At 56.3% G+C, this 56,575-nt stretch carries 53 protein-coding genes (2 of these 53 cut by a window edge); 22 read left to right on the forward strand and 31 right to left on the reverse strand.

Annotated features, from left to right (window positions below; all coding sequences use genetic code 11):
• The 3 genes from AAE045_RS06500 to AAE045_RS06510 all read left to right on the forward strand — a co-directional run.
• Positions 1–439, forward strand: the 3' portion of a protein-coding gene (locus AAE045_RS06500) for a class II aldolase (protein ID WP_455547002.1). 422 nt of this gene lie to the left of the window's left edge; 439 of the gene's 861 nt are visible here — the last part of the coding sequence; its start codon lies off the left edge, out of view; the stop codon is at positions 437–439.
• A gap of 10 nt (positions 440–449) precedes the next feature.
• A complete protein-coding gene (locus AAE045_RS06505; protein WP_455547003.1) occupies positions 450–722 on the forward strand; it encodes an HPr family phosphocarrier protein in 273 nt (90 codons plus the stop codon).
• A 298-nt stretch (positions 723–1,020) separates the two neighbouring features.
• Positions 1,021–1,626 carry a colicin immunity protein gene (locus AAE045_RS06510; protein WP_455547004.1) on the forward strand — a complete coding sequence of 202 codons (606 nt, stop codon included), beginning with the start codon at positions 1,021–1,023 and terminating at the stop codon, positions 1,624–1,626.
• Between the two features lie 520 nt (positions 1,627–2,146).
• Here AAE045_RS06510 and yncE read toward each other — a convergent pair.
• Positions 2,147–3,208: a 7-bladed beta-propeller protein YncE gene (gene yncE, locus AAE045_RS06515; RefSeq protein ID WP_455547005.1), complete on the reverse strand. Its 1,062-nt coding sequence runs from the start codon at positions 3,206–3,208 to the stop codon at positions 2,147–2,149.
• Positions 3,209–3,561: 353 nt separating this feature from the next.
• Between yncE and AAE045_RS06520 the strand changes: the two genes are divergently transcribed.
• Entirely contained in the window at positions 3,562–5,277 is a 1,716-nt protein-coding gene (locus tag AAE045_RS06520) for an ABC-F family ATP-binding cassette domain-containing protein (protein WP_455547006.1), read from the forward strand.
• A 71-nt stretch (positions 5,278–5,348) separates the two neighbouring features.
• Here AAE045_RS06520 and AAE045_RS06525 read toward each other — a convergent pair whose 3' ends face one another.
• On the reverse strand, positions 5,349–6,461 hold the full coding sequence (locus AAE045_RS06525; protein ID WP_455547007.1) for a cobalamin-independent methionine synthase II family protein: 1,113 nt from the start codon (positions 6,459–6,461) through the stop codon (positions 5,349–5,351).
• 241 nt (positions 6,462–6,702) lie between these two features.
• On the opposite strand from AAE045_RS06525, the gene AAE045_RS06530 reads away from it, so the two are divergent.
• The 4 genes from AAE045_RS06530 (at position 6,703) to AAE045_RS06545 (ending at position 11,841) form a co-directional block, all read left to right on the forward strand.
• The gene (locus AAE045_RS06530) at positions 6,703–7,620 is read left to right on the forward strand and encodes a bestrophin family protein (RefSeq protein ID WP_455547008.1); all 918 of its coding nucleotides are present in this window, start codon (positions 6,703–6,705) and stop codon (positions 7,618–7,620) included.
• 116 nt (positions 7,621–7,736) lie between these two features.
• Positions 7,737–9,386 carry an MFS transporter gene (locus AAE045_RS06535; protein WP_455547009.1) on the forward strand — a complete coding sequence of 550 codons (1,650 nt, stop codon included), beginning with the start codon at positions 7,737–7,739 and terminating at the stop codon, positions 9,384–9,386.
• Positions 9,383–10,462 (forward strand): HlyD family secretion protein, encoded by a 1,080-nt coding sequence (locus tag AAE045_RS06540; protein ID WP_455547010.1) that lies wholly within the window; start codon positions 9,383–9,385, stop codon positions 10,460–10,462. The genes AAE045_RS06535 and AAE045_RS06540 overlap by 4 nt, the downstream gene beginning before the upstream one ends.
• Positions 10,462–11,841 carry an efflux transporter outer membrane subunit gene (locus tag AAE045_RS06545; RefSeq protein WP_455547011.1) on the forward strand — a complete coding sequence of 460 codons (1,380 nt, stop codon included), beginning with the start codon at positions 10,462–10,464 and terminating at the stop codon, positions 11,839–11,841. The genes AAE045_RS06540 and AAE045_RS06545 overlap by 1 nt, the downstream gene beginning before the upstream one ends.
• 81 nt (positions 11,842–11,922) lie before the next feature.
• Here the strand turns inward: AAE045_RS06545 and AAE045_RS06550 are convergent, their stop codons facing one another.
• Together AAE045_RS06550 and hrpA are read right to left on the reverse strand one after the other, a co-directional pair.
• On the reverse strand, positions 11,923–12,687 hold the full coding sequence (locus AAE045_RS06550; RefSeq protein WP_271132170.1) for an SDR family oxidoreductase: 765 nt from the start codon (positions 12,685–12,687) through the stop codon (positions 11,923–11,925).
• A 156-nt stretch (positions 12,688–12,843) separates the two neighbouring features.
• Positions 12,844–16,743, reverse strand: coding sequence for an ATP-dependent RNA helicase HrpA (gene hrpA, locus AAE045_RS06555; protein WP_455547012.1), 3,900 nt, complete (start codon positions 16,741–16,743; stop codon positions 12,844–12,846).
• A gap of 207 nt (positions 16,744–16,950) precedes the next feature.
• Between hrpA and azoR the strand changes: the two genes are divergently transcribed.
• On the forward strand, positions 16,951–17,556 hold the full coding sequence (gene azoR / locus AAE045_RS06560; RefSeq protein ID WP_202301896.1) for an FMN-dependent NADH-azoreductase: 606 nt from the start codon (positions 16,951–16,953) through the stop codon (positions 17,554–17,556).
• Positions 17,557–17,606: 50 nt separating this feature from the next.
• Here the strand turns inward: azoR and paaY are convergent, their stop codons facing one another.
• The gene (gene paaY, locus AAE045_RS06565) at positions 17,607–18,203 is read right to left on the reverse strand and encodes a phenylacetic acid degradation protein PaaY (protein ID WP_202301897.1); all 597 of its coding nucleotides are present in this window, start codon (positions 18,201–18,203) and stop codon (positions 17,607–17,609) included.
• 9 nt (positions 18,204–18,212) lie between these two features.
• Positions 18,213–19,145 (reverse strand): phenylacetic acid degradation operon negative regulatory protein PaaX, encoded by a 933-nt coding sequence (paaX, locus tag AAE045_RS06570; RefSeq protein WP_455547013.1) that lies wholly within the window; start codon positions 19,143–19,145, stop codon positions 18,213–18,215.
• 294 nt (positions 19,146–19,439) lie between these two features.
• Here paaX and AAE045_RS06575 point away from each other — a divergent pair, with 294 nt between their 5' ends.
• Together AAE045_RS06575 and AAE045_RS06580 are read left to right on the forward strand one after the other, a co-directional pair.
• Positions 19,440–19,811 carry a toxin-antitoxin system TumE family protein gene (locus tag AAE045_RS06575; protein WP_455547014.1) on the forward strand — a complete coding sequence of 124 codons (372 nt, stop codon included), beginning with the start codon at positions 19,440–19,442 and terminating at the stop codon, positions 19,809–19,811.
• Positions 19,808–20,185 carry an HVO_A0114 family putative DNA-binding protein gene (locus AAE045_RS06580; RefSeq protein ID WP_455547015.1) on the forward strand — a complete coding sequence of 126 codons (378 nt, stop codon included), beginning with the start codon at positions 19,808–19,810 and terminating at the stop codon, positions 20,183–20,185. The genes AAE045_RS06575 and AAE045_RS06580 overlap by 4 nt, the downstream gene beginning before the upstream one ends.
• Positions 20,186–20,262: 77 nt before the next feature.
• Here the strand turns inward: AAE045_RS06580 and paaK are convergent, their stop codons facing one another.
• From paaK to paaA, 11 genes are all read right to left on the reverse strand, one after another.
• Positions 20,263–21,579, reverse strand: coding sequence for a phenylacetate--CoA ligase PaaK (gene paaK / locus AAE045_RS06585; protein WP_202301902.1), 1,317 nt, complete (start codon positions 21,577–21,579; stop codon positions 20,263–20,265).
• Positions 21,580–21,601: 22 nt separating this feature from the next.
• Entirely contained in the window at positions 21,602–22,810 is a 1,209-nt protein-coding gene (pcaF, locus tag AAE045_RS06590) for a 3-oxoadipyl-CoA thiolase (RefSeq protein WP_455547016.1), read from the reverse strand.
• Positions 22,807–23,232, reverse strand: a complete 426-nt coding sequence (paaI, locus tag AAE045_RS06595; protein WP_271128145.1) for a hydroxyphenylacetyl-CoA thioesterase PaaI — start codon at positions 23,230–23,232, stop codon at positions 22,807–22,809. The genes pcaF and paaI overlap by 4 nt, the downstream gene beginning before the upstream one ends.
• On the reverse strand, positions 23,222–24,649 hold the full coding sequence (locus AAE045_RS06600) for a 3-hydroxyacyl-CoA dehydrogenase (protein ID WP_455547017.1): 1,428 nt from the start codon (positions 24,647–24,649) through the stop codon (positions 23,222–23,224). Before AAE045_RS06600 ends, paaI begins: the two co-directional genes overlap by 11 nt.
• A gap of 2 nt (positions 24,650–24,651) precedes the next feature.
• Complete coding sequence (gene paaG, locus AAE045_RS06605) at positions 24,652–25,437, reverse strand: 2-(1,2-epoxy-1,2-dihydrophenyl)acetyl-CoA isomerase PaaG (protein ID WP_455547018.1); 786 nt, start codon at positions 25,435–25,437, stop codon at positions 24,652–24,654.
• Between the two features lie 2 nt (positions 25,438–25,439).
• Complete coding sequence (gene paaF / locus AAE045_RS06610) at positions 25,440–26,207, reverse strand: 2,3-dehydroadipyl-CoA hydratase PaaF (protein WP_455547019.1); 768 nt, start codon at positions 26,205–26,207, stop codon at positions 25,440–25,442.
• A complete protein-coding gene (gene paaE, locus AAE045_RS06615; RefSeq protein ID WP_455547020.1) occupies positions 26,207–27,274 on the reverse strand; it encodes a 1,2-phenylacetyl-CoA epoxidase subunit PaaE in 1,068 nt (355 codons plus the stop codon). The genes paaF and paaE overlap by 1 nt, the downstream gene beginning before the upstream one ends.
• A 7-nt stretch (positions 27,275–27,281) precedes the next feature.
• Positions 27,282–27,782: a 1,2-phenylacetyl-CoA epoxidase subunit PaaD gene (gene paaD, locus AAE045_RS06620; protein ID WP_202301912.1), complete on the reverse strand. Its 501-nt coding sequence runs from the start codon at positions 27,780–27,782 to the stop codon at positions 27,282–27,284.
• An 11-nt stretch (positions 27,783–27,793) separates the two neighbouring features.
• A complete protein-coding gene (gene paaC / locus AAE045_RS06625) occupies positions 27,794–28,549 on the reverse strand; it encodes a 1,2-phenylacetyl-CoA epoxidase subunit PaaC (protein WP_455547021.1) in 756 nt (251 codons plus the stop codon).
• 8 nt (positions 28,550–28,557) lie between these two features.
• A complete protein-coding gene (gene paaB, locus AAE045_RS06630) occupies positions 28,558–28,845 on the reverse strand; it encodes a 1,2-phenylacetyl-CoA epoxidase subunit PaaB (RefSeq protein WP_202301914.1) in 288 nt (95 codons plus the stop codon).
• Positions 28,846–28,939: 94 nt separating this feature from the next.
• On the reverse strand, positions 28,940–29,857 hold the full coding sequence (paaA, locus tag AAE045_RS06635) for a 1,2-phenylacetyl-CoA epoxidase subunit PaaA (protein WP_455547022.1): 918 nt from the start codon (positions 29,855–29,857) through the stop codon (positions 28,940–28,942).
• Positions 29,858–30,143: 286 nt separating this feature from the next.
• Here paaA and paaZ point away from each other — a divergent pair, with 286 nt between their 5' ends.
• The 5 genes from paaZ (at position 30,144) to tam (ending at position 36,221) form a co-directional block, all read left to right on the forward strand.
• On the forward strand, positions 30,144–32,174 hold the full coding sequence (gene paaZ / locus AAE045_RS06640) for a phenylacetic acid degradation bifunctional protein PaaZ (protein ID WP_455547023.1): 2,031 nt from the start codon (positions 30,144–30,146) through the stop codon (positions 32,172–32,174).
• A 188-nt stretch (positions 32,175–32,362) separates the two neighbouring features.
• Complete coding sequence (gene tynA / locus AAE045_RS06645) at positions 32,363–34,621, forward strand: primary-amine oxidase (protein ID WP_455547024.1); 2,259 nt, start codon at positions 32,363–32,365, stop codon at positions 34,619–34,621.
• 117 nt (positions 34,622–34,738) lie between these two features.
• Complete coding sequence (locus AAE045_RS06650) at positions 34,739–34,978, forward strand: type II toxin-antitoxin system Phd/YefM family antitoxin (RefSeq protein ID WP_455547025.1); 240 nt, start codon at positions 34,739–34,741, stop codon at positions 34,976–34,978.
• Positions 34,979–34,993: 15 nt separating this feature from the next.
• The gene (locus AAE045_RS06655) at positions 34,994–35,326 is read left to right on the forward strand and encodes a type II toxin-antitoxin system RelE/ParE family toxin (RefSeq protein ID WP_455547026.1); all 333 of its coding nucleotides are present in this window, start codon (positions 34,994–34,996) and stop codon (positions 35,324–35,326) included.
• Positions 35,327–35,465: 139 nt separating this feature from the next.
• A complete protein-coding gene (gene tam / locus AAE045_RS06660; protein WP_455547027.1) occupies positions 35,466–36,221 on the forward strand; it encodes a trans-aconitate 2-methyltransferase in 756 nt (251 codons plus the stop codon).
• Positions 36,222–36,258: 37 nt separating this feature from the next.
• Here the strand turns inward: tam and AAE045_RS06665 are convergent, their stop codons facing one another.
• Positions 36,259–36,693: a multidrug/biocide efflux PACE transporter gene (locus tag AAE045_RS06665; RefSeq protein ID WP_455547028.1), complete on the reverse strand. Its 435-nt coding sequence runs from the start codon at positions 36,691–36,693 to the stop codon at positions 36,259–36,261.
• 89 nt (positions 36,694–36,782) lie between these two features.
• On the opposite strand from AAE045_RS06665, the gene AAE045_RS06670 reads away from it, so the two are divergent.
• Both AAE045_RS06670 and AAE045_RS06675 read left to right on the forward strand, forming a co-directional pair.
• The gene (locus AAE045_RS06670) at positions 36,783–37,649 is read left to right on the forward strand and encodes a LysR family transcriptional regulator (protein WP_455547029.1); all 867 of its coding nucleotides are present in this window, start codon (positions 36,783–36,785) and stop codon (positions 37,647–37,649) included.
• An 86-nt stretch (positions 37,650–37,735) separates the two neighbouring features.
• Positions 37,736–37,984, forward strand: coding sequence for a CsbD family protein (locus AAE045_RS06675; protein ID WP_202301925.1), 249 nt, complete (start codon positions 37,736–37,738; stop codon positions 37,982–37,984).
• 61 nt (positions 37,985–38,045) lie between these two features.
• Here AAE045_RS06675 and AAE045_RS06680 read toward each other — a convergent pair whose 3' ends face one another.
• From AAE045_RS06680 to AAE045_RS06710, 7 genes are all read right to left on the reverse strand, one after another.
• Positions 38,046–38,702, reverse strand: a complete 657-nt coding sequence (locus AAE045_RS06680; protein ID WP_455547030.1) for a helix-turn-helix transcriptional regulator — start codon at positions 38,700–38,702, stop codon at positions 38,046–38,048.
• Between the two features lie 91 nt (positions 38,703–38,793).
• Entirely contained in the window at positions 38,794–39,300 is a 507-nt protein-coding gene (locus AAE045_RS06685) for a fimbrial protein (RefSeq protein WP_455547031.1), read from the reverse strand.
• Between the two features lie 38 nt (positions 39,301–39,338).
• Positions 39,339–39,854: a fimbrial protein gene (locus AAE045_RS06690; RefSeq protein WP_455547032.1), complete on the reverse strand. Its 516-nt coding sequence runs from the start codon at positions 39,852–39,854 to the stop codon at positions 39,339–39,341.
• 44 nt (positions 39,855–39,898) lie between these two features.
• Positions 39,899–40,822 (reverse strand): fimbrial protein, encoded by a 924-nt coding sequence (locus AAE045_RS06695; RefSeq protein ID WP_455547033.1) that lies wholly within the window; start codon positions 40,820–40,822, stop codon positions 39,899–39,901.
• 12 nt (positions 40,823–40,834) lie between these two features.
• The gene (locus tag AAE045_RS06700) at positions 40,835–43,366 is read right to left on the reverse strand and encodes a fimbria/pilus outer membrane usher protein (protein ID WP_455547034.1); all 2,532 of its coding nucleotides are present in this window, start codon (positions 43,364–43,366) and stop codon (positions 40,835–40,837) included.
• Between the two features lie 75 nt (positions 43,367–43,441).
• The gene (locus AAE045_RS06705; protein ID WP_455547035.1) at positions 43,442–44,119 is read right to left on the reverse strand and encodes a fimbrial biogenesis chaperone; all 678 of its coding nucleotides are present in this window, start codon (positions 44,117–44,119) and stop codon (positions 43,442–43,444) included.
• 67 nt (positions 44,120–44,186) lie between these two features.
• On the reverse strand, positions 44,187–44,708 hold the full coding sequence (locus tag AAE045_RS06710; RefSeq protein WP_455547036.1) for a fimbrial protein: 522 nt from the start codon (positions 44,706–44,708) through the stop codon (positions 44,187–44,189).
• A 387-nt stretch (positions 44,709–45,095) separates the two neighbouring features.
• Between AAE045_RS06710 and AAE045_RS06715 the strand changes: the two genes are divergently transcribed.
• Entirely contained in the window at positions 45,096–45,779 is a 684-nt protein-coding gene (locus AAE045_RS06715; RefSeq protein WP_455547037.1) for a helix-turn-helix domain-containing protein, read from the forward strand.
• A 118-nt stretch (positions 45,780–45,897) separates the two neighbouring features.
• The gene (locus AAE045_RS06720) at positions 45,898–46,542 is read left to right on the forward strand and encodes a helix-turn-helix domain-containing protein (RefSeq protein WP_455547038.1); all 645 of its coding nucleotides are present in this window, start codon (positions 45,898–45,900) and stop codon (positions 46,540–46,542) included.
• A gap of 67 nt (positions 46,543–46,609) precedes the next feature.
• On the opposite strand, the gene AAE045_RS06725 is transcribed toward AAE045_RS06720, so the two are convergent.
• From AAE045_RS06725 to guaD, 6 genes are all read right to left on the reverse strand, one after another.
• Positions 46,610–46,798: a YdiH family protein gene (locus AAE045_RS06725; protein WP_202301927.1), complete on the reverse strand. Its 189-nt coding sequence runs from the start codon at positions 46,796–46,798 to the stop codon at positions 46,610–46,612.
• A gap of 112 nt (positions 46,799–46,910) precedes the next feature.
• Positions 46,911–48,950 (reverse strand): peptidyl-dipeptidase Dcp, encoded by a 2,040-nt coding sequence (dcp, locus tag AAE045_RS06730; RefSeq protein ID WP_455547039.1) that lies wholly within the window; start codon positions 48,948–48,950, stop codon positions 46,911–46,913.
• Positions 48,951–49,028: 78 nt separating this feature from the next.
• The gene (gene xdhC, locus AAE045_RS06735) at positions 49,029–49,799 is read right to left on the reverse strand and encodes a xanthine dehydrogenase accessory protein XdhC (RefSeq protein WP_455547040.1); all 771 of its coding nucleotides are present in this window, start codon (positions 49,797–49,799) and stop codon (positions 49,029–49,031) included.
• Positions 49,796–52,141 (reverse strand): xanthine dehydrogenase molybdopterin binding subunit, encoded by a 2,346-nt coding sequence (gene xdhB, locus AAE045_RS06740; protein ID WP_455547041.1) that lies wholly within the window; start codon positions 52,139–52,141, stop codon positions 49,796–49,798. Before xdhB ends, xdhC begins: the two co-directional genes overlap by 4 nt.
• A complete protein-coding gene (gene xdhA, locus AAE045_RS06745) occupies positions 52,131–53,567 on the reverse strand; it encodes a xanthine dehydrogenase small subunit (protein ID WP_455547042.1) in 1,437 nt (478 codons plus the stop codon). Before xdhA ends, xdhB begins: the two co-directional genes overlap by 11 nt.
• Positions 53,564–54,895: a guanine deaminase gene (gene guaD, locus AAE045_RS06750; RefSeq protein WP_455547043.1), complete on the reverse strand. Its 1,332-nt coding sequence runs from the start codon at positions 54,893–54,895 to the stop codon at positions 53,564–53,566. The genes xdhA and guaD overlap by 4 nt, the downstream gene beginning before the upstream one ends.
• Before the next feature lie 251 nt (positions 54,896–55,146).
• Here guaD and ydfG point away from each other — a divergent pair, with 251 nt between their 5' ends.
• The gene (gene ydfG, locus AAE045_RS06755; RefSeq protein ID WP_202304235.1) at positions 55,147–55,896 is read left to right on the forward strand and encodes a bifunctional NADP-dependent 3-hydroxy acid dehydrogenase/3-hydroxypropionate dehydrogenase YdfG; all 750 of its coding nucleotides are present in this window, start codon (positions 55,147–55,149) and stop codon (positions 55,894–55,896) included.
• 93 nt (positions 55,897–55,989) lie between these two features.
• Positions 55,990–56,575, forward strand: the 5' portion of a protein-coding gene (locus AAE045_RS06760) for a GntR family transcriptional regulator (protein ID WP_202304236.1). 101 nt of this gene lie beyond the right edge of the window; 586 of the gene's 687 nt are visible here — the first part of the coding sequence; its start codon is at positions 55,990–55,992; its stop codon lies beyond the right edge, outside the window.

Below are 56,575 nucleotides of genomic sequence, written 5' to 3' on the forward strand. Positions count from 1 at the left end.
AGAGGATGACCACGTCAGCGAAGCGGACTGCAAAACGGAACCGGAAAAGGTTCGCCGCTTCGTGGCGGAAACCGGATGCGACATGCTGGCAGTCTCTATCGGCAACGTGCACGGCCTGGAAGATATTCCCCGCATTGATATTCCATTATTACAACGAATTGCTGAGGTTTCTGATATTCCGCTGGTTATTCACGGCGGTTCAGGCATTGACGCCGAAATACTGCGCAGCTTCGTTAATTACAAGGTGGCCAAGGTTAATATCGCAAGCGACCTGCGCAAAGCATTTATTACCACGGTAGGCAAAGCCTGGGTCAATAATAATAACGAGGCGAATCTTGCGCGCGTCATGGCTAATGCTAAGCAGGCCGTGGAAGAGGATGTTTTTGCCAAAATTCAGATGATGAATAAACAGCATCCTGCATTGCGACAGGCGTCTTAAGGAGAAGAAGATGATTAAACAATCCGTACGCGTGGTAAACAGCACCGGCTTACACGCCCGCCCGGCAGCAGCGCTTGCAAAGATCGTAAAACAATACCAGGCGTCGCTCACGCTGGTTAATAACGGTAAGGAAATCCCCGTTAAAGGAATGATGAGTATTCTCGGCGCGGGCGTGAAGGGAAACACGACGATTGAACTTATCTGCGAAGGCCAGGACGAGCAGGCATTTATGAACGATCTGAAAGCCGCCTTCGCTCAGGGGTTTGGCGAGACGGTTTCGTAGGCCGGATAAGCGCAGCGTCATCCGGCAATTTTATTGGATGACGCTTAACCGTTCTAGGTTGATACATCAAATTTTTAACGTCTGGTGACTAAAGGTGTATAAACGCCCGGCTATGCGGCAATCTTGTCGAAACGCGCCAAATACCTCGTAGTATTCATTGGGCAACCACATCTGAGTATGAAAAGAATTTTATATGCCCCGGGAAAATCTAATATTGTTAAAGGTACAATTCGCAGGGCGATAAATAAAGTGAGATCCAGTCCGTGTTTTAAAAACATAGCTACACAGCTCAAAAGCAATGTGTTATAAATATGGCTCTTTATCGGGCAAAGCAAAAGGCTCCAATAAAATTGAAAAGGAGATTTTAAGTCAAATGGTTATGACTGACGCTGAAAACAATAAGGCAGCAAACAGGATGCTCTACATTTTTATGGCTGCGGGCATCTTTCCTTTATTGGTCATTTTTTCCGTATATCTGAGTAATTCTGGCTCCCCCCTGCTGAATGACATCGCTACAAAAACCATGGGCCTGCCTGCGATAACATCTTTAACAAACCCAATAATGACAAAAGTGATGGATGTTTATTGTAAAACTGCCCCCATCCTTGCACTTATCCTTTTTTTATTTTCATATAAAAAAAGAAAACTAATTAGGCCTTATAAGTATTCGTCCCTGATCCGCTCATGCTTACTTGGCCCCATCTTTTACTTTATCTATATTTACTTAATTTTATGCAGGAATATAGAGTTAACAGCCACAGGAAGGCCCGCAAAATTAATGGCTGATAACGATTTTACACTATTTGTATTTTACTCTGGATTATATCTTTCCATTTTCATCATGACCTATTTTATTCTACTGGTTCCTGTCATATTATATCAACTACTCAAAGAAAGGCGGTAATACCGCCTTTCTTTTTATTAATAAGCAAGCCGGATGATTGCGTTATTTATTTTATCAACAAGTTTATCATCTATCATGGAGGCAATGGTAACAGCAACAATAATTCCCATGATCCCAACAACTGTAACTAAATTTATTTATTTTATATACAGCAATTTGATGCTAAATCGGGAGTTTACAGCTGTCAATATCGACTATTAAATAAGCAGACCATGATCGCTATTTATTGCAAATATCTGATTTATAATGTTTTTATAATTAAGGAATTTATGAAGGAAAACTCTGGTTGGCTGCTGTGTATTAACCACAGTGCTGTTTCGTAGACCGGATAAGCGCAGCGTCATCCGGTAATTTTATTGGATGACGCTGACGCTTTAACCCACTGTTCGGAGTAATACCGTTAGTTTAAGAGCGTGATACCCGGGGCGACCACCGGGTTTGGCGTCCCTCCGGGAACCAAATCCCGGTGTTTCCCCTAATTCATTGGCTTAAGTGAACGGGAATACCTTTTCGGGCCGGATTATTTAAAACTAATACGGATCACCTCATCCGGGCTGGTCGGCTCTTTTTCACGGGAACCCGCCTGCTTGACGCTGACGAACAGCGTTTGCCCATCGGCAGACAGCGCCATGCTGTTCGGGTGCGTAGGCGTATCGATGGTGTCCATCACGCTCAGGTTTTTCGCGTCAATCACGCTGACCTTACCGGCAGCGCGATGCGTAACGTACACTTCATTACGCTTCTCGTTGTACAGCACGGCAAGGGAAACCGGCAGGTCGATTTTCTTCATCACTTTGCTGGTTTCGGTATCCACCACCAGCAGCTGCGGGGATTTGGAATCGGTAATAAACGCGCGATGGTTCGCCGTATCCAGCGCGACGTTCAGATAGAAGTGTTCGCCGTCCTGGTCGAGCTTGGTGCGGCTGATCACCTTGTTGGTCGTGGTATCAATCACGATAAATTCGTTATCGGCGTTGGTCATATAGATGCGCGATGCTTTGGCGTCGATGGCCAGACCGGTCGCTGACTTGCCCAGCCCTTCAATGGTGGCGCGCAGCGTTAAATCTTTGCCGTCTACAACCCACAGCACGCTGGATTTACCCAGCCCGCCAACATAAACGGTATCGGTCGCTTCGTTGACCACCAGCTCACGCGGCGCGAACGGGCGGAAATCTTCCGTGCGCTTACGGGCATCCAGAACCAGCGTCTTTTTCACCTCACCCGTTTTCACATCAACAGCGGTAACCGCGCTGTTGACCGTATTGCCCAGGAATAACGTCCCGGTCGCGTGATTGACGGCCACGCCAAATGGCTTGAGGTTATTGTGGATCACCTGGTTAACCGCAAGCGTAGCCGGATCCAGGCGATAAACAATGCCGCCCTTATCGAGCTTGCGGCTCTGGGAAGTGGCAACATACAGCGCGGCTGGCTCGCCGGTCAGCGCCATTTCGTAGGCGCCCTTGCCTACCGGCTTGCGCTCAAGAGTGAAATTGTCGTTGGCGAAAAGCGCCGATGAGAACAGAAGGGTTGAAAGTGCAAGCACTGGTAAAACGCGGCGTTTTGAATCCGTTACTGTAAACATAACTCTCCCTGATGGGCTGATGAATGTGGTAATGATTATCATTATCCAAAAGAAGAAGTAAACGATTATCATTAACAAATCATTCATCGCTGGCAGAACGTGCGTTTCATGGCTACAATCCACTCACTTATCAACCAACTGAATATAAGGAGGATCCCCATGCTGTACTGTAAAACGCTTATCGTTTTGCATACTTTTGGCGATCGCCGTTGCTCAAGCGTTATCGATACCGTGCTGCGATAACTTCGGCTTGAGCGAAGACAACCCAATCTAAATCCTTCCCTCAGGCTTACTGAGTTATCGTCAGTTTTGTATGACGAGGCATTCTCATGCCCAACTCTTGAGTAAGCACAATGAGCACATTATTAACCGCACAATCCCTTAGCCTCGACACGGCCTTCGGCCCCCTGCTGGCTGACATCACTTTTACGCTTAAAAAAGGCGACCGCCTGGGTCTTATCGGCCATAACGGCTGCGGCAAAAGCACCCTGCTGAAGCTGCTGGACGGCACCCTTGCGCCTAACAGCGGCAGCGTAACCCGCGCAAACCACTGCCTGCTGGCGCGCGTCGAACAGCATCTGCCGGAGTCTCTCCATCCGCTGACAATGCTCGAGGCGGTTCTGGCGCAGCTACCCGCCTGCGAACACCACGGCGAAAGCTGGCGGGCCGAAGCGCTGCTGGCTGGCATGGGCTTTAGCGAAGAGGACTGGCATCTCACCGCCGGTACGCTGAGCGGCGGGCAGCATACCCGACTGCTGCTGGCGCGTGCGCTGATAAGCGAGCCGGATCTCATGCTGCTGGATGAACCCAGCAACCACCTCGATCTTCCCACCCTGCTGTGGCTGGAACAGTTTCTGAAGAGCTGGAGCGGCAGCTTCGTGCTGGTCTCCCACGACCAGCATCTGCTGGATGCCGTCACCAACGGCACCTGCATCCTGCGTGATAAAACGCTGAGCTTCTTCCAGCTACCCTGTTCACAGGCGCGGCAGGCGTTAGAAGAGCGGGATCGAACGGATGCCCATCGCCACCTGGCGGAGCAGAAAGAGATCGACCGCATCGCGGCCAGCGCTAAACGGCTGGCCGTCTGGGGCCGCGTGTATGACAACGAGGATCTGGCGCGCAAGGCCAAACAGATGGAAAAACGCGTCGATAAGCTTAAGGACGAGCAGACCGAGCTGAGCGCCGGAAATCAGTGGCAGCTTATCCTGCGAGGCGAGCGGCTCCAGGCTGACCGGCTGCTGGAAATGGAAGACCTGTACGTCAGCCCTGCGCCTGACGCCGAACCGTTGTTCCGCCTGCCGTTACAGCGCGTGAAGAGCGGTGACCGCGTGGCGATTATTGGCCGCAACGGCTGCGGTAAATCCTCCCTGCTGCGCCTGCTGTGGCAGCAATATCAGCAGCCGGAACGGGAGGAAGGTATCCGCCTCCATCCTCGTGCGCAGATGGGTTATTACGACCAGACGCTGCACCAGCTGCGGGATGAGGATTCCCTGCTGGAAGCGCTCGAACCCTTTGCTCCTTTAACCGAACAGGACAGGAAAATGGCGCTGATCGGCGCGGGATTCCCGTGGCTGCGCCATCAGCAGACGGTCAGTACCTTAAGCGGCGGCGAACGCTCTCGCCTGCTGTTCGTTGGGTTGACGCTGGCACGCTACTCGCTGCTTATGCTCGATGAGCCAACGAACCACCTGGATATGGAGGGCAAAGAGGCGCTGGCGGAAACGCTGCAATCCTTTGAGGGCGGCGTGCTGCTGGTCACCCACGACAGAACGCTGATCGCGAAAAGCTGCAACCGCTTCTGGCTGGTGGATAACGGTGAGCTGAGCGAATGGCACGATCTGGATCGGATGTACGAGCTGCTGACGGCGGAGGAAACGGGCGAGACAGGAGTTAAATCTGTTTCCACAACCGTAGCTGTGGCTCAAGAGACAGACGCGCTGCTGGAAAGGCTGATAGAGCTGGAAGACAGGCTGGCAGAGGATCTGGCGCGTAAGGAGAAGCACCAGAAACCAGCGTTACAACAGGCTTGGCGGGCGGAGATTGAAGCGTTGAACGCCCTGCTTTCGTAACACAAACGGCGGATGGCGCTCGCGCTTATCCGCCCTACCTTACATGCCAAATCGGCGCTTATCCGACACCTTTACCAGACTTTATCGGCAATAGCCGTCACGAGGCGTACCTTATCCCACTGCTGCGCAGGCGTCAGGCTGTTGCCCTCTTCCGTGGAGGCGAAACCGCACTGCGGGCTGAGGCAAATCTGGCTGATATCCACAAACTGCGCGGCTTCCTTAATACGCGCCTGAATTTGCTCCGGGTTCTCCAGCTCGCCATTTTTTGTGGTGATAAGGCCCAGCACAACCTGCTGTTTGCCCGGACGCACAAAGCGCAGCGGTGCGAAATCACCGGAACGGTCGTTGTCGTACTCCAGGAAGAACGCATCGACATTCACGCTGCCGAACAGCACTTCAGCCACCGGCTCGTAGCCACCTTCGGAGATCCATGTGGAGCGGAAATTGCCGCGGCACACGTGCAGCCCGACCGTCAGGTCTTCCGGCTTGCCTTCCAGCGCTTTGTTCAGCACGCGGGCATAAATTTTTGCCAGCTCGTCCGGGTTATCGCCACGCTCGCGGATCTCTTTACGCTGGGCGTCGGAGCATAAATAGGCCCACACGGTGTCATCCAGCTGCAGATAACGACAGCCCGCAGCGTAAAATGCCTGAATCGCATCGCGCCAGGTGGTGGCTAAATCATCAAAATACTCGTTCAGATCGGGATAAACGGTACTGTCGATGGCGTTACGGCCACCGCGGAAGTGCAGCACGCTCGGGCTTGGAATGGTCATCTTCGGCACCGCATTACCGCTGATGCTTTTCAGATAGCGGAAATCCTCCAGCATCGGATGGTCACCGAATGCCACTTTGCCGACCACGCGCACGCTGTGCGTTTTGGTCTGCACGCCGTTGAACTGAATCCCTTTTTCCGATTCGTAACGCTCCACGCCCTGCAGGCCGTCGAAGAAATCGAAGTGCCACCAGGCGCGGCGGAATTCGCCGTCCGTCACGACATGCAGGCCGCATGCGCACTGCTGTTCAACCGACTCGCGTATCGCTTCATCCTCAACTTTACGCAGCTGAAGCGCATCAATTTCACCCGCAGCAAACTGCAGGCGGGCTTCTTTAATGGCATCCGGGCGTAAAAAGCTGCCGACGATATCGGCGCGGAACGGGGCGTGGTGACGGGTGGCGTGCGGCATGTGAATTCTCCTGATAGCCCGGCTAACTAATTTAGCAGGGTGATAGTTCATTATTTGAATTTTTAGACGTCTGGACGTCTGTTTGTAAGGCGAGCATGCCACGCCCCGGTCAGCGCGGCAAACGAGGAAAATTCATGGTTATTGAAAATAATTCATGTTGTTAAAATCATGTGAAACAAAATATTGATCTGGCTCACACTCTGCCGTTAAATATGGCGTCCTGTTTCAGAGCATCCTCACTATGATTGTTCGTCCGCATCAACACTGGTTTACCCGCCTGTTCGTCTGGCACGGCTCCGTGCTGGAAAAGATCTACTCCCGCCTGCTGCTTAACCTTGTCCTGTCCATCTGCGTGATCTTCTTCCTGCCGTGGTATGAAGCGCTGGGTATTAAGCTCACCATGGCACCCTTCAGCATCCTGGGCGTGGCGATTGCCATCTTCCTCGGCTTCCGTAACAGCGCCTGCTACGCCCGTTTCAACGAGGCGCGCCTGCTGTGGGGGCAACTTGCGATAACTTCACGATCGCTGCTGCGCGAGGTGAAAAGCCTGCCCGCCGCAACGGATGACGACATCAATTATTTTGTGAATCTTCAGGTTGCGTTCTGCAACTGCCTGCGGCTGACGCTGCGTAAAAAGCCGATCGACGCCGTTCTGAAGTCCTGGCTGCGTGAGGATGAACTGGCCTGGGTGATGCAGAGCCATGCGCCCTGTAACCGTATCCTGCTGCTGATGGGTAACTGGCTGGCGAAGCAGCGGGCGGAGGGCGTGATCTCAGATGTGCTGTGGCGCAGCCTGGATAACCATCTTAATGAATATTCCGCCATCGCCGGGGGCTGCGAGCGCATTGCCAGCACGCCGCTGCCGTTCGCCTACACGCTGATCCTGCACCGCACGGTTTATCTGTTCTGCATCATGCTGCCCTTCGCGCTGGTGACCGATCTGCACTATATGACGCCGTTTCTGTCGGTGTTTATCTCCTACACCTTTATTTCGCTGGATTGCCTTGCCGAAGAGCTGGAGGATCCTTTTGGGACGGAGGATAACGACCTGGCGCTGGACGCCATCTGCAATACCATCGAACGCGATCTGCGGGATATGAACGGCGAGAGCCAACTGCCGGCAAAAATGCTGCCGAACGCTTATTACCGCCTGAGCTAGAGCAACAAAGATTTCCCAGAATATTAACGGGCCGTTTTCATATTCACTTGAATTATGCGCGTGCCGCGCTCTAATATAGTTAGCCGACTAACTAAAAGAACGTTTCTGGGAAATCTATGCGCCTGCCAAAAAGCGATCCCTATATCGCAAGAGAGTGGCAACCGCATGAGAAACCGGCGCTGCTCGGCTCACCTTCCACCCCCATCCACCCGACCCCAAAGCGCATTGCTTATGGCATCGTCGGGCTGCTGGTATGCCTGACGGGGGCGCTGGGTAACGCGCTGGTCACCGCCAACCTCAATAATTTACAGGGGACCTTTGCCGCCTGGTCGAATGAAATCGCCTGGCTGCCCGCGGTCTACGTGATGACTAACGCCTCCATCAACCTGCTGCTGGTGAAATTCCGCCAGCAGTTCGGGCTGCGGGCGTTTACCGAAGGGTTCCTTGTCCTGTACGTGCTGGTCACCTTTTTCCACCTGTTCGTCAACGATCTTAACTCCGCGATCATGGTTCGCGCCGCGCACGGCATGGTGAGCGCGGCGCTCAGCTCGCTGGGGATTTATTATCAGATTCAGGCCTGGCCCGCGAAGCACCGCCTCAAGGCGTTGACCATCGGCATCACCGGCTCGGCGCTGGCAATTCCCATGGCGAGGCTCTTCTCAACCGAACTGCTGGAGCTGAATGAGTGGCGCGGGCTGTACTACTTCGAGCTGGGCCTGGCGCTGGTTTCGCTGGCCTGCGTGCTGGCGCTGAAGCTGCCGCCGAGCGATCGTAAAAAAGTCTTTGAAAAGAAAGATTTTCTGACGTTTATCCTGTTCGCGCCCGGCATTGCGTTACTGTGCGGCGTGCTGTCTCTCGGGCGTATCGACTGGTGGTTTGAAGCGCCGTGGATTGGCTGGTCGCTGGCGGCAAGCCTGGTGCTGATCGTGGCGGCGATAACCTTTGAGCATAACCGCAGCAACCCGCTGCTCAACACGCGCTGGCTCTCCAGCGGCAGCATTGTGCGCCTCGGGCTGATTATGGTGCTGATCCGCATTGTGCTAGCCGAACAGAACACCGGGGTGATTGGCTATCTGCAGCTCATCGGTCTGCAAAACGAACAGATGACAAGCCTGGCGTGGGCGATTCTTGCCGGTATCGTGGCGGGCATTGTCGCAAGCGCCATAACCATCGACATCAAAAAGCTTGCCCGCCCGATAGCCATCTCGCTGGTGCTGATGATAATCGCCTCGGTCATGGACAGCCAGTCCAACAACCTCACCCGCCCGGCGCAGCTGCTGGTAAGCCAGTTCCTGCTGGGATTCGGCAGCGCGTTTTTCCTCGCCCCGGCGATGCTGGCGGCCATCGGCGGCGTAATTGCCGAACCGCGTAATCTGGTCAGCTTTTCGGTGCTGTTTGGCATGAGCCAGAACCTCGGCGGGCTGCTCGGTTCGGCGATCCTCGGCACCTTCCAGACCTGGCGCGAAAAATTCCACTCCAGCCTGCTGGCCGACCAGCTGACGCTGCTTAATCCGCTGGTGAATGAGCGGGTCAATCAGTACTCCCAGCTCTACGGCAGCCAGCTTAACGACGGTTCGCTGCTCGGCACCCAGGCTTTGTTGCAGCTGCAAACGCTCGCCACCAGCGAGGCAAACGTGCTGGCCTACAACGATACCTACCTGCTGACGGCGGCCATCGCTTCCTGCACGCTGCTGTGGGTCCTCTGGCGGCTGCTGCGCGTGAAGCTTGCGGCGAGAAAGAATATTAAGACCATGGAGTCACAATGAGTGAACAAGGAACGGCCCCGGCGCAAAGCCCGGAGCAGAAAAACCTGCGCGTAGTGTCCATTTTTACCGCTGCCGCCATCGGTATAGTTGGCGTGCTGGTTATTCTTTACGCCTGGCAGCTGCCTCCCTTTACGCGCCACGCTGAAACAACGGACAACGCCTACGTGCGCGGTATGACGACGTTTATCAGCCCGCAGGTTAACGGCTACATCACAGCGGTGAACGTGCAGGATTTTCAGTACGTTAAGGCGGGCGACGTGCTGATGACCATCGACGATCGCATCTACAAACAGCGTGTTCATCAGGCTCAGGCGCAGGTGGCAATGAAACAGGCCGCCCTGGCCAACAATCAGCAGCAGCGCCGCAGCGCCCAGGCGGTGATTAAAAAGAACGAGGCCGCCCTGACCAACGCCAGAGCGCAGGCTAAAAAATCTCAGCTGGATCTGCGTCGCGTGGAAGATCTGACCGCCGACGGCTCGCTTTCCGTACGCGAAAGAGACGCCGCTCGCGCGAGCGCCGCGCAGGGCAACGCCGATATTGAACAGGCAGCCGCCCAGCTTGAGATGTCCCGCCAGGATTTACAGACCGTCATTGTTAACCGTGGCTCGCTGGAGGCGGACGTTGAGAACGCCAAAGCGGCGCTGGAGCTGGCGGATATCGATCTGCAAAACACCCGAATTACCGCGCCTCGTGACGGCCAACTGGGGCAAATCGCGGTGCGCCTCGGTGCCTACGTCAGCGCCGGTACGCGCCTCACAACGCTGGTGCCAGCGGATAACTGGGTTATCGCCAACGTGAAAGAAACGCAGCTTGCGAACATGCGGGTTGGGCAGCCCGTGACCTTTACCGTTGATGCGCTGAATAATGAAGAATTTAAGGGGGAAGTTGAAAATATCTCTCCCGCCACCGGGGTTGAGTTCAGCGCGATTTCACCGGATAACGCCAGCGGCAACTTTGTGAAAATCGCCCAGCGGATCCCGGTGCGCATCAGGGTGCTCGGTGATGACAACAGACGTAAACGCCTGCGCCCGGGTATGTCGGTACAGGTGAAAATCGACACGCGGGAGAATAAATAATGCGCGGCTTAACTCTCTCCTGCCTTGCTGCAGCTCTGCTGCTGTCGGGCTGCCATTCGCCGCAGGTTCAGCAGGCAAAGCCAACGCTTGCTATTCCCGCCCAGTGGCGCGACCAGGTTGGCCCGTCGTCCCCGGCGGAAGGCGTCTGGTGGCGCAACTTTCATGATTCAATGCTCAACGGCTACGTTGACGAGGCGCTGCGCTATAACAGCGATGTGCTGACCGCCCGCGAGCGGGTCAACGAGTATCAGGCCCGCGTGCAGGCGGCACAGGGGGCGCAGTGGCCAACGCTCGACGCTGGCGTTAACGCCAGCCGCGCCCGTTCACAATCGGCGGCCAGCGGGCTGCCGGTGCATGGCGATCTCTATAAAGGCAGCCTGACGGCAGGTTACAACGTGGATATCTGGGGCCAGTACAGCAGCGAAACCGAAGCGGCGCAGGCGAGCCTGGATGCGCAAAAAGCCGCGGCGGCGGCGGCTAATCTCACCGTGGCCTCTTCCGTCGCGGCGGGCTACGTTACTTTGCTGTCGCTGGATGAACAGCTTGTCGTCACGCAATCTACCCTCGCATCGCGCGAAAACGCGTACAGGCTCGCAAAACGGCAGTACGAATCTGGCTACAGCTCCCGGCTGGAGCTGATGCAGTCGGATTCCGAGTACCGCTCCACCAGAGCGCAGGTGCCCGAGCTACAGCATCAGATTACCCAGCAGGAGAACGCGCTCAGCGTGCTGATCGGCAAGAACCCCGGGGCCGTAAAGCGTGGCGTAGAGTTTGACAAGCTGACGCCGCTTGCCCTGCCGGCACAGCTGCCCTCAACGCTGCTGGAACGCCGCCCGGACATTGTGCAGGCCGAAAGGAATCTGGTAGCAGCGGACGCCTCGCTTGCCTCTTCGCGCGCGCAGCTTCTGCCCTCAATTAACCTTGTCGCCTCCGGCAGCCTGCAGGACAGCACGCTTTCGCAGCTAATCGATAACCCATTGCGCCTGTGGAGCATCGGCGGCAGCATTCTTGCGCCGCTGCTAAACCGCGAGGCACTGAACGCGCAGGTTGACGTCGCGATGTCCCAGCGCAATCAGGCGCTTTACGCCTATGAAAAAACGGTGCGCAACGCTTTCAAAGAGGCTAACGACAGCATCGATGCTATTAAACGTTTGCAGGAGCAGCTGACGGAATTGCAGGAGCAGGAGAAGGTTGCCGAAGAGACGCTGCGCATCGCGCAAAACCGCTATCGCAACGGCTACTCCTCCTACCTGGACGAGCTGGACGCCCAGCGAACGCTGTTTTCAACCCAGCTCAGCGTGGTGCAGGTGAAAAATAATCTGCTGCTGGCACAGATTGATCTGTATCGCGCGCTGGGCGGCGGCTGGGGTGGACTGTAGCGCTCCGGGATTTACCATACCAATATAACCCGTTGAAATATAAGGTGGATAATCGTCATCATCATCCACCGAAATTTTCTCTCAGCCGCCGTTAATCGACGCGCCGCCATCCACCAGTGAGGCGGTGCCCGTCACAAACGATGATTCGTCCGAGGCGAGCCACAGCGCGGCATAAGCAATCTCGTCCGGCTTGCCGACGCGCTTGAGAGCGTGCAGGCTGGCAATGGCGTTCTGCGACTCTGCGGTATTATTCGCTTCGCGGTACATATCCGTCTCCACCGCGCCGGGCAGCAGCGCGTTGACGCGAATGTTTTTCGGCCCAAACTCGGTGGCCAGCGCCTGGGTCAGCCCGATCAGCCCCGCCTTGCTGGCCGCGTAAGAGGCCATCTGGGGAAAGGCGACCGTGTAGCCGACCAGCGTCGAGGTAAAAATCACCGAGCCGCCGCCGTGCTTGAGCATCTCGGCAATCTGATGTTTAGCGCCCAGGAAAGAGCCGGTTAAATTCACCGCAACGGCATTAGCAAACCCTTCGGCGGAAACGTCGGTACTTGGCCCCGCTTCCCCCAGCGTGCCCGCATTGTTGAAAGCGATATCCAGCCGCCCCCAGGTTTCCACTGCCTTCGCCACCAGCGCTTTACCGTAAGCCTCATCGCTCACGTCGCCCGCCAGCGACACGGCTTCTCCTCCGGCGGCTTTGATTTCATCCACCAGCCGTGCAAGCTCCGCTTCACGCCTTGCTCCCACAACCACTTTTGCACCCTGCGCCGCAAACAGCTTCGCGGTGGCATAACCAATGCCGGAACTGGCACCCGTAACGATGGCAACTTTGTCAGCTAAACGATTCATGAGGAGACTCCGGTGAGGCGGTCAGAAATTGACCGCTTCAGGAGTATGGTACCGGTGGGAGATTATTGCATTTTTAGTTTGGGCTGGATTTGTCGGACGGCGCTGGCGCCTATCCGACCTACGAAACCGGCCTGGAAAAGTTTCTTCCTCCGGTAATTAGCCGGTGATGGCTTCCATCGCCTGCAACACGCGCTTGTCGGAAATCGGATAAGGCGTGCCGAGCTGCTGGGCGAAGAAGCTGACGCGCAGCTCTTCGATCATCCAGCGGATCTCCTTCACGTCATCGTCTTCACGGCGTTTTGGCGGCAGCTTGTTGAGCCACTGCTGCCAGGCCTGCTGTACGCTTTCCACTTTCAGCATTTGCACGCGGTCACGATGCGGATCGATAGCCATTTTCTCGAGGCGTTTCTCAATAGCCTGCAGGTAGCGCAGCGTGTCGCCCAGCCGCTTATAGCCGTTGCCGGTGACGAAACCGCGATAAACCAATCCCGCCATCTGCGCCTTCACATCCGACAGCCCCAGCGCCATGGTCATGTCCACGCGCCCTTTCAGCCGCTTGTTGATATTGAATACGGCAGTAAGAATTTGTTCGACCTGCTTCGCAATTTCCACCACGGTTTCGTTGAGCTCTGCGCGCACTTTCTCATGCAGCTGCGCAAAGCCCTCCTCCGTCCATACCGGGCCGCCCGCCTGGGCAATCAGCTTATCCACACCGCAGGAAATGCAGTCGTCGATTAAATCCATCACCTTGCCGTACGGGTTGAAGTACAGGCCCAGCTTGGCCTTGTTCGGCAGCTTCTCGTGCAGATACTTAATCGGCGACGGGATATTCAGCAGCAGCAGGCGGCGCAGGCCGCGCCACATGGCCTGCTGTTGTTCAAGCTGGTTATCAAACAGCCTGATCCCCACGCTCTCTTTTTCATCCACCAGCGCCGGGAAAGCCTTCATGCGGTAGTTACCGCGTTTCTGCTCGTAGCTTTCCGGCAGCGCGCCAAAGCTCCAGATGTGCAGGCCGCTCTGCTCGATGCCGTCATCGGCAACGGCGGAAAGCGTTTGCTGAACTTTATCCTTCAGGCCGCCGCGCAGCTCGCTCAGATCCTTACCTTCTTTGAGCTTTTTGTTGTTCTCATCCACGACCCGGAAGGTCATTTTCAGGTGATCGGGCACCTGATCCCAGTGCCAGTCCTCCCGGTCGATGGTCACGCCCGACATGCGGCGGAACTCGCGCTCTAAGCTTTCCAGCAGCGGCAGTTCCAGCGGCGTGGCGCGGCCCAGGAATGCCTCGGCGTAGTTCGGCGCGGGCACAAAGTTGCGGCGCACCGGCTTGGGCAGCGATTTAATCAGCGCGATAACCAGCTCCCGGCGCACGCCCGGGATCTGCCATTCAAATCCCGCGTCTTCCACCTGGTTGAGCAGCGGCAGCGGGATGTGAACGGTTACGCCATCGGCGTCCGCGCCCGGCTCAAACTGATACGTCAGGCGCAGCTTGAGGTTGCCCTGATGCCAGAAGTTCGGGTAGTCCAGCTTGCTGACCTGCTCCGCGCCTTCTTTTATGAGCATGCTCTTTTCGAAGTTGAGCAGATCCGGCGTCTCTTTAGCGACCTTTTTCCACCAGTTGTCGAAGTGGCGGGCGGAGATCACATCGTGGGCGATGCGCTGGTCGTAAAACTCAAACAGCGTGTCGTCGTCGACGAGGATGTCGCGGCGGCGGGACTTATGCTCAAGCTCTTCAATTTCGTTGCGTAATTTAAGATTTTCCCGGAAGAACGCGTGGCGCGTCTGCCAGTCCCCTTCAACCAGCGCGTGGCGGATGAACAGCTCGCGGGACAGCGCCGGGTCGATCTGGCTGTAGTTCACGCTGCGGGCAGCAACAATCGGCAGGCCGTACAGCGTCACTTTTTCGGTTGCCATCACCGCGCCCTGTGCTTTCTCCCAGTGCGGCTCGCTGTAGGAGCGTTTAAGCAGGTGCTGGGCCAGCGGCTCCACCCATTCCGGGTCGATTCTGGCGGCAATGCGCCCCCACAGACGGCTGGTTTCCACCAGTTCAGCAACCATCGTCCACTTTGGCGGCTTTTTAAACAGGCCGGAGCCGGGGAAGATGGAGAAACGGGCGTTGCGCGCCCCGGTGTACTCCTGCTTATCGGCATCTTTCTGGCCAATATGCGACAGCAGCCCCGTCAGCAGCGCGCAGTGAACCGAGCGGAAATCCGACGGCTCGCTGTTAATCGACAGGCCAAGCTCTTTGACCACCTGGCGCAGCTGGGTGTAGATATCCTGCCACTCTCGCACGCGCAGATAGTTAAGATAGTCCACCTTGCACTGGCGGCGGAACTGGTTAGACGACAGCTCTTTTTGCTGTTCGCCCAAATAGTTCCACAGGTTCACGTAGGCCAGGAAGTCGGACTCTTTGTCGTGGAAGCGGCGATGCTTTTCATCCGACGCCTGCTGTTTGTCCATCGGGCGCTCACGCGGATCCTGAATGGAAAGCGCGGAAGTAATAATCATCACTTCACGCACGCAGCCAAACTTCTGCGCTTCGAGCACCATGCGCGCCAGGCGCGGATCCACCGGCAGCTGGGCAAGCTGGCGGCCGGACGGCGTTAATTTGTAGACGCTGTGATCCTGTTCGCTGGTGATGGCCCCCAGCTCTTCGAGCAGGCGCACGCCGTCCTGGATATTGCGCTTATCCGGCGCTTCCACAAACGGGAAGGCGGCGATATCGCCGAGGCCCAGCGAGGTCATCTGCAGGATAACGGACGCCAGGTTGGTGCGCAGAATTTCCGGGTCGGTAAACTCCGGGCGCGACAGGAAGTCATCTTCAGAATAAAGCCGGATGCAGATCCCTTCCGACACGCGGCCGCAGCGCCCTTTACGCTGGTTGGCCGAGGCCTGGGAAACCGGCTCAATCGGCAAACGCTGGACCTTGGTGCGGTAGCTGTAACGGCTGATACGCGCCGTACCAGGATCGATAACGTATTTAATGCCCGGCACGGTCAGCGAGGTTTCCGCCACGTTGGTAGCCAGCACGATGCGGCGGCCCGCGTGTGACTGGAACACGCGGTTCTGCTCGCTGTTCGACAGGCGCGCATATAAAGGCAGCACCTCGGTATGCGGCAGATTCAGCTTATTCAGGGCATCGGCGGTGTCGCGGATTTCGCGCTCGCCGCTCATAAAGATCAGGATATCCCCCGCGCTTTCGTGGCCCAGCTCATCAACCGCGTCAAAAATCGCCTGCAGCTGGTCGCGGTCGGTGTCGTCCGCGTCTTCGACAATCGGGCGATAGCGCACTTCCACCGGGTAGGTACGGCCCGAGACTTCAATAATCGGCGCGTTGTTAAAGTGGCGCGAGAAGCGCTCCGGGTCGATGGTGGCCGAGGTAATAATGATTTTCAGATCGGGACGCCGCGGCAGCAGCTCGCGCAGGTAGCCTAGCAGGAAGTCGATATTCAGGCTGCGCTCGTGGGCCTCATCGATGATGATGGTGTCGTACTGCATCAGCAGCCTGTCCTGCTGGATTTCCGCCAGCAGAATACCGTCGGTCATCAGCTTGACCATGGTGTTATCACCGACGTGGTCGGTGAAACGCACCTTGTAGCCTACGCAGCCCCCCGGCTCCGTTTGCAGCTCTTCCGCAATACGGTTAGCCACCGTGCGTGCTGCAAGGCGACGAGGCTGCGTGTGGCCAATCAGCCCTTTCACGCCGCGGCCCAGCTCCATACAAATTTTTGGCAGCTGGGTTGTTTTGCCCGAGCCAGTTTCCCCGGCCACGATAACAACCTGGTGGTCACGAATGGCTTCGAGAATATCCTGCTTTTTCTGGCTGACCGGCAGGTTTTCCGGATAGGTAATCGCCGGACGGGAAGCTTCACGCAGCAGGACTTTACCGGCTGCCGCTTCGATCTCCTGTGCCAGGGCCTCTAACACCACTTGCTGGGATTCAGGATTTTTCACCTTCTTCACGCCGTGGATACGACGGGAGAAGCGCTGGCGGTCGCGCAGCATAAGGGCTTCTAAACGGGAAGATAACGAGGAGACTGAAGGTTTTGTATTTTGCATAGCGTCATCATCATGGCAGCGCACTGCCGGAAAAGTCTTGTACGAGAATTCTCGCTAGATTATCACATCGCGGTTATCCGCGCCTTGTTCAAAAAAAATGAACGTAGGGTTCGATATATTGCGCTATCACTGCAATCGGATTGTGAATAAAGTAAGTCTCAGCGAACGGGCAATCTGTCCGAATGACCAAAAACAAAGGAATCACCCATGAGCAAAGTATTAGTTCTTAAGTCCAGCATCCTGGCAGGTTACTCTCAGTCTAATCAGCTTTCCGACTATTTTGTTGAACAATGGCGTGAAGAGCACTCTGCGGACCAGATCACCGTGCGCGACCTGGCGGCCAATCCGGTTCCGGTTCTGGACGGTGAATTAGTTGGCGCGCTGCGCCCATCCGATGCACCGCTCAGCCCGCGTCAGCAGGAAGCGCTGGCCCTGTCCGACGAACTGATTGCCGAGCTGAAAGCTCATGACGTGGTGGTTATCGCCGCGCCAATGTACAACTTCAACATCCCAACCCAGCTGAAGAACTATTTTGACCTGGTTGCCCGCGCAGGCGTCACGTTCCGCTACACCGAAAAAGGCCCTGAAGGTCTGATCACCGGTAAGCGCGCCGTGGTACTGACCAGCCGTGGCGGTATCCATAAAGATACCCCTACCGATCTGCTGGTGCCTTACCTGAACCTGTTCCTGGGCTTCATCGGTATTACCGACGTGAACTACGTGTTCGCAGAAGGTATCGCCTACGGTCCGGAAGTGGCGACCAAAGCACAGACCGATGCTAAAGCTGCTATCGACAGCATCGTTACCGCTTAAGCTTTAAGGTTAAATGGTGGATGGCGCCTGCGCTTATCCACCCTACAAAATTATCCGCCCTGCTTCACTTTATGGGCATCGTCGAACGTTATCTTACGGCGATGCTCCTCCACCTCGCGCAGCGGCTCCACCTGATGCATGGTCTGCTGGCAGCGGATGACTAAATCCTGATACTCCCGCGTCCCTTTCTTCTTCCATTCGATCTCTTCAGGACTCAGTTCACGAATCGCCTTTGCCGGGCTGCCGACGATGAGTTTATTGGCCGCAAACTCCGCTTTGGCTTTAATAAACGCCGCCGCGCCAACTATGCTGTTTTCGCCAATCTGCGCCCCGTCGAGGATCACCGCATTCATGCCAATCAGCGCGTTTCTGCCCACCACACAACCGTGAAGTATCGCCCCGTGGCCGATGTGCCCGTCTTCTTCAACGACGGTGTCCTGCTCCGGGAAGCCGTGCATCACGCAGTTATCCTGCACGTTTGCGCCATCTTTGACGATGATGCGCCCAAAATCCCCGCGCAGGCAGGCACCCGGCCCGATATACACGCGATGGCCGATAATCACATCGCCTATCAGCACCGCCATCGGGTGCACATAGCTGTCTTCCGGTACGACCGGGGTCAGGCCGTCTATCTGGTATACAGGCATACTTTCTCCTTACAGGTTCGGGGTCAGTCCCCCGAAGCGCTGGAAATAGCCGCTCCCCGGCTGCGGGAGTTCCCCTACCGAGGTTTCACCGTGCTCGCTGACGAACGCCAGCGCGCCGGGAGCAACGCGTTGATAAATATTGATGCACAGCTGGCGTGCGCTCTGCCCCTGCCAGTGCGGCGGCAAAAGCTCATCCGGCAGCAGCGGATCCTTAAGCACCACGCGGCGGTAGAAGTGAATGAGTAGCAGCTGGATCTGGAAACAGCGCAGCGGGGTAAGCTCGTTGTCGTCGGCTTCGCGCAGCAGGGGCAACAAAGGCCGGAACGACTGGATAAATTCGCCGTAGCGCTCGTTTTTGTCCGTCAGCAGCCAGCACTCTTCCACTCGAGCCTTAAGCGCTGTTCGGGAGGTTTGCAGCGGCGAAGTCGCCTCGAAGCACATCACGTTATCCGCCACGCCCGCTTCGTGCAGCAGATTCTGAACATCGTTGAGATTCTGGGAAGGCGACGCCATCAGGCTGGGGGCTAACGTGCCAAAGCCCTGCCAGATCAGCTGTTTCTTGACCTGCGCGAGGGTGTTTTTCTCAAGCCCTTCGGAAAGCAGCAGCAGCCATTTCCCGTCCCACTCCGGCTGCCCTGCCCGGTAGATTTTGGCCTCCGCCCGCCGCGTCATGCGCTGGCCCATCTCCGTCAGGCGATAAAAACTGCGCCGCCCGACGCGCTCCACGTCAAGCCAGCCTTCTTTATTAAGGCGGAACAGAGAGGTACGAACAAAGCGTTCGCCAAAACCCAACGACTCCAGCATGGTCGCCAGGCTCCCCAGCCAGATTTCACCGCCGCGGTGCGCCAGCGCGTCGCCGTATAAAGAGACAATCAGCGACGTCCCACTGATGGGCACCGCGCTCACCGCCTGCCCGATAAACTGTTCCAGTTTGTTGCTCATTAGCCGCCAGAAATGTCGTTAAATTCCATAACAGCCTAAAACATAGCACAAAAAAGACACCTGAAATCATGTCATTAGCTATGCGATTCACAATTTTGCAAATTGACGAAAAAATGCAGCGCAATGGGTCTATCAGGAATGAAGATAAGGGAAAAATTGCGTTAATATTTTCGTTTTGCGAGGTGTTTCCACATCACGGAATAAGCACATTGCCGCCCTTTAATTTTCCTTTTATTTTTCCGTTGAATATTAATTGTACGTATTTTATTCTCTGGAAACATAAGGAAAGCCCCTATGGAATGGGATGATACTGGTCTGGACGATCTGCTGAATTACCATGGCGCAATCTCTTACCGCACAGATGGCTACTGGTGGAAAATTGAAGCATGGTTGATACAACCAACGGTCTTTTGTCCACATGGCGTTAGATACAATCTGACCTTGCATAACCCCTCCAATAGAAGAATCCTGGGTTATGACAATGCGCATAGTATTAAGATCCCTGCCAAAAGTAACTTCAGTAACAGGATAGTTCGCGATCATATGCACCTTACATCGCAGGACAAAGGCCGGCCCTATGAATACACAACTGCAAGAAAATTAATGGCTGACTTTTTTACTACAGTTGATGAAGTCATAAACTTGTTAGAAGGAAAAAACAGATGAAAGCGCATATAGGCATTTTGTCCGAGGAGCTTCAACGAAAGCGTATCCTTGCTGGTGTCTCAGGGAAATATAAAACCATGCCCGACGAGCCAAAAATATGGTTTTGCTCTCTTAGTTCACTCGGGAAAGTATTAAGCCCTGAAAATCTCGCACTTCTGCAAACCATGAAAAATAATCAGCCGGAAAGTATTGAGAAACTTGCCGAACTGTCTGGCCGAGAGCTGCCGCAACTGTTGATCGTCCTGGGAAGATTAAATGGACTTGGCTTCGTTGAACTTGAGCGGCAGGGTAAAAACGTCAAACCAAAAGCTCTGTTCACCGACTTTGTTATCCATGTCGACAGCACGTTAGAAGCCCGCATCAATGCCGCCTGAACAACGGGTGAAACTGCGTTATCCGCCCTTCTGGTTGCAGCGTAGGGCGGATAAACGGAGTGTCATCCGCCGTTTGTTTACTGGTTTGCCGCCGTGCGCAGATCGCTTACGCGAATGGCTTTGCCTTCCGAACGCGGCAGGCTGCCGCAGTTGACAATGCTGATGTCCGTGGAGATGCCGACCATCGATTTAATGCGGTGGCGCAGCTGGTGACAGACGGAACAGCGCTGTTCGTGGCTTAAATAGAGGCTGCTCTCTTTCAGCTCCACCTTGACCGAGAGCGTGTCCAGGTGGCCGTCGCGATGAACCTCCAGCTGGTAGTGCGGGGCCAGATGCTCGAACTTGACGATCTCCTCTTCCAGCTGCGACGGGAAGACGTTCACGCCCCGGATGATCAGCATGTCGTCCGAGCGCCCGGTGATTCTGTCCATGCGGCGCATGGTGCGCGCCGTTCCCGGCAGCAGGCGCGTCAGGTCGCGGGTGCGATAGCGGATCACCGGCAGCGCCTCTTTGGTCAGCGTGGTAAACAGCAGCTCCCCCTGCTCACCGTCATCCAGCGGCGTGCCGCTAATCGGGTTAACAATTTCCGGGTAGAAATGATCTTCCCAGATGGTTGGCCCGTCGGTGGTTTCCAGACACTCCATCGCCACTCCCGGCCCCATCACCTCCGACAGGCCGTAGATATCCAGCGCGGTAATGCCCAGGCGGCGTTCGATTTCGCGACGCATGGCGTGCGTCCACGGCTCGGCACCGAATACGCCAACGCGCAGCGAACAGTTGCGCGCATCGCCGCCCATCTGGCGCTCCAGCTCTTCAATCAGGTTCAGGCACCAGGACGGCGTCACCATGATCATATCCGGCTGGAAGTCGCGGATCAGCTGCGCCTGCTTCTCCGTCTGGCCGCCGGACATGGGGATAACCGTCGCGCCAAGGCGCTCTGCACCGTAGTGCGCGCCCAGCCCGCCGGTAAACAAACCGTAGCCGTAAGCGACGTGGATTTTGTCTTTTGGCGTGCCGCCCGCGGCGCGCAGCGAACGGGCAACGATATCGGCCCAGGTATCAATATCTTTTTGGGTGTAGCCCACCACCGTTGGCTTGCCGGTCGTACCCGATGAGGCATGAATACGCACAATCTGCTCCATCGGCACCGCGAAGGTGTCGAACGGATAGTTGTCGCGCAGATCCTGTTTGGTGGTGCAGGGGAAAAGCTGAATGTCCTTCAGCTCTTTAAAATCGTCAGGGTGTACGCCCACCGCGTCAAACTTGCGTTTGTACATCGGCACGTTGGCGTAGGCGTGGTTAAGCGTCCACTTCAGGCGCTGCGTCTGCAGGGCCTGCAGTTCGTCTTTTGACGCGGTTTCAATCGGTTCCAGCTTTGTAGTAGAGGTTATCATTATAGGGTACTCGCAGGTTTGATTAGCTCACACGCTCAAGGATCAGGGCAATGCCCTGGCCAACGCCGATACACATCGTACAAAGGGCATAGCGGCCCTTCCGGCGATGCAGTTCGTGGCTGGCGGCCAGCGCCAGTCGGGCTCCACTCATGCCCAGCGGATGGCCTAAAGCGATGGCGCCTCCGTTGGGGTTAACATGGGGGGCATCGTCAGGCAGCCCCAGCTGTCGTAATACGCCCAGCGCCTGCGCGGCAAAGGCTTCATTCAGTTCTATTACGTCCATGTCGTTGATGGAGAGTCCCGCCAGCTCCAGCACCCTGCGCGTTGCGGGTACCGGGCCGAGGCCCATATAGCGCGGTTCTACACCTGCGGTAGCCATTGCGACGATGCGGGTCTTTGGCGTCAGGCCGTGGCGCTTAGCCGCTTCTGCGCTGGCAACGATTAGCGCCGCCGCCCCGTCGTTTACCCCGGACGCGTTCCCGGCGGTAATGACGCCGTTTTTACGGAACGGCGCTTTCAGGGCGTTAAGCTGTTGCAGAGTTGTTTCCGGGCGAGGATGTTCGTCGTCGCGAACTTCTACCACTGTCCCTTTCTTACCTTTCACCATAACCGGCACGATTTCCTGCGCCAGCACGCCATTTTTCTGCGCCTCTTCGGTACGCTGCTGGCTGCGCCAGGCGAAGGCATCCTGGTCGTCACGGCTTATATTTAACAACTCGGCTACATTCTCTGCCGTTTCGGGCATGCTGTCAGTACCAAAATGCTCAGCCATGAGCGGGTTCACAAAACGCCAGCCAATGGTGGTATCGAACATCTCTGCCTGGCGCTGGAAAGGCGCGGTCGCTTTACCCATCACAAAAGGCGCCCGGGACATGGATTCCACGCCGCCCGCAATCATCAGCTGCGCATCCCCCGCCTTGATAGCCCGGGCAGCCATGCCGAGTGCATCCAGCCCGGAGCCGCAAAGGCGGTTGATTGTCGTGCCGGAAATCGTCTGCGGCAGCCCTGCCAGCAGCGTAGCCATGCGCGCCACGTTGCGGTTATCTTCCCCCGCCTGGTTGGCGCAGCCCATAATCACGTCGTCCACCGCGCTCCAGTCCACGGACGGGTAGCGCGTCATCAGCTCTTTCAGAGGAACGGCGGCGAGATCGTCCGCCCGTACTGACGACAGCGCCCCGCCGTAGCGGCCAATGGGGGTTCTCACGCCGTCACAGATAAATGCGTCATTCATAGCTTTGCTCCAGAGACAGGGGTGCCGATACGGTGCGAGCGCCCACGGAACAGGGCGACGGTTTTCTCGTGCTGATTGATGATTTCAATGTCGTAAACGCCGGTCTGCCGTCCCTGAGTACGCACCTGCGCCACGGCCGTTAATGTGTCGCCCGCATGGCCCGGGCGAACGAAGTCAATGCTGCATCCGGAAGCTACCGCCGCCAGCCCCTGGCTGTTGCAGGCGTAGGCAAAAGCGGTATCCGCAAGCGTGAAGAGCTGCCCGCCGTGACAGGTCTGATGGCCGTTGAGCATCGCTTCGGTCACCGTCATGGTCAGCTTTGCGAAGCCTTCCCCCATCTCCACAATCTCAATGCCCATCTGGTGGGCGCAGTTATCGTGGGCGTACATCTCGCGGGCGTTGGCCCAGGCATCAGTGTTCATGTTGCGTCTCCAGCAGCGCGCGCTGGCGCAGCAGCGATGTCGGGCGATAGCGTTCTTCGCCGTAGTGTTGTTGCAGATTTTCCAGCAGGGTCAGCACCCGCTGCCAGCCAAGCTCAGCGCCCCAGGCCAGCGGCCCGTGGGGATAGTTGACGCCAAGGCGCATCGCGGTATCGATGTCCTGCTCGCTGGCAACGCCCTTTTGCAGCGCGTCCAGCGCTTCGTTCGCCAGCATTGCCACCGTGCGCCAGACCAGCATGCCCGGATAATCCTTGATCAGCAGAACCTGCTTGCCATGCCGCTGGAAGAAGCGGACGGCCTTTGCGGTTTGCTCGGTTGTATTGCCAGCCGCAGCGGCCAGCACGACCAGCCTGGCTTTGCGCCAGTCGTTGATCAAATCGACCAGCACTACAGGACGTTTAAGGCGAAGCGCCAGCTGCGACGCGGTTTCCCCTTGAGTAATCTGAACCACAAGATCGTCAAGCTCTATGCCGGAAAAGGTTACAATGTCACTTTCAATATTGGAAAGCTGACCGGATTCGTAAGGCAGTGATTCATCGAGCGGCCAGCGGTAGACCCCCTGCCCGGTTTTCTTGCCAAGGCGTTTGCCGAGCACCAGCTCCTGCTGAATCAGCGAAGGTAAAAAGCGGCGCTCCTGCCAGAAGCCGTTGAACACCGAACAGGTGACGGCGAAGTTCACGTCCTGGCCAATCAGGTCGGTCAGCGCCAGCGGCCCCATCGGAAAGCCACCGCAGTCGCGCAGCGCCGCGTCTATGACGGCTGCCGGAGCAACCTGCTCTTCCAGCGCGCGCCAGGCTTCAGAATAAAAAGGACGAGCAACGCGGTTAACGATAAAACCAGGCGTTGAGTGACAGCGCACCGGCTGTTTTCCCCAGCGCATCGCCAGCCCGGTCAGGCTGTCCAGCACGGCTGGCGCGGTTTCCAGCCCGCTGACCACCTCAACCAGCCTCATCACCGGAGCCGGGTTAAAGAAATGCAGCCCGACCACGCGCTCCGGGTGCGGAACGCCGCTGGCAATCGCGGTGATGGAGATGGAGGAAGTATTGCTGGCGAATATCACCTCTGCTGAGCAGGCCTTCGCCAGCTCGCGGAAAATGGCCTGCTTAATATCTATCTGTTCCGCAGCGGCTTCGATAACCAGATCGGCCTGCGCCAGTTCGCTAAGCGTTTGTGCGACGGAAATTCTGGCAACGGCGGCGTTTCTGTCGTCTTCGCTGAGTTTACCTTTCGTGACTCGTGCGCTTAATGCGGTGGCGATGCCGTCAATTGCCCGACGGGCCGCATCGGGCTGAATATCGTATAGCTTCACGGCGTGACCGGCCTGTGCCGCCACCTGGGCAATGCCTGCGCCCATGGTACCGCTGCCGATGACCGCAATAATGGAGTGAGGAGTCAGCATGATTATTTCCCCTTAAAGACCGGCGGACGTTTGGCCAGGAAAGCCGCCACGCCTTCGCGGTAGTCGTCGCTGCGCCCGGCAATGCGCTGGTAGTCGCGTTCCAGATCCAGCTGTTCGTCCAGCGTGTTGCTTTCCGAGGCGTAAAGGGCCTTCTTCACCAGCCCCAGGCCGAACGTAGGCTGGCTGGCGAAATGCGCGGCAAGCGCACGGCCGGTATCAATCAGCGCTTCGTCATCCACCACCTGCCAGATCATTCCCCACTGGTGCGCCTGCTCCGCGCTGAGCTTCTCGCCAAGCAGCGCAAGGCCCATCGCACGGGCACGCCCGGCGACTCGCGGCAGGAACCAGGTGCCGCCGCAGTCGGGCACCAGCCCCAGCCTGCTGAAAGACATAATGAAATTAACGGAGCGCGCGGCGATGACCATATCGCAGCCCAGCGCCAGCGTAGCTCCGGCTCCGGCGGCAACGCCGTTTACAGCAGCTATCACCGGCTTCGGCAGCTTTGCCAGCCGCCTGACCAGCGGGTTATAGAAGTTTTCGACGGAGGCACCAAGGTCCGGCGCGGCCCCGTTCGGATCGACGTTACGATCGTTAAGATCCTGACCCGCACAAAACGCACGGCCCTCGCCGGTAATCAAAAGGCAGCGGATAGCGTCGTCGCGTTCGGCCTGCGCCAGCGCTTCTGCCAGCTGGCGGTGCATTTCGTCGTTAAAACTGTTCAGGCGTTCCGGGCGATTTAAGGTCAGCGTCATCACGCCGTTTTGCACATCGCTAAGAATAAAAGTCATGGCTATCGTCCTTTGAACGCGGCGGGTCGTTTTTCCAGGAACGCGGCGATGCCTTCCTGACGGTCGGCGGTGGCGGCAAGCAGCGTGAACAGCTGACGCTCCTGCTGTAACCCCTGAGTCAGCGAAAGTTCGTGCGCCTGGCGCAGAGCAGTTTTTGCGGCCTGTAACGCAAGCGGAGCATGTTGAGCAATGCGGGCTGCGAGCTTCTGAGCATATTCCAGCGTCAGCGCTGAGGGACAAACTTCGGCAATCAGACCCGCCCGTAGCGCCTGGTCTGCGGTGATAGCCTCCCCCGTCAGCACCATGCGGTAAGCCAGCGCTTTGCCGACGCTGCGGATCAGCCGCTGGGTGCCGCCCGCGCCGGGCATAATGCCCAGCGTGATCTCCGGCAGGCCAAAGCGGGCGTTGTCCCCCGCCAGCACGATGTCGCTCAGCATGGCAAGTTCACAGCCTGCGCCCAGCGCATAGCCGTTTACCGCCGTCAGCAGCGGTTTGGGAAATCGTTCGATGCGTGCCCACAGCTGCGGGCGCGGATCGTTCAGCGTGGCGGGCATATCGCGGCTCGCCATCTCTTTAAGATCGGCGCCTGCTGCGAAGCAACGCTCGCTGCCGGTAATCACCACCGCACCGATACTGTCATCGCTTTGTGCCGCTTCCAGCGCATCCGCAAGCTGCTCCAGCAGCGCGTTATTCAGCGCATTGCGGGCCTGCGGGCGGTTCAGCGTCAGCGTTAAAACCCGGTCGTTCCGGCTGCTAAGAAGTTCGCTCATTACAACCCCTGCGCGTCAAAGTCGAGCACCACGTCATCGCCTTTCGGCAGCGTCTGGCAGCTCAGGACGTAGCCCGCCGCCAGCTGATCGGGTTCAAGACTGTAGTTGATGCCCATCTCGACCTCACCGCTCACCACCTTACAGCGGCAGGTGGCGCAGACGCCGCCTTTGCAGGCATAAGGCAGATCCGCGCCCTGCCGTAATGCCGCATCAAGAATGCTTTCGTCGTGGGCGTCGAGGGTGATTTTGCGGTCGCGTCCGTCCTGGCGCAGCGTGACGACTTTGCCCGCCGCCTGTTCGCGACGGCGCAGGCTCGGTGCGGTACCCGGCGTATTGAAATGCTCGATGAAGATGTTCTGCTGCGCAACGCCCAGCGCCAGCAGCGCCGCTTCGGACTCCTGCATCATGCTTTGCGGGCCGCAGATAAAGGTGCGGTCGAAGCCTTTCAGATCCAGCAGCTGGTCGCCCAGCGCCTTTAGCTTCGCGCCGTCCAGCCGCCCGCTGAGCAGATCGCTCTCCTGAGTTTCCTGGCTGAACAGATAGATAAGCTGTAAACGCTGCGGGTAGCGGTCTTTAAGGTCGGCCAGCGCCTGGCGGAACATCATGCTGCGGCTGCTGCGGTTACCGTAGACCAGCGTCACTGTGCTTTGCGGCTCGGTGGCGAGCGTGGAGCCGATAATCGCCAGCATTGGCGTTATGCCGGAGCCCACCGCCAGGGCCAGATAATTGCCCTGGGTTTCAGGCTGCGGCTGATAGCCAAACGTTCCCTGCGGGATCATCACGTCCATCGCCATACCGGCAACCAGGTCGCTGACCGCGTAATGGGAGAAGCGCCCGCCCTCGATGGCCTTCACGGCCACACAGATTTCACCAGGCTGCTCGGCCCGGCAGATGGAGTAGCAGCGGCGCAGCTCTTCGTCCCCGAGGCGCGTTTTAAGCGTCAGATGCTGCCCCGGTTTAAAAGCATAATGGCTGCGCAGCTCTGCGGGAACCGCGAAGGTGATGGCCACCGCCTCCGGGGTTTCCTGTTCAATGCGTGCCACCTTAAGCGAATGAAACGTCGTCATGGCATCCTCAAATACATTTAAAGTAATCAAAGGGTTCGCGGCAGCTATCGCAGCGATAGAGCGCTTTGCAGGCCGTGGAACCGAATTCGCTAATCAGCGAGGTATGCAAACTTCCGCAGCGCGGGCAGCTGACTTCTGCACTCGCCGACGAGGCATGACAGGCGTGGCCCTGCGGCGGGCTGATGCCGTATTCGCGCAGCCGCGCTTTCGCCTCGGGCGTCATCCAGTCCGTTGTCCAGGCCGGGTGAAGCACCTGATCGATATGCACCGGCTGCAAATCGGCTTCGGCCATCGCTTCGCGGATAGCCGCCAGCAAAAAATCCGTCGCCGGGCAGCCGGAGTACGTCGGCGTGAAGCCGATGTGCCAGCCGTCGTCACGATGATGCACGCTGCGCACCATGCCCAAATCGGTGATGGTCAGCACCGGGATTTCCGGGTCGCTGATTTGCCCGAGGATGCGCCACACGTCGCGAACCTGGGCCGGCTCCAGCGCGTCGAGAGTTTGCATAGGCTGCCTCGCTACCATTGCAGTTCGGGATAAGCGCGCTGCAGGTACTGCATCTCCGCCAGCAGCGGGCCGAGGTGCTCGGTATGCAGCCCCTGTTTTCCGCCGGTGCGGTACTGCGCTTCCTGCGGTTTCACCAGCGATGCATCATTCAGGGCGCTGAACACTTCCGCCTCCCATTCGTCACGCAGGCCGCGTGGATCGACGGCGATACCCTGCTCTGCCAGGCTGATTTCCAGCTCGTCGGCGTGAAACAGTTCACCCGTGAAGCGCCAGAGCCTGTTCAGTGAACTCTGCATCTTTTGATGTGAAAGCTCGGTGCCGTTACCCAGCCGCACCAGCCAGCCGCGGCTGAAGCGCAGGTGATAGCGAACCTCTTTAATCGCTTTTGCGGCGATGGCAGCCAGCTGCAAATCGCGGCTGTGCAGCAGGCGGCTGAACAGGGCGACGTGCCAGGCGTCCAGCAGATACTGACGCATGAGCGTATCGGCGAAGTCGCCGTTCAGCTGTTCGGCCAGCAGCAGGTTGTGGTACTGGCGTTCGTCGCGTCCGAAGGCCAGCCGGTCCTCATCGAGCTGCTCGCCCTGAATCTCTGCGGCATAGCTCAGGAAGTTGCGTCCCTGGCCCAGCAGATCCAGGCCGATGTTCGCCAGCGCCAGATCGATCTCCAGCTCCGGCGCATGGCCGCACCAGCCGGTCAGGCGCTGGGCCAGCACCAGGCAGGTATCGCCCAGCCGCAGGGTGTAGGTGGTTAACGGGGAATAAGTCATGGCGCGCCTCACATGTGCTCGATGCCGTCGGGCAGCGTATAAAACGTTGGATGACGGTAGATTTTGCTTTCCGCTGGGTCGAAGAACGCCGGGCGCTCCTCCGGCTGTGAGGCGACGATTTCGCTCGCCTTCACCACCCAGATAGAACAGCCTTCGCTGCGGCGGGTGTAGGCATCGCGGGCGTTTTCCAGCGCCATCTGGTCATCGGCGGCGTGCAGGCTCCCGACGTGACGATGCGACAGCCCCTGTTTGCTGCGGATAAAGACTTCGTATAACGGCCAGTGGACATTGCTCATATGATTTTCCTTTTTGGTGGATGGCGCTGACGCTTATCCACCCTACAACTACAAATTTTTCTTTCGCTTTTACGTAGGTCGGATAAGCGCAGCGTCATCCGACATTTTTAGCTGCGTATGCCAGAGCGGCTTCACGCACCCACGCGCCCTCTTCCCAGGCTTTACGCTTGGCGGCCAGGCGCTCTTCGTTACACAGCCCTCGTCCGGCAACCACCTCGTTAAATTCGTGCCAGTCGATTTCGCCGAACTCGTAATGGCCGGTTTCTTCATTCCAGCGCAGATCTTTGTCCGGCACGGTCATGCCCAGCAGCTCAACCTGCGGAACGGTGTTGTCCACGAAGCGCTGGCGCAGCTCGTCATTCCCGAAACGTTTAATTTTCCAGGCCAGGCTCTGCGCGCTGTTCGGGGAGTTGTCGTCGTTCGGGCCAAACATCATCAGCGCGGGCCACCAGAAGCGGTTGATGGCGTCCTGCAGCATCTGCCGCTGGGATTCACTGCCCTGGGCCAGCACGTTGCAGGCCTCAAAACCCTGGCGCTGGTGAAAGCTCTCTTCTTTACAGATTTTCACCATCGCCCTGGCATACGGCCCGTAGGAGGTGCGGCACAGGGCGACCTGGTTCACAATGGCCGCACCGTCAACCAGCCAGCCGATCACCCCGATATCCGCCCAGTTCAGCGTCGGATAGTTAAAGATCGACGAATATTTCATCCTGCCGTCGAGCATCTTCTGGTAGATATCCTCCCTGGCGCAGCCCAGCGTTTCCGCAGCGCTGTACAGATAAAGCCCGTGCCCGGCTTCGTCCTGCACCTTCGCCAGCAGAATAGCTTTGCGCTTCAGGCTCGGGGCGCGGGTCAGCCAGTTCCCTTCCGGCAGCATGCCGACAATCTCCGAATGGGCGTGCTGCCCAATCTGGCGGATCAGCGTTTTACGGTATTCATCGGGCATCCAGTCCTGCGGCTCTATCGCAATTTCCTGGGCGATTCGCTCATCAAAGCGGTGTTGTTCAGTCACGGCATCACCTTTTATGATTCAAATAAGATTCAATAAACGAGTTTTAATGAATCACTTGATAGATAAAAGTTACAGATAAGTTAACGAAAACAGCAAAATTAATCCGCATGCTTTGTGAGCATCGTCACGATAAATCTCGTTAAATCCTCGTTTTTCAGCCTGTTACGACGCCACTGGCTATCCCACCATTTCACATTGTTAATAAATTATTAAATTACACCTTGCTTTTTATGATTCACAAATCAAACATTGAATGCATTAAACGTAATGCTTAGTGGAGAGTGTGATGCAACAGTTAACAAGCTATCTGGCAGGCGGCTGGGCGATGGGCCATGGAAAAGAACGTACGATAAATCATGCGATTAGCGGCGAGGCGCTGTACCAGGTAACGAGCGAGGGGCTGGATATGGTGAAGGCGCGCCGCTACGCCATCGACCACGGCGGCAAGGCGTTAAGCGCCATGACGTTCGTCGAGCGCGCCGCCATGCTGAAAGCCGTGGCGAAGCATTTGCTGGCCAGTAAAGAGTCTTTCTACGAGATCTCTTACCAGACGGGCGCCACGCGTGCCGACAGCTGGGTGGACATTGAAGGCGGTATCGGCACCCTTTTTGCCTACGCGGGCATGGGCAACCGCGAACTGCCGGACGACGTGCTGTGGCCGGAAGATGAAACGATCCCCCTCTCAAAGCAAGGTGGCTTTGCCGCCCGCCACGTGCTGACGTCGAAATCCGGCGTCGCGCTGCATATCAACGCGTTTAACTTCCCGTGCTGGGGAATGCTGGAGAAGCTGGCGCCAACCTGGCTTGCGGGCGTGCCTGCCATCATCAAACCCGGCACCGCCAGCGCGCAGGTTACGCACGCGATGGTGAAGTCCATCGTCGAGTCCGGTCTGGTGCCGGATGGCGCCATCAGCCTCATCTGCGGCGGCGTCGGCAACCTGTTCGATCTGCTGGATGAGCAGGACGTGGTGACCTTCACCGGCTCCGCCAGTACCGGGCAAAAGTTACGTTGTCACCCTAATATCATCGCCCGCTCCGTACCCTTCACCATGGAGGCGGACTCGCTTAACTGCTGTGTGCTTGGCGAGGACGTCTCCCCGGAACAGCCTGAGTTCGCGCTGTTCATCCGGGAAATAGTGCGTGAGATGACGGCTAAGGCCGGCCAAAAATGTACCGCCATTCGCCGTATTATCGTTCCCGGTCAGCAGCTGGAGAACGTCACCCTGGCGCTGAAGGCAAAACTGGAGAAAATCCAGCCCGGCGACCCGACGCAGGAAGGCGTGCGCATGGGCTCTCTGGTCAGCCTTGAGCAGCGTGATGACGTGCAGCAGAAAGTGGATCTGCTATTAGCCGCGGGTTGCAAAGCCGTAGTGGGTGGCAAAGCGGATACCTCCACGGCTGGCGCTTTCTTCCCGCCTACTCTCCTGCTCTGTCAGCAGCCGGACGAGACGCCAGCCGTCCACGAACTGGAAGCCTTCGGCCCGGTCGCGACCGTTATGCCTTATCGGGATGCGGAACATGCAATGGCCCTGGCGCGCGCGGGCCAGGGCAGCCTTGCGGGAACGCTGGTCACCGCAGACGGGAATATCGCCCGCCAGTTTGTTCTGGGCGCTGCCCGCGCGCATGGGCGTATTCAGGTGCTGAATCAGGAGTCGTCCGTCGAATCCACCGGCCACGGCTCGCCATTGCCGATGCTGGTTCACGGTGGGCCTGGGCGCGCGGGCGGCGGTGAAGAGCTGGGCGGCCTGCGAGCGGTGAAACACTATTTGCAGCGCACGGCGATTCAGGGCAGCCCGACCATGCTCGCCGCAGTCAGCAAGCAGTGGAGCTACGGCGCGGCGGTGACAGAAGATCCCGTTCATCCTTTCCGCAGGCACTTCGACGACTTACAGATTGGTGAGAGCCTGCTGACCGCGCGCCGGACCATCACCGAGGCGGATATCGTCAATTTCGCCAACCTGAGCGGCGACCATTTTTATGCCCACGTCGATAAGATCGGCGCTGCGGAGTCGTTTTTCGGCGAACGCGTGGCGCACGGCTACTTCGTGGTTTCTGCGGCGGCCGGGCTGTTTGTCGATCCGGGCGTCGGGCCGGTTATCGCCAACTACGGCATGGAAAACCTGCGCTTTATCGAACCGGTGAAAATCGGCGATACCATCCAGGTGCGCCTGACCTGCAAACGCAAGACGGCTAAGCCGCAGAAAACGGCGGAGGACAGGCCCGTTGGCGTTGTGGAGTGGGCGGTTGAGGTGCTGAATCAGGACGGCCAGTCCGTGGCGCTCTATTCCATTCTGACGCTGGTCGCCCGCAAAGAATAATTTGCCGGATGACGCTGCGCTTATCCGGCCTACAACTCCGTAAACGCGCAGTGTCATCCACCGTAAAGTTGGCAAAGCCAGCAAAGAGGTTGGCAAGCAGCGCCATATATCCCGCCTGAGAAGTTGTTATGTTGAATTCAGTCCCGTCCAGCAAGCACACAACAACAAACGCCAGGAGTGAGACCTGTATGACTTTAACAACCGGAAAGAAAGCGCTGGCTGTAGCCATTGCCCTCATGACCTCCCCCGCGGCCTTTGCCCACGGCGGCGAGGCCCATATGGTGCCGATGGAGAAAACCCTGACGGAATTCGGCGCGGACGTGCAGTGGGATGACTACGCGCAGATGTTTACCCTCGCCAAAGATGGCGCTTATGTAAAAGTTAAACCGAACGCCAAATCCGCCATCGTGAATGGCAAAACGCTGCAGCTGCAGGTGCCGGTGATCTTCAAAAATAAAACGGCTTATATCTCGGACGGGTTTATTAATGAAGTCTTCCAGTCGGGGCTGGATCAGACGTTCGCCGTGGAGAAGAAGCCGCATCCGCTGAACTCCCTGACCTCCACCGAAATTGAAAAAGCGGTATCCATCGTTCAGGCTGCCCCTGACTTTAAACCAGGGATTCGCTTTACCGAGATCTCCCTGCACGAACCACCTAAAGAGCAGGTATGGAAATTTGTCATGGACGGCACGCCGGTCACTGCCCCGCGTACTGCGGACGTTATCATGCTCGATGGAATGCATATCATTGAAAGCACCGTAGATTTGGATGCCGGTAAAGTGCTCTCCTGGCAGCCGATTAAGGGCGCGCACGGCATGGTGCTGCTCGATGATTTCGCCACCGTGCAGTCCATCATCAACGGCAGTAAAGAGTTTGCCGAAGCGCTGAAAAAACATGGCGTGGACGATCCCACTAAAGTGATGACGACGCCGCTCACCGTCGGCTACTTCGACGGTAAAGATGGGCTGAAGCAGGACCAGCGGCTGCTGAAAGTGGTGAGCTATCTGAACACCGGCGACGGCAACTACTGGGCGCATCCGATTGAAAATCTGGTGGCGGTCGTCGACCTGGAAACGAAGAAAATCATCAAAATTGAGGAAGGCCCGGTGATCCCGGTGCCGATGAATCCCCACCCGTTCGACGGACGTGACCGCAAGGCGCCGGACATCAAACCGCTGGAGATTATCGAGCCGGAAGGGAAAAACTACACCATCACCGGCGATACCGTTCACTGGCAGAACTGGGACTTCCACCTGCGCCTTAACTCCCGCGTTGGGCCGATTCTGTCCACCGTGACCTATAACGACAGCGGTACGAAACGCAAAATCATGTACGAAGGCTCGCTCGGCGGCATGATCGTACCCTACGGCGACCCGGACGTGGGCTGGTATTTTAAGGCGTATCTGGATGCCGGTGATTACGGCATGGGGACGCTGACTTCACCTGTCGCGCGGGGCAAAGATGCGCCGGGCAACGCCGTGCTGCTCGATGAAACCATCGCCGATTACACGGGCAAACCGACGACCATCCCGCACGCCATCGCCATCTTCGAGCGCTACGCCGGGCCGGAGTATAAGCATCAGGAGATGGGCCAGCCGAACGTCAGCACCGAGCGCCGCGAGCTGGTGGTACGCTGGATAAGCACCGTGGGTAACTACGACTATATCTTCGACTGGGTCTTCCACCAGAACGGCACCATCGGTATTGACGCCGGGGCGACGGGGATTGAAGCGGTGAAAGGCGTGAAGGCAAAAACCATGCATGATGCCACCGCCAAAGATGACACGAAGTACGGCACGCTGATCGACCATAATATCGTCGGCACCACCCACCAGCACATCTACAACTTCCGTCTGGATCTGGACGTGGACGGCGAGAATAACAAGCTGGTGGCGCTGGACCCGGAGGTCAAGCCCAATACCGCCGGTGGCCCGCGCACCAGCACCATGCAAATCAAGCAGTACGACATTAATAGCGAGCAGGAAGCCGCACAAAAATTCGACCCCAGCACCATCCGTCTGCTGAGTAACACCACGAAAGAGAACAAAATGGGCAACCCGGTTTCCTACCAGCTTATCCCCTACGCTGGCGGCACGCATCCGGTGGCGACAGGCGCGAAGTTTGCCCCTGACGAGTGGATTTATCATCGCCTGAGCTTTATGGACAGGCAGCTGTGGGTGACGCGCTACAGCCAGGACGAACGCTACCCGGAAGGGAAATACCCGAATCGTTCGGCGCACGACACCGGCCTGGGCCAGTACACAAAGGACAACCAGACGCTAAACCACAGCGATGATGTGGTCTGGATGACTACCGGCACCACCCACGTCGCCCGCGCCGAGGAGTGGCCGGTCATGCCAACGGAATGGGTTCACGCGCTGCTGAAGCCGTGGAACTTCTTTAACGAAACGCCAACGCTGAACCTGAACGGGAAGAAGGAGAAATAAGGGCAAATCTGCCGGGTGGATGAACGACGCGTCATCCATCGGCAACGATTGCCCTGCTTGATGAAGGTCTAAATAAAGCCTATATTTAGTCCTTCATCCGTTTTAAGGAGAGTGATGATGAGAATTGAAACGATCAGCTACGTTAAGAAAAATGCCGCATCCCTTGATGTTTCCGAACCCATCCTCGTCACGCAAAATGGTATCCCTGCTTACGTTATCGAGTCCTGGGAAGCGCAGCAGGAACGCGAGAACGCCATTGCCCTGCTCAAACTGATGACGTTGTCAGAACAAGATAAAGCCGAAGGCAAGGTTTTCACCAAAGACGAACTGCTGGCGGATTTAGGCATTAATAAATAATAATCAGGATCTTATATGGACAGTAAGAAGATTGTTATTGAGTACACCAGGACAGCAAAAGAGACGCTAAGGACGATTGCCAGTTTTCTGCAAATCACCGGTGGTGATTTAAAGATCATTTCTGACACGCTTGCAGCCTTCGAATTGAAAGCCCGCGAATTTCCACTTGGTAGCCAGATTTGCCCGGAACTGTTGAATCTTGGCTGCGCAAAGTATCGTGAATGTAATACCGAACAGGGATTTCGGGTTATTTATTCGGTCGATAATAATCTCCTCACGGTCCATGCCGTCCTTGCCCAGCGCCAGGATATAAAACAGCTCTTGTTTAAGAGACTGATCCAGCCTTAATCAGGCCAGCAGGCCCATACGCAAGACGTTACATATCACAATATTTACATCACATTACCGCGTTTTGCGGGAGCGGCGAGTCGCCGGGTAACAGTATTTGCGGCTATGCTTAGGGCAATTTTAGCCCGAGGAGAGAAGCATGCAGGACTGGAACCCGGCACTTTATCTGCAGTTTGAAGCAGAGCGCACCCGCCCGGCAGCCGAACTGGCCGCGCGTATTAACCACCCTTTTGCAAAGCGGATTTCCGATCTAGGCTGCGGCCCGGGTAACAGCACCGCGCTGCTGCATGAACTGTGGCCCGATTCTCAGGTTACCGGTTTAGACAACTCCCCCGCCATGCTTGAAAAAGCCTCCGCCGCCTTGCCTGGCTGTAAGTTTGAGCAGGCAGATATTGCCCGCTGGCAGCCGGAAGAAAAGCAGGATGTGATTTTTGCCAACGCCTCGTTGCAGTGGATCGGCAACCATCGCGCTTTATTCCCGCATCTGGCAGAACAGCTGGCGGAAAGTGGCGTACTGGCCGTGCAGATGCCGGATAACTGGCAGGAGCCGACGCACGGCTTTATGCGCCAGGTAGCCAGCGAGCTGGGTAACCCACCCGCCGGGCGCGAAGCGCTGCTGGAAGCCAATGAGTATTACGATTTACTGACCGAACAAGGCTGCCGCGTGGACCTCTGGCGCACAACTTATTTCCACGTGATGCCATCTCATCAGGCGATTATTGACTGGCTAAGCTCCACCGGCCTGCGGCCTTATCTGGCAAATCTGGATGCCATTCAGCAGAAAGCGTTTCTGGAGCGCTATCACCACCTGCTGCAACAGGCTTACCCGGTGCAGAAGGACGGCAACGTGCTGATGCTCTTCCCGCGCCTGTTTATTATTGCTCGTAAAACTTAGGCTGACGAAGCTGCCCTGTCGCAGGGCAGCCTGATGATTATCTGCTCGCCAGGTACTGCAGACGACGGTTACGCAACGCGTCGTAGCACCAGTTATAGACAACCGTGTACGGCAGGAAGAACAGGAAGAAGCCGATCTCGACCATAAACGCCTTCAGCAGAGTCACGTCCAGCATCCACGCCGCCAGCGGCAGGCCGATTAAAATAAAGCCGCCTTCGAAGCCCAGCGCGTGGGCGATGCGCAGCGGCAGGCGACGCGGCTGGCCGACCGGGAAGAATTTGTCGAAGCCGGTGTTGTAGATAATGTTCCAGATCATCGCAACGGTGGCCAGCATGATGGCCAGCGCCCCCATCTGGAAAATAGGTTTGTTCATCAGCCACGCGGCGGCAGGGGCTGAGATACAGATGGCGATGACTTCGAAGCCGACCGCGTGCAGCACGCGCTCAGCGAAAGATCTTTTTTGAGAATGCATAAATAACTCCGGTATGTTGCCTTGCGCCCTATTCTCATCGTAATTCCTGATAGAATGAAATGAATAGCCATCGATAAAAGCGATAGATAATGCACTTCTCCCCCGAATCTCTTGAGGCATTCCTGCAGGCTGTAGAAACCGGATCTTTCTCCGCTGCCGCCCGCAAGCTGCGCAAAAGCCAGTCCACCATCAGTAACGCTATCGCCAATCTCGAGGCGGATTTGGGGATTACGCTGTTTGACCGCAGCAGCCGCCAGCCGGTGCTCACCTCCCAGGGCCACCGCGTGCTCCCTTACGTGCAGTCGATTATCGCCGCCAGCGAACGGCTGGATGAAGTGTCGGTGCGGCTGGCGGGCAACATCGAGCCGCGCCTGAGCTTCGTGCTTTCCGACGTCTGGCAAACCGCGCACCACGAATCGATCCTCAAGCGCTTTTCCGGGAAGTTTCCGGATATTGAGTTCGAGTGTCTGATTGCGGAAGACGAGGACGTTATCGATCTGATTCAGTCGGGCCGCGCCCACGTCGGCGTGCTGCGCGTGCAGGAGCGTTATCCGGTGGACGTCACCGTTGCGCGTTTGCAGGTTGGCGCCGAGATGTCGATTTTTCTGCACCGGCAGCATGAACTGGCGCAGCTGCCGGCCGTCGAACTGGACCAGCTGCATACCGTGCGCCAGCTGTGCCTGAAAACCTATAAGGACCCGACGCGGCAGACGGGCGGCGGCCCGGCCTGGTCATCCCCTTCTCTGCTGATGCTGCTGGAGATGGCGGAGCAGGGTTTCGGCTGGGGAATTTTGCCGCGCTGGCTGGTGCAGCAGTTCGGCCACAACGTGCTTAAAGAGCTGCCGGTGGCGGGCTGGCCGCAGCGTATTGACGTGGACGTGATGTGGTCCAATAAGGTGCCGCCGGGGGCGGCGGGACGCTGGATGATTGACCAACTGCGGGCGCAGCAGGCCTGAGCCAGACGACGAACATTCCTAAAGGGGCTGGCAGGTTCCGGGCTTTGGCTATACTCAATGGTGAATACACACCTAAGGAGTCCGACATGTTTGAGAAAGCCGAAGATAAATTGAACGAAGCAGCGGGTAAAGCACAGGAAGTTTTCGGTCGCGAGACTAACCGTCCGGACCACGCTGCGGCGGGTGCGGCAAAAAAATATGCCTCGCAGGCGAGCTACGCCGTAAGGGATGCCGCAGACACCGTGCGCGATCAGGTTTCCTCTAACCCACTGGGTGGCTTAGCCGTCGCGGGTGCGATTGGCGTAGTGATTGGTTTTCTGTTAGGCCGTAAATAAGTAGTCTTTGTCGGATGACGCTTCGCTGAAGTTCAGGATTACAGGCGAGGCGTCATTCATCTTAAGCGTTACAGCTAAGCGTTCTGATACCCTGGCTTTCCTGAAATAAATCTTTCATCTGCTTCTGCTTTAGCCACTGATGAAGAAAATTAAGTAACTCATAATCTGAATTAAGATTAAATTTACTCATGATTTTGCATTTGTGCGCCCCCACCGTCTTCGGACTTATATCCAGATAATCTCCAACGAGGGCTGGTATTTCACCGCGATAGAAATGGGCGGCAACTTTAATTTGCTGTGGCGACAGCGTTCGATGCTTGCAGCGCTGGCAATCATGTTCACTCTCGCGTTTGCTCTCTGTATTACAGTCTTGCCAGCCGTTGACGATAGCCCTTTTGACCTTAGTTATAGACTCGGAACGATGTAAAAAAATCGTATCCTTAAGGCAAAGAGGCAAAGGCGCGGAGGAGATCCCCTCCCCGTCATATAAACCAATCAGCAAACTTTGCGGCTTACGCCTCTTCAGGGCGGAATGACAGATATAGCTTTCACCGGCGTGAAAGTATTTTATAACAACGTCAGCAACGCTGATATTTTCTTCTGAGAAGTCGAGAATTTCAATTGCAGCAGCATTTTCATGGTGAAATATATTTTCCAGCATTAACTCCATGCCGTTTTTGTATAATGTATAAAAATCTTCAATAACGATTTTCAGCATACAGTTTTTCCATATTAAAATTAACACCAGATTCAAGAAAACACTCAAAGTGTTAACACCTTGCCCCCAGATAAATAACCGAACCTGATAGCTATTGATAAATAAAATGTACGCTTACCGCCGCAGAAAAGGTTCCCCCTTTGGCATCGCCAGCCGGACTTACGATTCTTGCAGACAGAGGAAACTTAGCTTTATGCGTCACGCCGTCAATATTTACCGTCATGGAAGAACCTGTTCCATAAATAGTCCTGTGATCTGCACTGGTCATTTGCAGAGAAACGTCTCTGGCCGTACCCTGGTTTTTATAAGTATCCGCAGAATTTTCATTCGGCATGCCCGTAAACGTTGCCGTGACATTGAGTAAGTCAGCTGCACAGCTGGAAAGTAACAGGTGAAAGTCCGTCCAGTTTGATCCGCTCCCACGCTCCTTAAGGTTATGCGAAATAACTTTGCCCAATTCAATATGTTTTGACTGCGTATCAACATCCACAATACAGGGCGTGCTGACCACCTGCCCCTGAATAGTAATATCAGCAGCCTTCACCTGGCCGGTCATGAAAACCAGCTGCAGGAAAACCAGATAGCGATATCGCGCCACAATCATCTCCTGCTGGAATATTCCCCAGCACAAATTTATTACTGATAGACGAATGAGGCCACAATAACCGTGCTCACATCACCCGGTAGCGCTCCGCCTGACTTTGAATAAGCGCTGGCTTTCAGTCTGAAGGTCGCTTTGTTTGAGCTTACCGGCGCCGTTAATACCGACCCGTTGCTGATAAGGACGCTTGTCGCTTTGTCGCGCAGCTCAACTGCTGTGCCTGCAGCCGGACTTGCCGCCATGTTAAACCATCTGTCCGGCGCATTGACGTCTGGCGTACCGGTAAAGGTTGCTTTGATATTGCTGGTGCCGGACGGACAGCCGGTGAGCGGCAGGTCAAATTCAACGGCGGAGGAGTTGCTGCCAGCCGAGGCGAGAGAACTTGCCGGGATATTATCCCCCAGCGGAACCACCAGCGGATTCACGCCACCGTTAATTGTGGTGCAGGGAGAAGCAATAATCTTCCCGGATATTTGTAGCGTGACGTTATCTGCGGCTGAGGCATATTCTGCCACAGAGATCGTAAAGAGAAACGCTGTCAGATATTTCATTGTGCTATTCATTATTAATACCTTTTATATTATAACCGTTTTTATTACTGATAAGTTAATGTCAGCGTTGCCGATGCGTTTGCATCACCTGTCGTCACTGTCGTCTTCGTCTGATAATATCGGGCTACCAGCGGTAGCGTCGTCTGTGCAGTAGTCGAGGTCTTCAAAAACAATGTTGAATTTAAGGTCAGTGGCGTTGAACCGTAAACTAACTGCACGCCCACACCGGTTGCTACGCCCGCACTTCCCTGGTTGGATAACGCCAAAACACTTTGATTCGTGGTGTCCGGGTTTTGCGTCCCGCTAAGCGTAACCTTAACGTTCGCTCCAATATCACAGTTCAGCCCCAGATTTTGGGTATTCTGCGTTGGGTTAACAAAGCCTACCGTTGATCCAAATGTATTCACCAGCACGTTACCAATAGGGAATGATAAATTAGGTGTTGTGATTGAACAGGCTACGGTAGTAATAGTTCCGCTGACTAATTTAACGTTCATTCCAACCATGGACGTAGGGCTCACTACCCGCCCCTGCATGACTATGCCCGTCGTTAAAGTTCCGCTCCCCGTTGATCCATACTTAATAAAATAAAGCGTCCGTCCATTTGGCCAGTTGCCATAACGGTTGGCCCCCATGGCCACCGGACTTTGCTGTCCAAATGACACTCCCACGCCGGGAATATTTGTCTGCCATACAGGTTCCGCATTTGAAATATTGGCGGAAACGGAAAAAATCATCGGGAACCACTGGTAGCTCCAGGTTGTGGTACAGCCAAAGCCTGCCGTGGTGCCGGGGCTAACAACCGTCGCGAAGGTCGTCCCAACCGGTATATCGCGCTGAATAACAATATTCCCTGCGGCGATATTTAATGTCGCTAGCGAAGTTCCGCCATAGTCACAGACGGCGGATGCTTTACCGGCCATCACCAATAAGGGTGCCAGCAACAATAGCCTGAATAAAAATCTCATTTCATTACACCTTTAATGACAGGATGCCTTTGTCTGCAGAACAGACTCACCGTCTTTCATAGCGGGCAGGCTGGTTTTTATACGGCACTGTTCAGCGGCGTCATCGCCCCATTTAACCTGCATATTTACGTCATCCATCAGCCCGGTTAAATAAACCTGGCCACTGTCGCCCACGATAAATCCTTGATCGTTCGTTGGCCGATCGAATGGAGTCACTATCGCGCCAAAAGGAACTGGCTGACCGTTTTGCCGCACCAGCGTCATTAATACGCGACGGCCAACGCTTGCAATATATTCGGCACGCACTACTGCTCCACGCGTTGGAATAACCGTTTTAGTGGTTAACGATAATTCCACATTTTCCGGCGTGCCTTCGGGATCGAGCGTTACGTCATTTTTCCTGTAGGGCGAAAGATTGCTGATGACGGTATAGCCTCGATAATCAGTTTTCATACCGGGCTGATTAGCCACCGCAACCCCTTTTGCTCCCGGAGCCGCTACCAGGCCAATGCTTTCCCCGAACGGCTGAGCCAGCGTTATGCCGTCCCGGTGCCCAAGAACACCGCCCGAGAGGCCATAGTTAATTCGCTGCGAATTTTTATCATAGCCATACCCGGCAACGACCTCGCCGTAGGTCCCGCGATAGTCAGCGTTCATATTGCCGGTGTAGCCCACATCGTCCGTACCGTAGCCCTGCTGTACGCTCCAGCTCAGCGCGTTGCTCTCTAAGGCCAGGCCGCTGACGCCCACGGAATGGGTCGTCCCGCTTTGTTGGCTGCTGTTTACGCTGTAATTGGCCCAGGCATTACTTAAGAAACGATCGAGCGGGACGCTAATGTTGAATACGACCTGCCGGTCTTTATCGTAAATCCTGCCGCCGCCCGTACCGCCAGCCGTTGAGTTCGTGTTGTAGGTGTAACCGACGCTGTAGCTGACGCCCTGCCAGGAGTTGTTATAGCTGGCACCGTAAGACTCCATCGTTTTGTTAAGCTGCCAGTAGTCTTCTCTTACCGCCGTCAGCGTCATGGCGCCCATGCGCTCGCCGAGCGCCTGGCTCAGGGTTAACTCTGCCCGGTTACGCCGCCTGTCAGGACTAAGGCTTTCGCTACTGTAGGAGTTCAGCACTTCTGACATGCTGTAATAACCCGACGTGGAGTAGCGATACCCGGCAATGGCAAAGTTTGTCCCGGTCCCGATGAAATTTTTGCTATAGCGTATGCGCCACGACTGGCCACTGCTTTTATCGCCCTCTTTGGGGCTTGACCAGCCTTGCGTTACGTCGCTGGAAACGGCACCAATCGGCCCCAGGTTTTTTCCCAGCCCCAGCGCCACCGACTGATACTTAGCCGATTCCTGAACACCGCCGTACAGGGTAAATCCGTGAGCAAGACCGTAAATCGCCGTTCCTTGCGCCAGCGGCGTTTTTTCCACGCTGCTGCTGTACGCCCGGTACTGCCCTCCGGTCAGGCTGTATTTCAGGCGCCCTTCACGTTGTAAAACGGGTAGCGAAGCGAAAGGCACCACCATATTCTGCTGGCTGCCGTCGGCTTCTTTGATCGTGACATACAGGTCGCCCGATCCGCCCGTAGGAAACATATCGGTAATTTCAAAAGCGCCGGGGGCAACATAGCTTTCGTAGATAACATAGCCATTCTGCCGAATAACGACCTGCGCGTTGGTGCGTGCAATACCCCGCACGACCGGAGCATAGCCAATCAGGCTCTCTGGCAGCATATCGTCGTCCGACGCCAGCTGCGCACCGCGAAAGGGAATGCTTTCAAAAATATCAGCGGGCGACGAGCTGTCGCCGAGTACCATCTGGCTTTTCAACGCAACAACATCGCGCTGCAAATAGGTGTAGGCCGAATCCCATTTGTCGTTACCCTGACTATCACGGTTCCAGGTCGTGTAGTTACGCAAACGCCAGGGGCCAAAATTTGCGCCGGGGCGCAGGTTCACGTACTGGCTGTTATCGCTGCTTCCGTTACGCGAACGTGTCGTGTTACCGCTGAGGCTGTAGTTGAGCAGCAGCGCATTAATGCCTTCATCCCACAGATCTGGCGAAACATAGCCACGGGCCTGGGGCGAAAGCGCCGCCTGCGGAATACTTAACAATAATTTTTGGTTGTTAAATAAAAACTCCGCCTTTGCCTGAGGAATAGCCTCGATGCGGGCACACTTATCGTCCGGCAGCAGCTCGGGGAACTGGCTGGTTTTAATGCCATAATTTTTCAACATTGCAGTGGATAAACAGGGCTGGAGCTTCACCTCCCCCCCTGCATTTTTAACCAGTTGAAAGGTTATGTCCCTGCTGTCCACCATCTGGTCGTTGATAATCACATCAACACGGTAGATACCCGGCGCCTGCTCTCCGTTTTCAAATGCGGAAAGATCTACCTTCCGTGAAGAAGGGTTATCTATTTCCAGCAGCGCGGGGTTGAAATAATCCTGCGCTATACAGCTTGTGCTGGCACCTGAACAGACAAATGAAATATAGCAGGCCAGGAAAGTGGGTTTTATTCTTATAAGTTTAGTTGCTATCATTATTAACACCCTGGCCTCGCGGAGGCCAATATTACGCCCACGAATTACAATTAGACCTGGCTAGCTGCCCATCATTTAAATAGAACTATTGTGTATTTCACCCACGCCACCAAAATCGCTAATGATTTTAAAGGCCAGGGGACCAGAACTTACCCCAGCGGGTAAAGAAAAGTTCGCCGTGCTGCCGGGCGCGACAAAACTGACATCCGGCAGGACTTTGCCACCCACGGTGATTTGGTTGAAATTCATATAATAATTCGTTGGGTTCGTAACCTGTAATTGATCGCCTGCTCTCTTCCACGTCAGCTTATCAGCCACCTGCTCAGGCATAACCCCTTTGAGCCCTGCGGGACGATAAATTAATTTAATCCGGGTTTTAACCGCCACCTGCAGCGTATTTTCCTTTTTCGGTGCAGAAGGTATGGATTTAATATTTAACCAGACCATTGACTCCTTATCCTGCGGCACTGAGCCCGCGAGGACTATTCGCATGACGTTCTGCTGCCCCTGGTCTAAGCGATACAGCGGCGGCGTAATGATAAAGGGAGCTTTGTCAGCGCCAGCGGTCTGGGGATCAAGCCATGACTGGATAAGATAGGCTACGCTATCCGGATTATTAACGCTCAGTGAAGCTTCCTTCTTCGCCCCGTCATAAATAACCCGGGTCCCGCCAATAACGACGCCTGCATTTACGGCTGTGGTACATGAAGCCATAAAAAGGCCCAACAGCAGAGATGTACTGAATAATTTCATACTTAACCTTTAGTGAAGGAATACGAGCGGAGTTTCCGCCCGCATTCCTTTATGCGAAAAAAGACGATCAGTTGTAGTTCAGCGTAAATGTCGCTGAAGCGTTTGCAGGGCCGGACACAACGGTCTGCGCCATCTGTACGTAACGCGCGTAGAAGTTCAGCGCATTATCGCCTTCAACCAGGGCATAAGCGGTAGAAGGAGTGAAGAGCGGCAGCTTGGCGGCTGGGTCAGAAAGCTCGATGGCCACGCCCTGCGCAGCGCCGAGATCCTGAGTCAGTTTCAGAACGGAGTCGTCGCCGTCGTAGCCGGTACCGTCGAATTTAACGCGAGCTAAATTCAGTCCGGTCGGGCAATCTTTTAATTTAAGAACAAATTTAGTGGCTGATGCTTTAGAGCCAACGCCGGTAAAAGCAGTACGGGCAACTTTACCCAGATCTACAGTCATGGTGTTGTTCGCGCCAATATCAACGGTACAGGCTGTATCGGTGATCTCACCGGTAAAATTAACGGTACCATCTTCTGCAAATGTATTAGCAGCTGAAAGCACGGCAGCCACAGCAATAGCCATAGAGATTAAATTCTTTTTCATAACATTTTCCTTTATTTGTATAAGTTTGTCCGGCGAGTCATGGCAATAAAGTGCCCGACCAATCACTCAGGAGTAATTAGTTCTCGTCGAACAATTCCTTGCTTCATCATTTTTGCCGCGCAGTGAATGTCGTAACAGGAATGAAACCGTTCTTAATATGAAAATATTAAGCACGGCAAAATCACGATCCAGAAGAAAACTGATATGCATTCAAAAATCAATTTATATCAGCAAACACCAATTCACTGCATGAATCAATTTTCATCAAATCCCCTGACAAACTCAAGGTGTTTTTGGGTGTAATTTTACACCGTAACATTTATTCACTTAATAAAGGTTCTTTACCATAATGCAGCCAAATATTAACGTCTAAGAATGTTCCTGGACATGCGCGAGGTGTTTCAAATGGCTGTATATGAACAACAAAATCCGTTTTTTATAGAAAGCTCTAATCTTAGAAATAAAAAGCCGCTGGCTGAAATAGAAAGGCTGCTTGCTCACCTCACCCCGCCCGCTAACAAACTTGAAACAAAAGGTCGCCAAACAATTAACTATATGGATAACGATCAGCGCAAATGTTTCCTGTTACATAAAGGTAGCGTTTCGCTTTACCGCAGCGTTGACGGCATGGTGCTGAATACGGAGTCTGCCCCTTTTGTGTTTGGCATGAGCACCCAAATGACAGACCCGGACTATCTGTTTATTCGCACGCACGATATATCCGAAGTTAGCTGGCTGCCGCTGGAAGTCGCTAACCAGATTATTGCAGAGAACAATCTCTGGCGGCCTTTGTCACAAATGCTTATTTATACCGTGACGCGCGTCTACGATCACTGCACAAAAATATCGTCCCTTTCGTCCTACGATATTATCCGCTACCAGCTTTATGAGCTGATGAGTGAAACCGAAGCCATCCGCAATAGCGTCAGTATCGCCAACTATATTCAGAGCAGAACCTTTTTGTCCCGCAGCAGCATTATGAAAATACTGGCCCAGCTTAAGGCGGGTGGTTATATCGTCAGCGAGCGCGGGTGCCTGCAGGCTATAAAGAATATCCCATTGAAATACTAGCCTTGACTACCGGCATGAAATCTTTATGAAACAAGTGATTAATGGCCTGAGATAGCGTGTTTAAGGCCGCGTAAAGTATGCTAGATTTAAAGTAATAGTGTGCCACATGAAATTCATTATGAAAGATAACCTGCACGCGCAAAGCACGGCAAAGTTCATTCAGTCACAGGCCACGCTGGACCTGGTGGACAAACTTAGCCCGTTCGTGACCTTTGAGAAGTATCCCGCCAGGAGCCGTTTTTACTATTTTGCCGATGGGGTTGCCATGTGCTACATCGTGCGCTCTGGGCAGATAAAGGTTCACCGGGACGCCGATGAGCTGGTTATTGCTGCTATTCCCGTTCCCAACGTCTGCGGGATTTCCAATGCTTCCGCGATAACCAATACCGTTTTTCTCGAAACGCTGAGCGAAACGGAGATTGCAATCCTGACTACGGCGGAAGCGCAGCAGCTGGTGGCGGAGACGAACGCCTGGGAGAGCCTTGCGGGGCACATCGCAAAAGTGACGACCAATCTCTATCACCACAACGTGATCATGACCGCGCCGACAACCTATGAAGTTGTCCGCTTTCAGCTGCTGACCCTGATGCAGGAAGACACCTCTATTCGGGAAACGACCTCGGCGGCGAAATATATCCTGGAAAGAACGCGGGTCTCGCGCAGTACGGTGATGAAAATTCTGGCTCAGCTCAGGCAGGGTAACTATATCGAGCTGGACGACGGGGTGCTGAAAGCCATTCACCACCTGCCCGCGAAGTATTAGGCCCGATCGCCAGATACAAAAAAAGCCACTGTTTGACAGTGGCTTTTTGACAACAGGAGCTCAGGAATCAATGAATACCGAGGCTGTGTGCGTGGGAAATTTCTTCGCGCAGTTCAAGAGACGTCAGCTCCATTAAGTCCGCAAACTCAAGCTTAAGCTGGTTGAACTTGACCAGGTACTGGGCCGGGGTCAGGTTCTCTGCTTCGCGACGGAGAAATTCAAACGCAAGCGTGGCCGGGCTGGTTTTGGTATTCATTGCAATCCTCAATATGTTCGTTGTGAAACCGACGTTGATTGTAGCATAAATAGCCAGCTCAAAAAACCACCAATCCTATGAGTGAATAAGCGCCAGCGTCATCCACCCTTTGTTAAGCCAGGCCGCGATTCTTCAGCATCGGTTCGCTATAGGGATCGTGCCCGCGCCAGTCGCGATAGAGCTGCGCCAGGTCGCTGCTGTTGCCGCGCGACAAAATCGCCTCGCGGAAGCGCTGGCCGTTCTCCGCCGTTAATCCGCCCTGCTCCACAAACCACTGGTAGCCGTCGTCCGCCAGCATCTGCGTCCATATATAGGCGTAATATCCCGCCGCATAGCCGCCGCCGAAGATATGGGCGAAGTAACTGCTGCGATAGCGCGGTGGCACCGCCGCCAGATTTATCCTCTCGCTTTCCAGCGCGCCGCTTTCAAACTGCGCCACGTCTGAAACATCCGTCCCCGGCTGCAGGCTGTGCCAGTTCATATCCAGCAGCGCGGCGGCCAGCAGCTCCGTCATGTCGTAGCCCTTGTTGAACTGCGCGGCTTTAAAGAGCTTTTCGCGCAGTGCTTCAGGCATTGGCTCGCCGGTCAGATAATGGCGCGCGTAGTTGGCGAAAACTTCCGGCTGGCTTGCCCAGTGCTCGTTAATTTGTGATGGAAACTCGACAAAATCACGCGGCGTATTGGTGCCTGAAAGCGTGGCGTAGCGCTGGCTGGCAAACAGGCCGTGCAGCGTGTGACCGAACTCATGGAACAGCGTTACCACGTCATCCCAGGAGATAAGCGCGGGTTCGCCTGCTGCGGGCTTCACGTAGTTACAGACGTTGTAAATCACCGGGTCGCTTGCAAACAGGGTCGACTGATCGACAAAATTCCCCATCCAGGCGCCGCCGCCTTTGCTGTCCCGCGCAAAGTAATCGCCGTAGAACAGCGCCATGCCGCGCCCGTCCTTATCGAAGATTTCCCACACGCGCACGTCCGGGTGATAAGTCGGGATATCAAAGCGTTCAACAAATTTCAGGCCGAACAGTTTGCTCGCCGCCCAGAACATGCCGTTGTCCAGCACGCCGTTCAGTTCGAAGTAGGGTTTGATCTGCGCTTCGTCGAGGTCGTACTTCGCCCTTCGCACCTGCTCGGCGTAAAATGCCCAGTCCCAGACCTGCGCCTCAAAACCACCCTGCTGTGCATCTATTACCTGCTGGATGTCAGCAAGTTCGCGCTGCGCGCGCGCCGTGGCGGCTGGCACGATGTTACGCATAAACCCGAGCGCCGCATCCGGCGTTTTCGCCATCTGGTCGGCGATTTTCCACGCCGCATAGTTGTCGAAACCTAACAGCTGAGCCTGCTCCGCGCGCAGCGTCGCCAGCCTTGCCACAATGGCGCGGGTGTCGTTGCCGTCGCCTTGCTGCGTGCGTTCCCATCCGGCTTTGAAGAGCTTTTCGCGGGTCTGACGGTCGCTTAAAGATTGCAGCGCGGGCTGCTGGGTGAAATTAAGCAGCGGGATCAGCCAGCGGTCTTTCAGCCCCTTCTCTTCGGCGGCCTGTTTAGCCGCGGCGATTTCGCTGCTGCTTAGCCCCTCGAGCTGGGAGGCTTTTTCAAGCACCAGCCCGCCTGCCTTGCCCGCCGCATGCAGGCGGTTATTAAACTGGCTGCTGAGCTGCGCGGCTTCTTTATTGAGTGATTTCAGGCGGGATTTTTGCTGCGCATTGAGCGTGGCACCGGCCAGATGGAAATGCTGCCAGATTACCTCCACCAGGCGCAGAGACTCGCCGTCCAGATGCAAATCATGACGCTGCTGATAAACCGCATCGATACGGCCAAACAGCGCTTCGTTGAGGCGTATGTCATCGCCCAGCTCCGCCAGTTCGCTGGCAAACTCTTCGTCCAGCTGCTGCAGATAATCGTTGGTGTGGGCCGCCGTCATGGCGAAAAAGACGCTGGTCACGCGGGACAGCATCCGCCCCGTTTTTTCCAGCGCCAGGATAGTATTTTCGAACGTGGGTGCTTCCCCGGCCTGCGCGATCAGGGCTACCTCTGCGAGCTTAAGGCGTTTAGCCTCATCGAAAGCGGGACGGTAATGGCTGTCTTTGATTTCGTCGAAGCGCGGTGCCTGGTACGGTAACAGGCTGGCGTGGAAGAACGGGTTGTCGGACATTTAGGCCCCCGGAAAGGAGTGAACGGAAAGTATTGCCTTGATTGTAGGGCGGATAAGCGCCAGCGTCATCCGCCGGAGTCAAAGGCCTGCCTGGTAAACGGTAATAATCTCTGCCGCAACCGCCACGGCGATTTCCGCCGGGAGCTTGCCCTTCACGTCCGCAAGCCCCACCGGGCAGCGCATGGTGGTGAGCTGCCGGGCCGTCACACCTTTTCCCGCCAGGCGATATTCAAAACGCTGACGTTTGGTCTGCGATCCAATCAGGCCAAAATAGCGGTAATCCCCGCGCTTGAGTATCGCCTCGGCCAGCTCCAGATCGCGTGGATGATGGTGGGTCATGACGACAAAGTAGCTGTCCGGCGCGGCAGCCGCCACCGCATCAAGCGGATCTTCAGCGTGAACAGCCTTTACCCCATCCGGCACGTTTAAAAACTGATCCTGACGCTCATCGACCCAGGTAGTACGGCATGGCAGCGTCGCCAGCAGTGAGACGAGCGCTCTGCCAACGTGGCCCGCGCCAAATACGATTATCTGCGGCTGCGGCTGGATGAGCGGCTCGAACAGCACCTTCGTCATCCCTCCGCAGCACTGGCCCAGCCGCGCCCCCAGATTAAAGTGCTCCACCCTCGGCGTGCTGGCACTGTTTCCCAGCATCTCACGAGCCATCGCGATGCACTGAAACTCCAGGTGCCCGCCGCCGATGGTCAGCCAGGTTTGTTCCGCCCCGACCACCATTTTTGTGCCGCCGTTACGCGGCACCGATCCTTTATCCTCCAGCACGGTGAGCAGAACGCAGGGTTCGCGACGCTCGCGCAGCTGCGACAGAATGCCGATCCACTCGTCGTTCATTCTGCCTCCTGACAGCCCCAGAAGACCCGTTCAGGCGTAGCGGGAGCGTCCAGTAAGGGATGTTTGCGATAGCCGGTGACGCTGGCAACCGCATCCTGCAGGGCGCACCACACGGAGATGCCGAGCATAAACGGCGGTTCGCCAACGGCCTTCGAGCGATAGACCGTCCGCTGCGGATTGGCGTGGTCGGCCAGCAGCGTAACGCGGAAGTCAGCGGGCGCATCGCCGATCGCCGGGATTTTGTAGCTCATCGGGCTGTCGGTCAGCAGCTGGCCTTTGTCGCTCCATACCAGCTCCTCGCAGGTCAGCCAGCCCGCGCCCTGAACAAAGCCCCCTTCTATCTGGGCGATATCCAGCGCCGGATTCAGGGAGGTGCCGACGTCATGCAGTATATCCGTGCGCAGCAGGCGATACTCCCCGGTCAGGGTATCGACAATCACCTCCGAGCAGGCCGCGCCGTAGGAGAAGTAGTAGAACGGCTGCCCGCGCCCGGCGGCACGATCGTAATGAATGCCCGGCACCTTATAAAATCCGCTGGCGGAGAGCGGCAGCTGGTTCAGCCACGCCATATTTGCCACCTCTGCAAAGGTGAAATGATGACCGGGTACTTTAACTATGCCGTTGCGAAACTCGACCTGCTCCGCAGAACAGCGGTGTAACCCGCGAAGCATCTCCACCAGCCGATCTTTTATGGTCTGCGCCGCGATTTCTGCCGCCTTGCCGTTAAGATCGGTTCCGGAAGACGCAGCCGTCGGCGAGGTATTAGGCACTTTACCGGTGTTAGTAGCGCAGACCTGAATCTGCTCCAGAGGGATTTGCAGCACGCTGGCGACAATCTGCGCCACTTTGGTGTTCAGCCCCTGGCCCATTTCCGTGCCGCCGTGGTTGAGCTGTACCGTGCCGTCGGTGTAGATAACAACCAGCGCTCCGGCCTGGTTCAGAAAGCTGGAGGTAAACGAGATGCCGAATTTAACAGGCGTCAGCGCCAGCCCGCGTTTGAGCACGGGACTCTGGCGATTAAACATTTCTATTTCTGCGCGCCGTGCCGCGTAGCCTGCGCTCTCTTCCAGCTGACGAGTGATTTCCGGCAGGATGTTGTGTTCAACCTTTTGATGGTAATGGGTAACGTTGCGCTCGTGCTCGCCGTAATAATTACGTTTGCGTACTTCGAGCGGGTCCAGCCCCAGCTCGCGGGCAATGTGGTCCATGATCTGCTCGATGGCCACCATGCCCTGCGGGCCGCCAAATCCCCGGTAGGCCGTATTGGAGGCCAGATTTGTACGGCAGCGATAGCCGGTAATCAGCGCGTCGCCAAGATAGTAGGCGTTGTCGGCGTGGAACATCGCCCGGTCGCAGATCGATCCTGAAAGATCCAGCGAATAGCCGCAGTTGGCCGCCAGATCGATAACCACGCCGTTCAGCATTCCCTCATCGGTAAACCCCACGTCATAGCGCACAAAGAACGGGTGGCGTTTGCCGGTAATGCGCATATCGTCACGGCGTGAAACACGCATTTTTGCCGGGCGGCCGGTCAGTATTGCCGCCAGTGCGGCATGGCACGCAAAGCTGGCGGCCTGCGTCTCTTTGCCGCCGAAGCCGCCGCCCATGCGGCGCATATCGACGGTCACTTTATTCATTGAAACGCCCAGTACCGAAGCCACCAGCTTCTGCACCTCCGTCGGGTGCTGGGTGGACGACCAGACCGTGACGCTGCCGTCCTCGCCGGGCTGCACCATGGCAATCTGCCCTTCCAGATAAAAGTGCTCCTGGCCACCAATATGGAACTGGCCCTGAACGCGATGCGCAGCCGCCGCCAGCGCGGATTTTGCATCCCCGCGCTGATGGATATGCGGTTCCTGAACGTAGCTTTTCCGCGCCAGTGCGACTTCCACATCCAGCAGCGGCTCCAGAATTTGATATTCAATTTTTGCGAGCCGGGCTGCAGCGCGCGCGGCTTCCGGCGTTTCAGCGGCGACGGTCAGCACGACCTGTCCGTGATACTCGACTCTGTCTCTGGCAAACAGCGGATCGCCCGGCTCCAGCGGCCCGATATCCAGCTCGCCCGGCACATCCTGCCAGCCGAACACCCGCACCACGCCGGGAACGGCAAGGCAGGCGCTGACATCAATATTGGCGATTCTGGCGTGAGCATGTTCGCTGAGCACCGGACACAGGTGCAGCAGGCCGGGCGGCGTCGGCCTGTCGTCGATGTACTCCGCTTTGCCGCTGACCTGTTTATCGGCGCTTTCATGCCTGCGGCTGCGGCCCGCGCCGCCGGACAGCTCGCGGGCAAACTGTTCAACCAATGCCTGTTCAGAGAGGCTAACCGGGTTAGTTGACATAATTCTGCACCTCCAGCGGCATTTGGGCTTCGCTGCTTTGCAGCATCAGGCGGCGCAGCAGGTTTTGCGCCACGGCAAGGCGGTAGCGACCGCTGCCGCGAAAATCACTCAGCGGCTGGAAATCTTCTGCCAGCGCCTGACTGGCCGCTGCCAGCGTCTGTTGGTTAAACGGCTGGCCAATCAGCGCCTGCTCGCAGTGCTTTGCTCTGGCAGGGACGGCAGCCATGCCACCGAAGGCAACGCTGGCGCTCATCACTACGCCTTCGTTGAGATGAAGGTTAAACGCGCCTAGCACGGTAGAAATATCGTCGTCCATGCGTTTAGAAACTTTCCAGACTTTGAAATTTGGTGACAGTGTCACGCGTGGTATAAGGATATGGCTGATAAACTCCCCTGCGGCCAGGGCGGTCTGCCGGTAGCCGAGGAAGAACTGCCCGAGCGGCAGCCTGCGAGTCTCGGCCCCGCCGCGCAGTTCAAGCACCGCATCCAGCGCCAGCAGCACTGGCGCGCAGTCCCCTATGGGTGAAGCGTTTGCCAGATTGCCGCCGAGGGTGCCGTGGTTACGAATCTGCCGGGAGGCAAAGCGCTCCAGCAGCAGGCTGAACGCCGGGATATGGCCGGCCAGCGCCTGCTGACAGACCTGTAAAGTGGCGGCGGAGCCAATGCGGATCTCATCGGCGGTGACGGTTATCTCCTGCAGCTCTTTTATCTGGCTGATGCCGATGATTAAAGGCATCGTTTTGTACTGCTGGGTGATGGTCAGCGCCAGATCGGTGCCGCCCGCCAGCAGCCGGGCCTCGGGGTTTTGCAGATAAATCTCCGCCAGCCGGTCGAGGCTTTTCGGCAGCAGGCAGCGGCTGGATTTCATTAATATTGCGGTATCCGGGCTGCTCATCGCCTCCAGCCGACGGGCGGTCTGCTCTTCCAGCGGAGTGAACCGATCTTCGGACATGTTACAGGCCCGCTCCACCGCCTCAATGATTGGCCGGTAGCCCGTGCAGCGGCACAGGTTGCCGCCGAGATGCTGTTCAATATCGTGACGGCTGACCGTCGCCTGCGTCTTTTGCAGCGCAAACGTGGACATCACGAAGCCCGGCGTGCAGAAGCCGCACTGTGACGCGTGGCAGTCCGCCATCGCCTGCTGTACCGGGTGAAGCGTGCCGTTATCGGCAAGATCTTCCACCGTCAGCAGCTGTTTGCCGTCGAGCTGACCGATCAGCGTGATGCAGCTGTTCGCCGTGTCATACCGCATCTTCCCGCCGTCGCTGCTGCCCAGCACAACGGTGCAGGCCCCGCAATCCCCGGATGCGCAGCCCTCCTTTGTGCCGCAGCGCCGTTCGCTGCCGCGCAGCCAGTTCAGCACGGTGGTATTGGGATCGACATCATCCAGCGTTTTCACCGTCTGATTAAGCAGAAACTGGATCATGCCGCCACCTCCAGCGCGTCGCGCTGCCAGGCGCATTTTCCGTCGATCCATGTTTGCCAGATATTGCGGTCATCCCCGAGCGTCATCAGGATAAACAGCTTCTCGTAGATGTCGCGGCTACTGGCGTAGCGCAGTTTTTGCAACGGGGTAACCACCGGGTCGAGGATCACGAAGTCGGCCTCTTTGCCGGTCTGGAAGTTGCCAATCTTGCCGTCCAGATCCAGCGCGTGCGCGCCGCCCAGGGTGGCATGGTAAAAAGCTTCGCACGCTGACAGACGATAGCTTTGCAGCTGCGCCACCTTGTAGGCCTCCGCCAGGGTTTGCAGCATATTAAACGTCGTCCCTGCGCCCACGTCGGTGCCGATTCCCATGCGAACCTGCTTATGCTGGCACTGTTTCAGGTTAAACAGGCCGCTGCCGAGAAACAGGTTTGAGGTCGGGCAAAAAGCCAGAGATGAGTCCGTCTCGTGCAGGCAGTCCCACTCGCATTCCTGAAGATGGATCCCGTGGGCAAACACGCTGCGTTTGCCCGTCAGATTGTAGTGATGGTAGACGCCGAGATAGCTGGCGTGCTCGGGCCACAGGGCTTTGACCCAGTCCACTTCGCTGCTGTTTTCGCTCAGATGGGTATGGACCCAGGTGTCCGGGAACTCTTCGCGCAGCTTCTGCACCGCCGCCAGTAACTCCGGGGAGGATGTGGGGGCAAAACGTGGCGTAAGCGCGTAGTTCAGACGGCCCCGTTTGTGCCAGCGCAGAATCAGCTCCCGCGTCTGCCGGTAGCTCTGCTCCGGGGTTTCCGTCAGGTATTCCGGCGCGTTGCGGTCCATCATGACCTTTCCGGCAATCATCCGCATGCCGACATGCTCCGCCGCGCTGAACAGCGCATCCACCGACTGCGGGTGTACCGTGCCAAAGACCAGGGCCGTGGTCGTGCCGTTGCTTAATAGCTGGCTGAGGAAGAATGCCGACATCCGCGCCGCATGGTCGCGGCATTGATACTGGCTCTCCACCGGGAAGGTGTAGGTCTCCAGCCACTCCAGAAGCTGCTCGCCGTAGGCACCGATCATCTCCGTCTGCGGATAGTGCAGATGGGTATCCACGAAGCCCGGCAGGATCAGCTTGTCGCGGCTGTCCAGATAGTCCGTTTCATGGCGCAGCAGGCCGCGCCCTTCTTCCCAGGGTAACAGCGCGGCAATGGTGCCGCCGTTCAGAAACAGAAGGCCGTCGTCCAGATGCCGGGCGTTGGCCTTCAGCGCCTCGGGGCTGGCTCCCACCTTCGCGATATCAAAAAACTGGCCGCGTATCGCCTGCGTATAATTAACTGCCATCGCCGTACCCGCTATGTGCTGAGGAATAGTTAATGTTCTGTTGCAACGTTGATGCCAGGTTGCAAAACCATGGCAAACGGTTGCTTTACCACTCCGTTGCGCAACGAAAGAGCAATGCTCACAAACTGCACCCGCATGTGGCAGCGGATGCGCCTTCCTGCACTACTTTCGCGCAGCGCGAAACTTCGTTTATCGCAGGCCGGGTAGCCATGCTAAGGTATTAAGACGTAAAAGCGTTGAGGAACAGTGACATGATTATTATGGTAACCGGCGCCACCGCTGGCTTTGGCGAGAGCATCACCCGTCGTTTTATTCAGAACGGACACAAAGTAATTGCTACCGGCCGTCGCCAGGAGCGCTTACAGGAGCTGCAGGAAGAGCTGGGCGACAGCGTCCTCACCCTGCAGCTGGACGTGCGTAACCGTGCCGCCATCGAACAGGCGATGGAGCACCTGCCTGCCGAATGGCGCGACATTGATATTCTGGTGAACAACGCCGGTCTGGCGCTGGGTATGGAGCCTGCCCACAAGGCCGATGCCGACGACTGGGAAACAATGATCGACACCAACAATAAAGGCCTGGTGTACATGACCCGCGCGGTGCTGCCGGGCATGGTTGAGCGCAACCGCGGTCATATCATTAATATCGGCTCAACCGCCGGGAGCTGGCCTTATGCTGGCGGCAACGTTTACGGCGCGACCAAGGCGTTCGTTCGCCAGTTCAGCCTTAACCTGCGTACCGACCTGCATAAAACGGCGATTCGCGTGACCGATATCGAACCCGGTCTGGTGGAAGGAACAGAATTCTCTAACGTGCGCTTTAAGGGCGATGACGAAAAAGTGGGTAAAACCTACGAAAACGCCAACGCGCTGACGCCGGAAGACGTGACGGAAGCCGTCTGGTGGGTGGCAACGCTGCCGAAGCACGTCAACATCAACACCCTTGAGATGATGCCGGTCAGCCAGACCTTTGCCGGGCTAAGCGTTCACCGCGAAGGCTAATCCTTTTTCCCTACCCGGATTGCAGGTTCGGGTATGGGAGATCCCACCGATCGGTGGTAAATTTAGTTAAGTTTTCTAAATAAGAACAAAGCCATGCCATCACCTTCGGTTCTCAATCCTACGCAGCCCGTTAATCAGCAAATCTATCGTATTCTGCGCAGCGATATCGTTCGTTGTTTGATCCCTCCAGGCACCCCGCTTTCTGAAAAAGAAGTTTCCGTACGGTTTAACGTTTCCCGCCAGCCGGTGCGCGAAGCGTTTATCAAGCTCGCCGAAACGGGCCTGGTGCAGATACGCCCGCAGCGTGGAACCTACGTGAACCGAATTTCCGTCACGCATGTCAAAAACGGCTGTTTTATCCGCGAGGCGATTGAGCGAGCGGTGGTGAAACGGGCGGCGAGCATGGCGACGGACAGCCATCTTTATCAGATTGAACAGCTTCTGAATCAGCAGCGCATAGCGATTGATCGAAATCAGCTGGACGACTTTTTCCAGCTGGATGACGAGTTTCACCATCAGCTCGCGCTGGTGGCGGACTGCCAGCTGGCGTGGGACACGGTGGAGAATATCAAGGCATCAATGGACCGGGTGCGTTATATGAGCCTCGATCACGTCTCCCCGCCGGACATGCTGCTGGCGCAGCATTACGACATTTTCGAAGCGTTACAAAGGCATAATG

This window comes from Dryocola clanedunensis, assembly GCF_038405435.1.
Lineage (GTDB): Bacteria > Pseudomonadota > Gammaproteobacteria > Enterobacterales > Enterobacteriaceae > Dryocola > Dryocola clanedunensis_A.

Bases quoted from the DNA above. Each gene is read 5' to 3' on its own strand.
- AAE045_RS06505 (WP_455547003.1), top strand. From the start codon at position 450: ATGATTAAACAATCCGTACGCGTGGTAAACAGCACCGGCTTACACGCC.
- AAE045_RS06510 (WP_455547004.1), top strand. From the start codon at position 1,021: ATGTGTTATAAATATGGCTCTTTATCGGGCAAAGCAAAAGGCTCCAAT.
- yncE (WP_455547005.1), bottom strand. From the start codon at position 3,208: ATGTTTACAGTAACGGATTCAAAACGCCGCGTTTTACCAGTGCTTGCA.
- AAE045_RS06520 (WP_455547006.1), top strand. From the start codon at position 3,562: ATGAGCACATTATTAACCGCACAATCCCTTAGCCTCGACACGGCCTTC.
- AAE045_RS06525 (WP_455547007.1), bottom strand. From the start codon at position 6,461: ATGCCGCACGCCACCCGTCACCACGCCCCGTTCCGCGCCGATATCGTC.
- AAE045_RS06530 (WP_455547008.1), top strand. From the start codon at position 6,703: ATGATTGTTCGTCCGCATCAACACTGGTTTACCCGCCTGTTCGTCTGG.
- AAE045_RS06535 (WP_455547009.1), top strand. From the start codon at position 7,737: ATGCGCCTGCCAAAAAGCGATCCCTATATCGCAAGAGAGTGGCAACCG.
- AAE045_RS06540 (WP_455547010.1), top strand. From the start codon at position 9,383: ATGAGTGAACAAGGAACGGCCCCGGCGCAAAGCCCGGAGCAGAAAAAC.
- AAE045_RS06545 (WP_455547011.1), top strand. From the start codon at position 10,462: ATGCGCGGCTTAACTCTCTCCTGCCTTGCTGCAGCTCTGCTGCTGTCG.
- AAE045_RS06550 (WP_271132170.1), bottom strand. From the start codon at position 12,687: ATGAATCGTTTAGCTGACAAAGTTGCCATCGTTACGGGTGCCAGTTCC.
- hrpA (WP_455547012.1), bottom strand. From the start codon at position 16,743: ATGCAAAATACAAAACCTTCAGTCTCCTCGTTATCTTCCCGTTTAGAA.
- azoR (WP_202301896.1), top strand. From the start codon at position 16,951: ATGAGCAAAGTATTAGTTCTTAAGTCCAGCATCCTGGCAGGTTACTCT.
- paaY (WP_202301897.1), bottom strand. From the start codon at position 18,203: ATGCCTGTATACCAGATAGACGGCCTGACCCCGGTCGTACCGGAAGAC.
- paaX (WP_455547013.1), bottom strand. From the start codon at position 19,145: ATGAGCAACAAACTGGAACAGTTTATCGGGCAGGCGGTGAGCGCGGTG.
- AAE045_RS06575 (WP_455547014.1), top strand. From the start codon at position 19,440: ATGGAATGGGATGATACTGGTCTGGACGATCTGCTGAATTACCATGGC.
- AAE045_RS06580 (WP_455547015.1), top strand. From the start codon at position 19,808: ATGAAAGCGCATATAGGCATTTTGTCCGAGGAGCTTCAACGAAAGCGT.
- paaK (WP_202301902.1), bottom strand. From the start codon at position 21,579: ATGATAACCTCTACTACAAAGCTGGAACCGATTGAAACCGCGTCAAAA.
- pcaF (WP_455547016.1), bottom strand. From the start codon at position 22,810: ATGAATGACGCATTTATCTGTGACGGCGTGAGAACCCCCATTGGCCGC.
- paaI (WP_271128145.1), bottom strand. From the start codon at position 23,232: ATGAACACTGATGCCTGGGCCAACGCCCGCGAGATGTACGCCCACGAT.
- AAE045_RS06600 (WP_455547017.1), bottom strand. From the start codon at position 24,649: ATGCTGACTCCTCACTCCATTATTGCGGTCATCGGCAGCGGTACCATG.
- paaG (WP_455547018.1), bottom strand. From the start codon at position 25,437: ATGACTTTTATTCTTAGCGATGTGCAAAACGGCGTGATGACGCTGACC.
- paaF (WP_455547019.1), bottom strand. From the start codon at position 26,207: ATGAGCGAACTTCTTAGCAGCCGGAACGACCGGGTTTTAACGCTGACG.
- paaE (WP_455547020.1), bottom strand. From the start codon at position 27,274: ATGACGACGTTTCATTCGCTTAAGGTGGCACGCATTGAACAGGAAACC.
- paaD (WP_202301912.1), bottom strand. From the start codon at position 27,782: ATGCAAACTCTCGACGCGCTGGAGCCGGCCCAGGTTCGCGACGTGTGG.
- paaC (WP_455547021.1), bottom strand. From the start codon at position 28,549: ATGACTTATTCCCCGTTAACCACCTACACCCTGCGGCTGGGCGATACC.
- paaB (WP_202301914.1), bottom strand. From the start codon at position 28,845: ATGAGCAATGTCCACTGGCCGTTATACGAAGTCTTTATCCGCAGCAAA.
- paaZ (WP_455547023.1), top strand. From the start codon at position 30,144: ATGCAACAGTTAACAAGCTATCTGGCAGGCGGCTGGGCGATGGGCCAT.
- tynA (WP_455547024.1), top strand. From the start codon at position 32,363: ATGACTTTAACAACCGGAAAGAAAGCGCTGGCTGTAGCCATTGCCCTC.
- AAE045_RS06650 (WP_455547025.1), top strand. From the start codon at position 34,739: ATGAGAATTGAAACGATCAGCTACGTTAAGAAAAATGCCGCATCCCTT.
- AAE045_RS06655 (WP_455547026.1), top strand. From the start codon at position 34,994: ATGGACAGTAAGAAGATTGTTATTGAGTACACCAGGACAGCAAAAGAG.
- tam (WP_455547027.1), top strand. From the start codon at position 35,466: ATGCAGGACTGGAACCCGGCACTTTATCTGCAGTTTGAAGCAGAGCGC.
- AAE045_RS06665 (WP_455547028.1), bottom strand. From the start codon at position 36,693: ATGCATTCTCAAAAAAGATCTTTCGCTGAGCGCGTGCTGCACGCGGTC.
- AAE045_RS06670 (WP_455547029.1), top strand. From the start codon at position 36,783: ATGCACTTCTCCCCCGAATCTCTTGAGGCATTCCTGCAGGCTGTAGAA.
- AAE045_RS06675 (WP_202301925.1), top strand. From the start codon at position 37,736: ATGTTTGAGAAAGCCGAAGATAAATTGAACGAAGCAGCGGGTAAAGCA.
- AAE045_RS06680 (WP_455547030.1), bottom strand. From the start codon at position 38,702: ATGCTGAAAATCGTTATTGAAGATTTTTATACATTATACAAAAACGGC.
- AAE045_RS06690 (WP_455547032.1), bottom strand. From the start codon at position 39,854: ATGAAATATCTGACAGCGTTTCTCTTTACGATCTCTGTGGCAGAATAT.
- AAE045_RS06695 (WP_455547033.1), bottom strand. From the start codon at position 40,822: ATGAGATTTTTATTCAGGCTATTGTTGCTGGCACCCTTATTGGTGATG.
- AAE045_RS06700 (WP_455547034.1), bottom strand. From the start codon at position 43,366: ATGATAGCAACTAAACTTATAAGAATAAAACCCACTTTCCTGGCCTGC.
- AAE045_RS06705 (WP_455547035.1), bottom strand. From the start codon at position 44,119: ATGAAATTATTCAGTACATCTCTGCTGTTGGGCCTTTTTATGGCTTCA.
- AAE045_RS06710 (WP_455547036.1), bottom strand. From the start codon at position 44,708: ATGAAAAAGAATTTAATCTCTATGGCTATTGCTGTGGCTGCCGTGCTT.
- AAE045_RS06715 (WP_455547037.1), top strand. From the start codon at position 45,096: ATGCGCGAGGTGTTTCAAATGGCTGTATATGAACAACAAAATCCGTTT.
- AAE045_RS06720 (WP_455547038.1), top strand. From the start codon at position 45,898: ATGAAAGATAACCTGCACGCGCAAAGCACGGCAAAGTTCATTCAGTCA.
- AAE045_RS06725 (WP_202301927.1), bottom strand. From the start codon at position 46,798: ATGAATACCAAAACCAGCCCGGCCACGCTTGCGTTTGAATTTCTCCGT.
- dcp (WP_455547039.1), bottom strand. From the start codon at position 48,950: ATGTCCGACAACCCGTTCTTCCACGCCAGCCTGTTACCGTACCAGGCA.
- xdhC (WP_455547040.1), bottom strand. From the start codon at position 49,799: ATGAACGACGAGTGGATCGGCATTCTGTCGCAGCTGCGCGAGCGTCGC.
- xdhB (WP_455547041.1), bottom strand. From the start codon at position 52,141: ATGTCAACTAACCCGGTTAGCCTCTCTGAACAGGCATTGGTTGAACAG.
- xdhA (WP_455547042.1), bottom strand. From the start codon at position 53,567: ATGATCCAGTTTCTGCTTAATCAGACGGTGAAAACGCTGGATGATGTC.
- guaD (WP_455547043.1), bottom strand. From the start codon at position 54,895: ATGGCAGTTAATTATACGCAGGCGATACGCGGCCAGTTTTTTGATATC.
- ydfG (WP_202304235.1), top strand. From the start codon at position 55,147: ATGATTATTATGGTAACCGGCGCCACCGCTGGCTTTGGCGAGAGCATC.